The organism is Methylobacterium sp. Leaf89 (assembly GCF_001422215.1).
Taxonomy (GTDB): Bacteria; Pseudomonadota; Alphaproteobacteria; order Rhizobiales; family Beijerinckiaceae; genus Methylobacterium.
This window is the reverse complement of sequence record NZ_LMML01000031.1, coordinates 12,232-62,647: the sequence shown is the minus strand read 5'-3', so window position 1 is coordinate 62,647 and position 50,416 is coordinate 12,232. Positions and strand designations below refer to the sequence as shown.

The window sequence follows — 50,416 nt, the reverse complement described above, 5'->3', positions numbered from 1 at the left end:
CAGCCATGACGTGCGGCCAGGCACGTCGAGGACAGGATTAAACGGTGGGACCTGAGATGAGGGTTCGCCCCGTCTCGATGCATCATGAATACATCTTGGACAAAGGTGCCGTAAGTCTCGGGCCAAGAATGCCCTAAACGCCGGCTTTCGCCGAAGCGACGCGCGCATCCCGCCTCGGTCGCGCGGCACCCTGCCCACCGGCCAGACGGTGCCGCGTGGACGCTTCAACGGCCGATCCGGACGTCCGCACCGAACGCCAGCGGGACCTCGACCGCGTGCTGAACGGGATCCGCGGTGACGGCCGCTGAGAGCCGTACTCCGTAGCGCCGGGGCGGGGCGACGGACGCAGCCCCAGGGTGCCGAACCACTCCCGCATCACGCCGCCGCACCTTCGTCCCTGCGCCGTCGAATGGATTGACACGGCAACGCATGGGCGTCGTCCTGCGGGCCCGAATGTCCGAGTGCGGCCGTGATCGATGAAGACCATTCTGTATGCCCGGGTCTCGACCGGAGACCAGACCATCGCCCATCAGGAGGCGCAGGCCGCCGCCGCGGGCTTCGTCGTCGACGAGGTCGTGGCCGATGACGGCGTGTCGGGCCTGAGCACCTGCCTGCGCGAGCGGCCGCAGGGGCGCCGGCTGTTCGACCTGCTGCGGCGGGGCGACGTCCTGGTGGTGCGCTGGGTCGACCGCCTCGGCCGCAACTACGCCGACGTCTGCGACACCCTGCGGGAGATGATGCGCCGGGGCGTCGTGGTGCGCACGGTCATCCACCGGCTGACCTTCGACGGCGCCACGGCGGATCCGATGCAGCAGGCCGTGCGCGATGCCCTTATCGGTTTCATGGCGGCGACGGCCCAGGCCCAGGCGGAGGCCATGCGAGAGGCGCAGAAGGCCGGCATCGCCCAGGCGCGGGCGCGCAGCGACGTCTATCGCGGACGCAAGCCGAGCTTCAGCCGGGCGCAGTACGAGGCGGTGCGCTCCGCCCTCGTCGAGGGGCGGGGGATCTCGGCGATCGCCGTCGCGACCGGCCTCAGCCGGCAGACCGTCTACCGCATCCGCGACAACGCCGCGGAAGCGGAGGCGGCCCTGGCGCGCTGGGCCTGAGGCTCGGGCCGACGGGAGGTCTGGGCCGGCGGAAGCCCTGGGCTCGGCCGGGGGCGCTGCTTCGTATGGTCGCCTCCCCCGGGCGCCCGCCTCGGCTTAGTCTGGGGCGCCTGACCGATGCGGGATGACCATGGGCGCCGCCACTCTCCTCGGGCTCACCACGCTGGCGTTCCTCGCGCCGCTGCCGCCGGAGCGCTACCATCCGCCGGAGCCGCCGCCCCGCGGGGTCGGCTGGGCGGTCTGTGCCGTGGTCGCGCTGCTGCTGGTGGTCACGGTCGTCCCGCTCAGCCTCGCCCTCGCCGACAAGTGGGCCATGGACGCGCATGTCGCCGAATGCCGGGCGGCGGGCGGCCGGTTCGTGCCGGTCGCGTCGGTCAACGGGCGGGCCTATCGCTGCGACCAGCCGGAGCGGCCGCGCTCCTGACGCCGGACCGACGCCCCGGGGGTCAGAAATCCGCGTGGATGCGGGTGCCGAAGAAGTCCGCCGGCCCGCGGTCCCGGTTGTAGGCCGGGTTCTCCACGTGCTGGTAATTGACCGACAGGGTCAGGGTCCTGTTCAGGGCGAAGGCGTAGTAGGCCTCTACCGCGCGCTCGGGGGCATAGTTGAGCCGGCCGTCGCCGATGAGGAGGCCGACGCCCCCATTGGCGAAGAAGGCGCGATGGCTCGGCGAGATCGCGTTCATCGAGGTGCCGAGGCCCACCGTGTCGCCGGGCCGGCCCCAGGCGGTGCCCTTGAGGGACACGCCGCCGGACACCGACCGGTCGATGTCGGTGAAGGACAGGCTCTCGGTGCGGCCGTCATTGGCGCTGAACCGGGCGAAGACGCCGAGGTCCGCCGTCACCGCCTGCTCGAGATTCAGGTAGAAGCCGGTCTTGCGCCGCGCGGCCCGCGTGGCGGCGGCTGCATCGTTGATGTCGCCGAAGAGCCCGGCCTGGGTCAGCGACACCACCTCCCGGAAGTCGGCCGAGTTGCCCACATTGGTGAAGAACCCAAGGCGCAGCTTGCCGGGCTGATCGAGGACCGGCAGCACGTGGCGCTCCTCGAACTCGATAGTGGTGCCGGCCCGGCGGAAGACGCGCGGGTCGAGGACGTCGCTGGAGGGCTCCTTGGGCACCTGGGTGTAGGCGGCCCGGATCGCGAACGCCGCGCGGTTGTACTCGACCATCACGCCCTGGGTGAAGCCGGGTAGGTTGGCGGGGAAGTCGTAGGCGCCGGAGGCCCAGATGCCCCAGTTCATGAAGTCCACCCGCGGGTCGTGGGCGTAGACGTTGCCGTCGAAGTAGTCGCCGAGGGCGAACTTGCCCGCCACCACGGTGATCCGCTCGATGTCGCGCCGGGTGGCGACCTGGTTCGGGCCGTCCGGCACGTCCTCGGTTTCGCCGCCGAGGCCGAAGGTCTGGCGCACGAAGTAGCGGTTGGAGCGCAGCTTCGGGAACGGCGCGCCCGCCTTCTGCGCCTCGCCGTTGACGAAGCCGGCCACGCCCAGGGTCCGGCTCAGGCCGAAGCCCTGGGAGAATTCCGGATTGTAGTAGAGTTCCGTGCCTTCGAAGAGCTTGAGCCCCAGGAAGGCGGTGGCGGTGGTGGTCGACTGGACCTGATGGCCGATCAGGCTCGCCGGACCGGTATAGGGCGCGCGGAAGCCCGGCACGCCCTGGGCGATGAAGGTGGTCTGGCCGTGGAGCGAGAACCGGTCGCCGGAGCCGTCGCCGGGATCGTGCGGCGCGGCGTCGTCGACCTCCGGCGGCAGCACGAAGCCGTTCGGATGCCAGGACAGGCGCGCCATCATCTGGTGCGAGGTGAAGGAATCCTGCCGCGTCGCCACCGGGCCGAGGCCCGGGACGGCGCCGAGATCGAAGCGGCCGCTGCCGCCGAGGTCGAGATAGCGGTAGTCGATCCCGAGGGCGAGGCTCTCGGTCACGGCGAACTGCACGCCGGCTCCCAGGGTGAAGCCGAGCGAGGAGAGGTCACGCCGCGCGGTGGTGACGAGGCCGGTGCCGGGGTCGGGATAGCTCGCCAGGATGCGGGCATTGGCGCCGGCGAGCCCGAAGCTCGCATAGACCAGCGACCGCTCGAAGGCGTAGCCGAAGCGCCCGCGCAGGGTGCCGTAGACGTCGGTCTTGGCGCGGATCAGGCCGAGGCCCGGATCGCCGTCGCCGACGAAGCCGGGGGTGGGCAGGAGCACCGGCCGCTTCAGGTTCGCGCCCGCGACATCGGCTTCGATCCCGTACAGCCAGGGGCCGGTCTGCCAGTTGTAGCCGCCGAACAGGCCGCCGACGGCGGTGGTGGCGTCGCGGCCGAGGTCGGACCGACCGGTGGCGTCGCCCGTCTTGAACGGACGGACCGGGCGACCGCCGACCGTGGTGTCGCGAAAGGTGTAGGCACCGTAGGAATTGCCGGCGCTGCCCTCGATTCCGAGATAGGGGCCCGACCAGTCGACGAAGGCCGGTGCCGTGGCCAGGGGGCGTGGCGCGCCGAGATCGGCGGCGTGGACGCCGGAAGCGGCCGTCAGGGTGAGCAGGGCGAGGCTGGCGGCTCCCGCGCGGTCAGGGCCGCCGCGTCCATAGCGATCCGCTCTCGTCATACCGCCCCCGCGCCGTTTGTCCGAGGACGGGGTATAGACGGTGCTATAACTATGACAATATGGTTTAATCCAAGCAGGGACGGGATCAGGGCCACTGTTGCGCAAACAGCGCAGGGGTGATCCGCGCGGGATCTCGCGTCCCTGCGATCGACCGTCCGGAGCGCGGCCCGTCGGGAGGATCCCTTAGCCGTTTTCTGCGAAGATCGGATGACCCGCTCGGCACCCTCCATTTGGGGGATGTCAGGCACCGGGGCTGCGGTCTAGCCTCGGCGTCTCCAAGGTTTCGGACCGTCTCGGCCCGCAGGGCATCGCCCCTGCGGGCTTCTTTTTCGGTCGCGGCGGCCGATCCACTCTCCGTCAGGCGGTGCCGGTCTCGATCTTCTCGATGAGCGCCGTCAATTCACCGATGCGCAAGCGAAGGCCTTCCCGGGTGCTCTCGTCCATGTCGCGCAGGGCGTACCCGTCCTCGAACTGGCGCTCCTCCGTATGCGCCTCCTGCCCGCGTGCGGCGAGTTCCGCCATCAGACGATCGCGCTCGGCGCGGTACTGGGACTTTCGGTCGTCGGTGACGGGCATGGTCATTCCCTGGCGGATGGCGCGCAACGCGTCCGGCTCGCCTGACGGGCGGGCCTTGGGCGGGAAACGCGGACCTTCGCCCCCTGGTTCAGACGGCGCGGACCGGAACCATAGCGCCGGCCGGCCGTTGCACCGACGACCCAAGCTCGAAGACCTCATCCCCGCCCGGCTCACGCCGAGGCGGGTTTTTTCGGGCCTGTGTCCGTGCTCCGATCCGGCCTCCGCCCCCGGCGGCCCGCGTTCGTCGAGGTATTGCCACCGGTTCGACTCGGATAAGGCCCGGATCAAGTCCGTAATCGGAGACGTTCAGATACGATCCGGAAAGTAAATATAATTCAATACATTCGTAATCCAGCGCAAACGATGAGCAGTCGCGATGCTTTAGCGGTGCCTTAAGTTTCCCGCTGCTAGCTCTGGCACCGATACCGGTCCGGAGATCTCTCGTGGCTTTGCTCGCGCGCTTCAGCATCATCACCAAACTGATCGCGGTGGTCAGTCTGATCGGGGTCATCGTCAGTGGCTGCCTCTGGTACGCCACCACCCAGATGACGCAGATCGACGAGGCCTACAGCCGCTTCGTCTCCCATGACACGAAGGCGATCGCCGACCTGCGGACGGTCAACCGGCTGGTCTTCACGATGAGCTACTTCAACTTCCGCAACATCGCCGAGGGCAGCCCCGACGAGATGCAGAAGACCGACAAGGGATTCGACGAGGCGAGCGAGCGCCTGAACAAGGTGCTGGCGGAACTGCGGGATGCCGCTCCCAGCTTCGCGCCGCGCATCGACGGTCTGAAACAGAAGGTCAACCGCTTCATGGCCGACAGCTCCGAGGCACGCACCCTGGCGAGCAGCGGCCTGAAGACGGAGGCCCTCGTCCTGCTGCACCAGACCGTCGACCCGACCTTCGACGCGATGGTGTCGGAGGGAAGCGCCCTTGGCCGGGACATCCGGACCTTCGTCGACGCGGGCGCCCGCGATCTCGCGGCGATGACGGACCGGACCCGGACCAACACCCTGCTCCTCGGCGGCCTCGGCCTGCTCGCGGGCCTCTTCGCGGCCGGGCTCGTCGCCGTGTTCGGTATCACCCGTCCGATCGGCCAGCTGGTCGAGGCCCTGCGCCGGATGGCGCGGGGGGACAGCGACGCGGTGATCGTCGGGCGCGACCGGCGCGACGAGGTCGGCGCCGTGGGCCGCGCGGTGGAGGAGATCCGCGCCCTGGTCGCCCGCAAGGCCTCGGAGGAGGCCGAGCGCCGGCAGATCGCCGATGCGGCGGCGGCGGCCGAGCGCCAGCGCACCATGCATGAGCTCGCCGACGGCTTCGAGGTGGCGGTCGGCTCGATCATCGCCACGGTGTCGGCCTCCGCCGGCGCGCTGCAGGAGACCGCCGCGGCGATGAGCACCAACGCGGCCCGGACCACCGATCAATCGGTGACGGTGGCGGCCGCCGCCGAGGAGGCGGCCTCCAACGTCAACACCGTGGCGGCCGCAGCCGAGGAGCTCGGTTCGTCGGTGCAGGAGATCGGCCGCCAGGTCGACGGCTCGGCCAACCTCGCCCTGCGGGCGGTGGAGGAGGCGGCCCAGACCGCCGGGCTCGTCCAGGACCTCAGCAGCGCCGCCGCGCGGATCGGCGACGTCGTCGCGCTGATCACCACCATCGCGGGCCAGACCAACCTGCTGGCGCTGAACGCGACGATCGAGGCGGCGCGGGCTGGCGAGGCGGGCCGCGGCTTCGCGGTGGTCGCCGCCGAGGTCAAGGAACTCGCCAACCAGACCACGCGGGCGACCCACGAGATCGAGGAGCAGATCGGCCGCATCCAAGCCTCGACGGAGCAGGCGGTCGGGGCCATCCGCACTATCAGCGGCCGGATCGGCGAGATCAGCCAGGTGACGACCTCGATCGCGGCGGCGGTGGAGGAGCAGGGTTCGGCGACCCAGGAGATCGTGCGCAACGTCGGCCAGGCCGCCAGCGGCACCAGCGAGGTCACCGAGAACATCTCGGGCGTCGCCCACGCGGCCGAGGAGACCGGCGCCGCCGCCCGTCAGGTGCTCGTCTCGGCCTCCGACCTGACCGCCCAGTCGGAGCACCTGACCGTGCAGGTCACGCGCTTCCTGGAGACGGTCCGGGCGGCGTGAGGGGGCCGCCCGGCGTCGCGTGGCGCGAGGGCGGCCGGCTCACGGCCCGCGAGCCGGCGAGCAGGAAGCGCCAGGGCGTCTCCACCGCGCGGGAGATACCGATCCGGCGATCGGCGATCCAGGCCGGCGCCGTCTCGGGGGCGGCCAGCGCGAAGGGGGGCGCGTCGAGGGCCAGGCCGTCCATCGCGAGGGTGACGGCGAGCGCCTGGCAGAGGCGGCCGGGTCCGGCGCAGAACAGGCGCGGATCGGACAGCCTCCGCCGCGCCGCCATCGCGTCGAGCCCGTGGCGGGGCTCCAGCGCCCGGATCAGGACCGCGCTGCCCGGCTCGCAGACGAGGTTCAGGCACCAGTGCAGGCCGTAGGAGCGGTAGACGTAGGCGTGCCCCGGCGGCCCGAACATGCTGGCATTGCGCCGGGTCGGGCCGTTGACGCTGTGCGAGGCCGGGTCACTCCGGTCATAGGCCTCCGTCTCGACGACCATCCCGCCGATCCCGTCCACCCGCAGGTCACAGCCAATGAGGGACGCGGCCACGTCCGCCGCCGGGCGGGCGAAGAAGCCGGCCGGGAGGCGTGCGCCGAGGGGATCGCCCGCTGGACTCAAGGGGTGGAGACGCCCTTGCCCGCGTTGGCAGCCTTGGCGCCGCGCAGGTCGGCGCGGGCCCGCTCCAGCCCCTCGGGGCCGAGGTCTAGGGCGAGCCGCACCGCCCGTTCCACGTAGGCCTGCGGCGTCAGGCCGGAGGCTTTCGCGGCGCGCGACACCTCCAGGCCGAGGCCGAGATCGAGAGGGATCGCGCTCGTGCGCGCCGGGGCGGGCTCGGACGCGGCGGGCGCCGTGGCCAAGACCGCCTGCGAGACCGCCGGGGCAACCGCCGCGCGCAGGGCAGCCGTTCCGGTGAGCAGTGCCGGTCCGCTCTCCGGGCGCAGCGGCAGGCCGAGGGCCTCGCGCCGGCCCTGCGCCGCGAGCCGGTCTGCGCGTTCGTTGCCGGCCTCGCCCGCATGGCCCCGGACCCAGGTCCAGCGCACGTCGCGCCGGGCCGCCAGGGCATCGAGCTCCTGCATCAGCTCGACGTTCTTCACCGGGCCGGTAGCGGTGCGCCAGCCCTTGGCCTTCCAGCCGCGCATCCACTCGGTCACCGACTTGATGACGTACTGGCTGTCGCAGCGCATCTCGATCTGCGCGCCCTCGGGGAAGTGACGCAGGGCGTTGATCGCCGCGGTCAGCTCCATGCGGTTGTTGGTGGTGGCCCGATCGCCGCCGCAGAGCTCGATGCGGCCGTTCTCGGCCTCGATGACGACGCCCCAGCCACCGGGGCCGGGATTGGGATCGCATCCGCCGTCGGCATAGACGATGGTTCGCATGGGACTCGCTTCGACCTGTTCACGACGGGGCCCCCCGGGAGAGGGGGCGCCGGGCGCCGCCCATAGCACGGGCGCGGCCCCGTCGGGCACCCGCTTCAGAGGCGGGCCGGGTCGATGCGGTAGCGGATCGGCTTGAAGCTGTTGTTGTTCGATTGCAGGGCCGAACAGGCGGTGAGCCCGATCACGAGGTCGCATTCCGCCTCGAAGGTGACGTGGTCGCCCGCCCGACTCAGGGGCGGCTCGACCTTCAAGTCGCCCGTGCCGCCGTCGACGGTGACGTTCATGAACACGTTGAAGGCCACCGGGATCCGGTCCGGCACGACGCCGTAGGGCGCCAGCGCCGCCGCAAGATTGCCGAAGCAGCCCCGGTGCGGGTGGGTGTCGCCGTAGATGATCCGGAAGGTGTCGGCCGAGCACGGGGTCAGCAGGAAGTCGTGGCGGCCCACCGTGTCCGCGACGATGCGCAGCAGCACATTCGAGCGGTTGGAATAGATCGGGTCGCCGGTGGTGAGGTAGATCCGGCTGGCATAATCGAGGGTCCGGCCCGAGGAGATCACCTCGTCGAGGTCGCCGCGGACGAAGGCGAGGAGGTCAGCCACCTGCTCGCCCTGCGGGTCGATCACGGTGAGGCGCTCGCCCTTGTCGAGGGTGAAGGCGACGCCGGAGCGCGGCGCGATCTCGTGCAAGGTCGATGGGTGCGGGCGGGGCTCAGGCGGCATCGCGGGCCTCCGCGTCGCGGCCGCGGAACGGGCAGACCCAGTCGGCGTCGACGGCGCGGCCGCTGTACTGGCGCGCCTCCGAGGCGTCGCCATGCCGGGCGAGCATCGGGTTGATCGAGCCGGCCAGCGCCTCGTCGCGCGAGAGGATCGCGCTGCGCAGCTTCTCGTAGCGCCCCTCGGCGCGCAGCTGCTCGAACTGGGCGCGCAGGTTGAACACCAGGACCGGGTGCGGGAAGCGCCGGGCCGGCCGGCTGGCACCGGGATGCATGCCGACCACGAAGAACGCCTCGCTGCCGAAGGAGAGGGAGAAGTGCGGGTCGTTCGGGTCGGCCTCGACGCGGGTGTCGTAGCGCTGGCCGAGGAACTCGTCCTTGTCCGACAGGGACTGCACGCGGTCCCAGAGGTGGCGCTCGAAGGCCTCCTCGCCGAGGTCCGTCGGACCTTCGAAGATCACGGCGAAGCTCTGGAACAGTTCGGGCTTGGCCCGGTAGCGGCAGATGAAGGCGAGAAGCGCGGGATAGAGCCGGGGATCGTCCCAGCTCGAGGCGATGCTGCGCGCCACGACGATCTTCATCTGGCCCTTCGACAGGGCCGATTTCGCGCCGACGCAGGGGAAGGGCTGGCTTCGGATGAAATCCTGGAACTCCACGGCCAGGGGATGGCCGCTGTCGTCGGTGGGGAGATGCATGGAGACTCGACGCTGACAGCACCCGGAACGCAGGGTGCATGGGGTGAACCGGAGGGACATGGCCGAGTTCCGTTCGCGCGACGGCATGGCACGCATGCTCCACAGCCCTCCCGGCGACGGCGGCGATGCCCCGCGGCGAACCTTTGCCGGCGCCGGGCATTGAACCGACGATGTCGAGACGGGGCCCCACGACGATGACGACGCAACCATGACCGGCCGACAGGGGGCTGCCCGGTTCGCGAAAGGCACCCTGCGGGCGTTGCGCCTGCTGGCCAAGCCGGTTCGACGGTCTCAAGGCCGCGCGGGGACGGTGGTGGAAACTTATCGGGGCTACGGCTCCCGCGACGAGGTCTTCCTCATCGGCCGGGTCTTTCGGCAGTCGAGCCGGGCGGCCGACGCGCCGGACGAGGGCTGGGCCGCCGAGCTGCGCGACATCCGGCGCCGCATCACCCGCCGCACGGTGGCGGGTGCCGCGCTCACCGCGCGCTTTTTCGGCTGCGAGGAGCAGGTCGTCACCGACCGGGACGGCTACTTCCGCGTCCACCTGCGCCCGAACCTGCCCGCGCCGCCGCAGGCCTCCTGGCACAGCCTGGAGCTCGATTTGGCCGGCCCCGAGCCCGTGCGGGCGAAGGCGCAGGTGTTCATCCCCTCGGTCGATTGCCGGCGGGTGGTGATCAGCGACATCGACGACACGATCATGCACACGGGCGTGGCCAACAAGGTCAAGATGCTCTGGCGGCTGTTCGTGGAGGATGCCGAGAACCGGGTCGCCTTCCCGGGGGCCGCCGCCCTGTACCGGGCGCTCTATGCCGGGCCGTGCGGGGCGGAGGGCAATCCCATGCTCTACGTCTCCCGGGCGCCGTGGGGCATCTACGACATGCTCAGCGAATTCTTCGTCATGCACCGGATCCCGGTCGGGCCGGTGCTCTTCTTGCGCGAATGGGGTCTGTCCTGGACGAGCCCGCTGCCGCGCCGGGCCGAGGATCACAAGCGCCACCTCATCGACCACATGCTGACGCTCTACCACGACCTGCCCTTCGTGCTCATCGGCGACAGCGGCCAGCACGATCCCGAGGTCTACGCGGGCATCGTCGCGGCCTATCCCGGCCGGGTGGCCGCGGTCTATATCCGCAACGTCTCGCGGGATGCGGGCCGGCTGGAAGAGATCGCCAAGCTCGCCGAGGCGGTGGAGGCGGCCGGCAGCAGCCTGGTTCTGGCCGCCGACAGCCTCGCCATGGCCGAGCATGCCGCCGAGCACGGCCTGATCGCCCACGCGGACGTGGCCGATGTGGCGCGGGAACACGGGACCGTGCCGGAAACCCGCCGTCGCGCCGGCCGCACCCGCGCCCGCGGCCTGCGCAAGATCCTGGGCGGGGCCGGGCCGACGCCGCCCAACGTCATCGTCGAGCCCGGCCGGTCCGATCCGCCGGCCTGAACCCGCCATCGGAGTGCCGGCTCGCGCCGATCCGGACCGGTCTCCGGGAAACCTCTCGCCGCCCTGCGCAGGGCTCTGCCGTCGAGGTGGGCAATCTGCTCGAACCGTTTGCAATTCTGACCTCGCCCTGTAAGGTCGCACTGGTATACCAGAGACGTCGGCCTGCATTTTCAGCGTTCGCTCGTGCAGCGTGCGCATCGCGAGCGAGGGGGAGAGGATGTCAGACCCTATCGGTCCCGACCGCCCGGCCGGTGCGCTGCTCGGCGCCCGTCTGTTCCGGCCGATCCTGGCCGGCGCCACCCTGCGCGAGCGCCTGATCGGCTGCCTTGGCGCCCTCATCGGCATCGCCCTGACGGGACTCGTGACCGGCTGGATGGTCGGGCAAGGCCCATACATTCCCCTCATCGTGGCGCCCATGGGGGCCACGGCGGTGCTGCTCTTCGCCGTGCCGGCGAGCCCCTTGGCCCAGCCCTGGCCGATCATCGGCGGCAACACGATCTCGGCCCTGATCGGCGTGACCGCCGCCCACTTCATCCCCAATCCGGTGCTGGCCATCGGGGTCGGCGTCTCGCTGGCCATCGCGGCGATGTCGTTCACGCGCAGCCTGCATCCGCCGGGCGGGGCCGCGGCGCTCACCGCGCTCATCGGCGGCCCGGCCATCGCCTCCTCGGGCTTCCTGTTCCCCTTCGTGCCGGTCTGCCTGAACTCCATCATCCTGGTCAGCCTCGGCATCGCCTTCCACCGGATTTCCGGGCGCACCTATCCGCACGTCCCGTCGGCCCCCCCGGCCAACCTGCACGGCACGACCGACCTGCCGGCCCCCATCCGGGTCGGCTTCAACGCCCGCGACGTCGACGCCGCGCTCCTCAACCTCAACGAGACCCTCGACATCGACCGCAGCGACCTCGACCGACTGCTGCGGGAGGTCGAGAGCCAGGCCCTGGTGCGGGCGCACGGGGCCCTGGACTGCGGCGCGGTGATGTCCCGCGACGTGGTGACGATCGGCCTGCACGAGTCGCTCGCCCGGGCACGCGACCTCCTGCTCCGGCACAACATCCGGACCCTGCCGGTGGTGGACGAGGCGGGCCGCCTCGCCGGAACCCTGGGCCTGCGCGAACTGGCCCTGCGCGGGGAGGGCAGCCTCGCGCAGGTGATGTCCGAGGCGCACACGGCCCGGGCGGCCGAGCCCGTTCTGAGCCTGGTGGAGCCCCTGACCAACGGGCACGCGCATGCGGTGGTGGTGACGGGTGAGGACCGCCGGATCCACGGGATCATCACCCAGACCGACCTGCTCGCCGTGCTGACGCGCCTCGCCTCCGCCAAGGCCTTCGACGCGAGCCCGGCCGCGGCGGCCTGAGCGGAGCAGGGGCCGGCGGCACTTGGTCCGACACTTCGCCCCGGGCGCTTGGCCCCGTGCTTGGTCCCGGGCGCGTGGCGCGGTTGTTGCGAGGAGACGTGCTCCCTCGCACCGAAGCCCACGGGTTCGAGCCGATGCACGACGCGCCGCTTCTCCTCCACCTCCTGTACGCCACCCTGATGGTGGCCAGCATGATGCTGACCTGGCAGGTCCATCGGCTCCTCGGCCGGGCCTGACGGATGATGGCCGGCAGGCGTGCCGGCCGGCTGCGTGGTCCATTACGACGGCAGGGGGCCCCGCCGTCGCCGGTCGACGCACGCCCCGCACCGTGCACCTGTCTTAGGGAGCCAATCGGAAACTGGCGCTCTCGATCGTCTCCGGGTCGTTCATGGTGAGCCGCCATTCGCTGTGCGCGGCAGAGAACATGACGGTGAAGACATCGCTGTCGTCGACGCGGGAGACGCCCTCGAAGGCGATCGACACGAGGTCGCCCCAGGACCTCACCGTCCTCATGTTGTCCGGCAACTGCTCCTTGAACGCCCGTGCGAGCGGCTTGCTCATGCGCGCGAGTTCCGGGCTGCCCCGCTGAGTCGCCTCGATGATCCGACGCAGAGCCGCTTCACTTCCAGGGGCCGGCGTATTCGCAGCCTGCTGCGCCTCACGCCGTGCCTCGATGGCGTTCGCCCGGTCTTCCCTGATCCGCGGAGAGGTCTGTTCAAGCCCGTTCTGATGAAGGATGGCGGCAGTCGCGGTGCCATCCGGACCGACCCTGAAGCTGATCTGTGCCTGGATATTGCGATTTCGATAGAAAAATTTTCGACTGCTTTCCGGGATGATCGAGTAAAACGACTGTCCTGTGAGGCGAACGATGAGATCGTTCGCGTCCCGCTGTACAACGATGATGGTCTTGGGAGTCAGTTCGTAGAAGCCGACGTATCCGTCCACGACCTTTGGATCGATCCGGACTTCCGTTCGTGGACGCGCCTGCTCGATCCTGAGCCGCTCCATGCGGTCTTTGTCGGTCTCCGTCCGCCCCTCGGTCAACCGCCGGACCTCCGCCCGGAGCCGGCGCCAACTGGGGAAACCGTAGTCACGGGCGAGATCGCGTTGCGCCGTCGCGAGCTGCGCTGTCGGGTCGGCGGCGCGCATCTGCTTCAACCGAGACTTGGCTTCATTTCGCAGGTGTTCGAGGTTGGGGCGGTCGGGGAGTGCGCGGGAGCAAGCGCCGCTCGACGGAAGCGTAGCCGTCATCGAATCCTTCCTTCCTCAGCGCCCTTTGTCCGCGTTCTCGGGCAGGAAGTCGGGGAATGATCAGACGACGACGAATGGGCTGAGCCCTTCACGCGGACCGTTGGCCTATCCTGAGGCCGAGGCGATGTTAGGATCAGGTCCGCAAAACTACAAGAGGGGCCGACACCCGTCCATGGCGGACCCTCACGGGCCAGTCGGGCAAATCCGGTTCCGGCCGCTCATGTCGGAACCCTTCTTCAGTCGCCCAAACGATCAGGATCCGCCGCATGACCCGCCTCGCCCACGCGGGCAACCTGCTCGCGAACCTGCCCGACGCCGCGGCGGGCGAGGTCTTCACCGAACTCCTCGCGCGGCCGGGCTGCCGGATCGAGCGCATCGTCTCGCAGGGCCAGGTCACGCCGCCGGACGAGCCCTATCGCCAAGCCCACGACGAGTGGGTGCTGCTTCTCGCGGGTGCGGCCCGCGTCGCGCTGGCGGGCGCTGAGGTCGCGCTCGGGCCGGGCGATACTCTGTTCATCCCGGCCGGGTGCGTGCACCGCGTCACCTTTACGGATCCCGACCGGCCGACGGTCTGGCTCGCCGTCCATCTCGGCGAGACCGATTGCCCGGCCGGGGCCTAGGGCCTCAGATCGCCGCGGCCGGGTCGCCGCCGAGGGGATTGCCCGCATCCTCGTTGCGGTCGTCCGCCGCGTGCCGTTCCCGGCGCGCACGGCCGCCGCGGTCGAGCAGCGAGCGGCCGAGCGCCCGGAAGGGGGCCGTGAGGCGGCGGGCATCGTCGGCGCGCTCCATGAAGCGCTCGCCGTTGCGGATCTCCTTGTCGAGGCGCGCCATGGTGCGCGCCAGGGCCGGATCGTCGTCGTCCAGCCAGACCTCCACCGTGCGGGCGAAGGCGATGACCACGCCCTGGAGCTTGAGGCGGCCGAGCGGACCCTCGGTGTTGATGCCGGCGGCGGCCAGCATGAAGCGGTGCGAGTTCAGCGCGACGCCGTTCAACGCCAGCATCGAGAGCGGATCGCCGCGCAGGGCGTAGGAGATCCGGCGCAGGGCGTCCTTGTAGGGCGTCATCGCGTCGAGGCGGCGCATCAGCACGTCGAACAGGCGCTCGCGGGTCGGCTCGTCGGCGAGATCGGCGGTGTCGCCCTCCAGCACCGCGCGGTCGATGAGGCGCGACAGGCCGCCGAGTACGGCGCCCTTCGAGGGGAACAGGTCGCGGAACTCCGCCAGCGTCAGGCCGGCCTCCCGGGCGATGTCGCCGATCTCAATGTCGTTCCACGGCTGCTCGGCGGCGAGCCGCATCAGCGCCTCGACGGCCGCCTCGCGTGGGGGCAGCGCCTTCTCGGGCGCTGCGGCCGCCACCGGCAGGGTGTCGGCGGAGTCCGTCTCGGTCGTCTGGGTCTCGGGCTTGGGAGAGCCGGGGCGTTTGGCCATGGTCGTGCGATCCTCGTCCAATCAGGCCTTCATGTAGGGTCCCGCGGCCGGATCGTCAGGTCCGGCTCAGCCCGCGAGGGCCCCGGCGCGGCGCCGCGCCGCGTCCACGGCCTCGCGCATCAGGTCCGGCAGACCGCCGCTGCGCATCAGCACCGCGAGGGCTTCGGCGGTGGTGCCGCCCGGCGAGGTCACATCCTGGCGCAGACGCGCGGCGTCCCGGGGATCGGCCGCGAGGAGCGCGGCGGCCCCCGAGACGGTTTCGCGGGCGAGGCGCGTGGCCATGTCCGCGGGCAGGCCGGCGGCGATGCCCGCCTCGGCCATCGCCTCGGCCAGGAGGAAGACGTAGGCGGGGCCGGAGCCCGACACGGCCGTCAGGGCGTCGATCAGCCCCTCGTCGTCGAGCCACTCCACCAGGCCGACGCTGGCGAGGAGCGCGTGCGCCTGCGCCCGCTGCCCGTCATCGACCTCCGGGCTGGCCACCGCGCCGGTGGCCCCCCGTCCGATGCTGGCGGGCAGGTTCGGCATCGCCCGCACGATGGCGCGGGCGCCGGGCAGGCGGTCGCGCAGGTTGGCGATGGTCTTGCCCGCCAGCACCGACACCACCAGGGTTCCGGGACCGATCAGCGGCGCCAACGCGGGCGCCGCGGCCTCCAGCCCCTGGGGCTTCATGGCGAGCACGAGGGCCTCCGCGACCGGGGGCGCGGCGGGGTTCAGGGCGAGCCCGCGCGCGGCGCAGAGCGCCTGCAGTTCGGGGGAGACCTGCGGATCCAGGATCGTGGTCCGGGCGGGGTCGAGCCCCCCCGCCAGCCAGCCGGAGAGCATGGCGCCCCCCATCTTGCCGGCCCCCACCAGGGTGAGGGAGGCGGGGAGGGCGGCGTCGACGGGCGCGCTCACGCCTCGCCTTCGGTCTCGAACAGCACCGCGTCGAGGGCCTCGCGGGCGGACTTGCCGGCCCAGAGCACGAACTGGAAGGCCTGGTAGTAGCGCTCGCAGGCATCGACCGCCGACTTCAGCATCATGGTGCACTGGCCCTGGGTCGGGGCCGCGCCGCCGGTCAGCAGCAGCGAGTGGCGGAACATCACGACGTTGTCGGTGGACCACAGGTCGAAATGCCCGACCCACAGCTGCTCGTTGACCAGGGAGACCAGCGTCAGGATCTCGGTGCGCCGGCGCTCCGGCACCTTGAGGTCGAAGGCTGAGGCAACATGGAGCGCCTCCACGTCCTCGATCCAGGTGAAGGCCACGTGGTAGTCGGCCCAGCGCCCGGCGACGGAGACGGACATCTCGTCGGTCTCGGCCCGGTCGAAGATCCAGTCGCGCAGCGACGCGAGGCGCTCGACGATGTCGAGGGGATGCTCGTGCCGATCGTGATCTTCGATGTGGAGTTGGGTCATGGCGGTCCAGTGTGTCGATCTCGTCGAAGATCGGCGAAGTCGTTGTGAAACGCGCTCCGGTGACCGTCGGCCCTCTGTTCCGAACTTGCTCCACGCCCACCCGGACGGGTGTGGCAGGGAACGATTCTGTTCGGTTCAGGGCGTTTCGGGGCAGGAGCGAATCAGGTCATGACCCACTATAGACCGTGCCGGACTCGCGTTTCAAAGCGGCCCGGGAAGCCGGTGAACAGGAAAGCGACCGTCCACCGTTCCTTCCTGTGCACAAGCGTGGCGGGGCCGGAGCCCCCGCGAATCAACCTGGAATCAGATCGCCTCGCTGGCTCCGGCCACGGGCTCGGGGCCGAGTTTCGCCTCGAGCGCGGTGATCCGGGCGGCCAGGGCGTCGTTCTGGCTGCGCAGCGCCGAGACGAGGTCGCGCAGCACGTCGAGCTCCTCGCGGGAGGCGATGTCCATGTCGCGGATCAGGCGCTCGACCTGGGCCTTGAACACCGTCTCCGCCTCGCGGCGCACGCCCTGCGCGGCGCCGGCGGCATCGGTCATCAGGCGGGCGAAATCGTCGAACAGCCGGTTCGAGCCTTGCATCGTCGTCTCCCGGAGCAATGAGGCCGCCATCCGTCCGTGACGGCCACGAGACCGGCGCCTGTGCGGCACGACATAAGAATCCCCGCGCGTCCCGGCAATCCGCGCCGGTGCTTCGGGAGCCCCGACGGGAATGTTTCCGCCGTTGTCCGATGGGGCCGCGCGAAACAGGCGTTTACAAAATCCTGCCCCGCCGGCCCTTCGAACTCCGGGCGTGCCGGCGCATAGTCGCGCGTTGACAGATCCGCAGGAGAGCCGGGCACCGGCCCCGGATGCGGAGGGAGCCGCGATGCTCGGGACCATGACGCAGACGACCACGACCCATCCGCACATCCTCCTCGTGGAGGACGACCGCGAGATCAGCGCCCTCGTCGCCCGCTACCTGCGCGCCAACGAGTGCCGGGTCAGCCTCGCCGGGGACGGGGCAGCCATGGACAAGGTCCTGGCCGATGCCCGGGTCGACCTCGTCGTGCTCGACCTGATGCTCCCGGGCGAGGACGGCCTGAGCCTGTGCCGACGCCTGCGCGCCACCTCGCGCATCCCCATCCTGATGCTCACCGCCAAGGCCGAGGAGATCGACCGCATCATCGGCCTCGAGATCGGCGCCGACGACTATCTCGGCAAGCCCTTCAACCCGCGCGAGCTCCTGGCACGCATCCGCGCCATCCTGCGGCGGGGCTCGGGCACGGAGGCCGAGGCGGAGGAGGGCGTACGCCGCCTCCACTTCCTGGGCTGGACCCTCGACGTCTCCCTGCGCCAGCTCCTCAGCCCGGAGGACGCGCGCATCGCCATCACGGGGGCGGAGTTCGACCTGCTGCACGCCCTCTGCCTGCGTCCCGGCCGGGTGCTTTCTCGCGACCAGCTCCTCGACCTGACGCAGGGGCGCGCCGCCGGCCCGTTCGAGCGCAGCATCGACGTCCTGATCAGCCGCATCCGCCAGAAGATCGAGCCGGATCCGCGCAACCCAGAGATCATCCGCACCATCCGCTCCGGCGGCTATCTGTTCACGCCCGAGGTCACCCGCATATGAGGCCCCCCTGGAGCCGCCTGCGCGCCCTCGTGCCGTCGAGCGTCGCCGGGCAGATCGCCCTGCTCATCGTCGCCGCCGTGGTCCTGGCCCACGCCATGGCGACGCTGGCCTTCTTCACCCTGCGCGAGCCCTGGCGGCCCGACGACCATCCCGGCGTCGCCGCGAACCGCCTCGCCACCGTCGCCCGCCTCCTCGACGGTGCGAGCCCGGCCGAGCGCCCGGCGCTCCTGGCCAACGCCGCCCGGATGCTGCCGACCCTGCGGATCGAGCCCTGGGACGCGACCGATTCCGGGGCCGCCGCCACGGAGCCGGCCGGCGGCGATCGGATCGGCGATCATTTCGTGGTCCAGCGTCTGCGCGACGGCTTCGGACGCCCCCTCGCCATCACCGACCTGTCGGCGGCCAAGCGACCGGCGGAGGCGCCCGCGGGCGTGCGCGTGGGCCTCGCGACGCCGGGCGGCGCCCGGCTCTCCGCCCTGGTGCCGGACGACGACCGCCCGCCCATGCGGCAGGGCGCGATCATCTTCACCTTCGTGTTCCTGGGCGTGGCCGTCTCGCTGATCTGCCTCTGGGCCACGCGGGCGCTGACGGCGCCCCTGGCGCGCCTCGCCGAGGCCGCGGACGTGTTCGGCACCCGCATGAACCTGGTGGATCTGCCCGAGAACGGCCCGCGCGAGGTCGTCGCCCTGTCCCGCGCCCTCGACCGGATGCGGGCCCGCGTGCGGCGCCTGATCGACGACCGCACCCAGATGCTCGCGGCCATCAGCCACGACCTGCGCACCCCGATCACCCGCCTGCGCCTGCGCGCCGAGTTCATCGAGGACGATCACGCGCGGACCATGACCCTGCGGGACCTCGACCAGATGAACGGCCTCGTGGAGGCGGCCCTGTCCTTCGTGCGGGACGGCCACGGCCCGGAGGGGGGCGCGAAGATGCTGATCGACCTCGCCTCCATCGTCCAGACCGTCGCCGACGAGTTCGCCGATATCGGCGCCGACGTCCGGGTGGCCGAGACCCGCCACGTGCTGGTCCAGGGCCGACCGGAGGAGCTTCAGCGCGCGATCATGAACCTCGTGGACAACGCGGTGAAGTATGGCGGCGCGGCGCGGCTGACGGTGACCCAGACCGAGCGCGGCGTCGCCGTGGAGGTCAGCGACGACGGCCCCGGCATCCCGGAGGCGGAGCGGGACGCGATGCTCCAGCCCTTCGTGCGCGGCGACCGGGCGCGCAACCTCGACACCGCCAGCGGCTTCGGCCTCGGCCTGTCCATCGTGCTCGCCATCGCGGATTCGCACGAGGGTCGCTTCACCCTGCGCAACCGGACCCCGCGGGGCCTCACGGCGCGGATCGAACTGCCGCGCGCCGCCACCGCCCAGGCGACCCCAGCGGGCGTCACGGTCGATGTGGATCACCGCGCCGCCGCCGCCTGATCGCGCCGGAGGGGCGCAGAAGCAAAGAAGACCCGCCCCTCCCGGGGCGGGCCTTACCGCGAGGCCCGGCACTCCGCGCCGGCTTGCGTCACCCCGTCAGGGCGTCAGCAGCGCGGGCCGCCCGAGGTCTGGCCGTATTGCTGGACCGGGAAGTTCTGCTGGTTGGCGTTGCCCTGGCTCGCCGAATTGTCCGCACAACGGCCGGTCACCGGGACGTCGTAGGAGCGGATCGACCCCGTCGTGATGTCGTCGTAGCGCGAGGCCGGCACGTCGCCGTAGGTCGGCGCGACGCGATCGAGCGCGAAGCTGCCGGTCGCCGGGGCCGCAACGGCAAGAACAGTCGCGGCGGCGAGGGCGAAAAGACGATGTTTCATCGAAAGAATATCACTCTTGTGTGAGACGAGGACCGTATGTCCCTGCGTCTCGACTGCGGTGAGCGTGATATGGGACGCGCCCGACCGGGACGACGTGCCACCGCGCACGTAGGCACGGCGGGGCGCCGACGCGGCGCCCCGGACCCTTGTGGCCCCGACGTCGGGGCGCTTCGGAACGCGGAGCTTCGGGACCCGGAGTTTCTGAACCCGGAGTTTCGGACCTCGGGGCCTCAGAGCTCGGGACCTTAGAACTCCATGTCCAGTTCCTCGATCTCGTCGGGCTCCCGCGCCGCGTCCGCCGCCCATTCCGTCATCAGCGGCCAGGCCAGGATGGTGTCGCGATAGGCCTCGGTCCGGCGCGGCAGGCTCACGTCGTAGGTGCGGAACCGCGTGCAGACGGGGGCGTACATGGCATCGGCGAGGCTCGGCGTCTCGCCGAACAGGAACGGGCCGTCGTAGCGCCCCAGGCATTCGTCGACGATCGTGATGATGCGCTCGATATCGCCGCGCGCGCCGTTGAAGATCCTGAAGTTGGCGTGACGCGCCTTGAGGTTCATCGGCAGCGCGGAGCGCAGGTTGATGAAGCCGCCATGCATCTCGCCCGAGATCGAGCGGCAATGGGCGCGCGCCACCGCATCGGGCGGCAAGAACCCCGCCTCGGGACGGATCTCGTTGAGATACTGGGCGATGGCGAGAGTGTCCCAGACGATGATCTCGCCGTGCACCAGGCGGGGCACGAGGAACGACGGGGACAGGTGCAGCAGCTCCGCCCGGGTGGAGGCGTCGTTCCCCGACAGAAGCTCCGTCTCGAAGTCGAGGCCGGCCATGCGGCAGACCAGCCAACCCCGCAGCGACCACGACGAGTAGTTCCGGCTTGAAATCGTCAGCGTCGCCGCGGGCATCGATCCGTCCCCCCTGTTGGTCCCTCGCCGACACGTGATCCAAGACTTGTGCCGCCCGAGGCCCCGACACGCAGGATGTTTCCGGTTCACCCGCCGCATGCTCGGCGGACACGGGAGCTTTTTCCCACCGTGACGGTTGACCTTTCACAGTCACGATCTCCGGCGATCCGTTGTTCACCCGTTATTCCAATGCGACGTGCGACATGTCTCCGGTGATGCATACGCACAACAACCGCAGGATATCACACGTTAAGGCCGTTGCGTCCGGGCCCAGCCTGCCGCAGCCTAGCGCCCCATCGTCGGCGGCTCTGCCGTCGCGCCCGCTTGCCGCGGACGATCTGCGATTTGACCGTTCGCGTAGGAGTTCGGGCTGCATGCTCTATCGTGCCTTCGATGCCCAGTCGGATCTGGCGGAGCAGACGCGCGCCTGGGGACGGCTCGTCCACGACGCCGTCTCGCCCTGGACCGCGGCCGGCTTTAAGGAGCCGCTGAGCTGGTGGTCGGCCGGCGCCCGGATGATGATGCGGGCCGGCTTGACCTTCTCGCGGCCCGCCTACGGCATCGACAGCGTGACGGTGGGCAACCGCGAGGTGCCGGTGACCGAGGAAACGGCGTTCGCGACGCCGTTCGGGACCCTGCTGCGGTTCAAGAAGGACATCGACACCGATCAGCCCCGCGTCCTCGTGGTGGCGCCCCTGTCGGGCCATTTCGCCACGCTGCTGCGCGGCACGGTGCGCACCCTGCTGCCCGATCACGACGTCTACATCACCGACTGGCACAATGCCCGCGACGTGCCCCTCGAGGCCGGCCCCTTCGGCTTCGACGACTATGTCGACCACCTCGTGCAGTTCCTCGGGGTGATCGGGGAGGGGGCCCATCTCGTCGCCGTGTGCCAGCCGGCCGTGCAGGCTTTGGCCGCCGCGGCCGTGATGGCGCATTCGAAGGACGTGGCGCATCCCCGCAGCATGACGCTGATGGCCGGCCCGGTGGATTGCCGGATCTCGCCGACCTCGGTGAACCACCTCGCCACCTCGAAGCCGATCGCGTGGTTCGAGAAGAACCTGATCGCCACCGTGCCCGAGCGGCACAAGGGCGCAGGGCGGCGGGTCTATCCGGGCTTCATGCAGGTCTCGGCCTTCGTCTCGATGAACGCCAAGCGCCACGTCCAGGGCCATGCCGACCTGTTCTGGCATCTCGCCAACGGGGAGACCGAGAAGGCGCGCCAGATCGAGGGCTTCTACGACGAGTATTTCGCCGTCCTCGACCTCGCGGCGGAGTTCTACATCGAGACGGTCAAGACCGTGTTCCAGGATTACACCCTGGCCAAGAACGAACTGACCTATCGCGGCAATCCGATTGACATGGGCGCCATTCGCAAGACCGCGCTCATGACGGTCGAGGGGGAGCGCGACGACATCTGCGCCGTGGGCCAGACCATGGCGGCGCACGACCTCTGCTCCAGCCTGCCGCACCACATGAAGAGCCATCACCTCCAGGCCGGCGTCGGCCATTACGGCGTCTTCTCGGGCCGCAAGTGGGAGAGCCAGACCTACCCGCTGGTGCGCAACTTCATCCAGTCGCACAACTGAGCCGACGGCGTCCCGCCGGACCATCCCGACGGCTCGGGCGACCGCGCCGAACGGTTTCGCGCGCGGCCGAACCGCTCGGATCGCGGTGCGCGCCCAGGAGCCCGCCCAGCGGGGCCGGCTTCGCATCCCAACGGCGAAACACCCTCCCCGCGGGGGGGAGGGCGCCAGTCGGTGTCGACGGTCGGGTGCGTCGTCCCGCGCGCCTCAAGCGGCGGCGAGCGCCATCGACATGGATTCCTTCTTCATCAGCTCGCGGTAGAAGCCGTCGAGGTGCGTCAGCTTGTCGGGCGACCCATCCTGGATGATGCGGCCGCCTTCCAGCACCACGATCCGGTCGAAGTCCCTCAGGGTCGAGAGGCGGTGCGCGATCGCGATGACCGTGCGGCCCTTCATCAGATTGGCGAGGGCATGGCGGATCGCCTCCTCGGACTCGGCGTCGAGGGCCGAGGTCGCTTCGTCGAGGAGCAGGATCGGCGAGTCCTTGAGGATGGCCCGCGCGATGGCGATGCGCTGGCGCTGCCCGCCGGAGAGCTTCACGCCGCGGTCGCCCACGATGGTGTCGAAGCCCTCGGGCAGCGCGTCGATGAAGTCGGTGCAGTGGGCGGCGGCCGCGGCCTTCCAGACGTCCTCGTCCGACGCATCGGGCCGGCCGTAGCGGATGTTCTCGCGCAGGGTCCGGTGGAACATCGAGACGTCCTGCGGCACCACCGTGATGGCCTCGCGCAGGGATTCCTGGGTGATGCGCTGGATGTCCTGGCCGTTGATCAGGAGACGGCCGCCCTGCGCGTCGTAGAAGCGCTGCAGCAGGGAGAACAGGGTCGACTTTCCGCCGCCCGACTTGCCGACGAGGCCGACCCGCTGGCCCGGCTGGATCACGAGGTCGAAGTCGGTGAAGACGCCGCGCCCATCCGGGTAGGAGAAGGCGACGTGGTCGAAGGTGATCTCGGCGCCGGTGCCGGTGAGCGGCTCCGCCTCCGGGTGATCGATCAGGTCGTGGGGCTGCAGCAGCGTGTGGAGCGCCTCCGAGAGACGGGCGGTGTGCTGCGTCGCGTCCACCAGCGCCACGGCGAGGTCGCGGGTCGCGGCGAGAATGCGGATGCCCAGGGTGCAGACGAGCACGACCTGGCCGTTGGTCGCCTGGCCCGCTTCCCACATGGTGATCGCCCAGTAGAGCAGGCCGAGCACCGCCAGCACCGTCAGGATGGCGTGCACGATGCGCAGCTTCTCGAGGTAGAGCAGCGAGGAGCGGCGCGAGCGCATCTCCTGGCCGATGGTCCCGTCGAAGCGGGTATACTCGCGCTTGAAGGCCGAGAAAGCCCGGACCAGCGGCATATTGCCGACGAGGTCGACCATCTCGCCGTCCACCGAGGCGGCCTTGGCGGCGAAGTCGTGGTGCAGCGGCTTTCCGGCCGCCGCCATCTTGAACATCAGCAGCACGACGGCAGCGAAGATGCCGGCCAGCACCAGCGCCATCGTGAGGTTGACGGTGGCGATGTAGAGGATCGAGCCGAAGGCCGCGACGCAGGGCGGCATCACGTTGAACACGAACATGTTCTCGACCGTGAAGATCGCGTTCGAGGTGGCGGTGATGCGCGAGGCCAGGGTGCCGGGCTGCCGGTCGGCGAAGAAGGTCGGCGAGTGCCCGGTCATGTGCCGGAACAGGTCGCGCCGGATGTCGCCGGTGACGCCCACGAAGGTGAACGAGCCGACGAGGCTCGCCACGCGCCAGAGCATGTTGTCGGCTGCGATGAAGGCGATGAGAAGGGCGAGGGCGCCCCAGATCAGGCCGGCCTGCGGGCCCTTGCTCAGCGCATCCACGACGCCCTTCAGGGCATAGTCCGTGCTGACGGAGAAGCCCACGGCGCCGAGCACGGCGCACAGGATGACGAGGTGCGGCAGGGCGCGCCGGCGCAGATAGCGTCCCACGAAGGCGAACGGCCTATCGGCATAAACGCAGAGGTCTTCCATCGCGGTGACCGTCCCGGTTTCGAGGCCCGCCCGGACGTTGGGTGGACCGGCTACTGTTAAGGCGTCCTCGCGGACCCTGGTTTCCCGCGCGTGCCCCACACAGGTTTCGGAGCCCCCCGGACTCGCAACGCGAAGCGGACGCAAGCGTTGCAGTGTCTGGCGGAGGTTTGCGCGTTTTAGCGTGCAAACCTGAACGTCGCTTGAGCGGCAAGCGAATTCGATGCCGCCCGGATCCGTCCGCGGACCCGCCCGAGGTTACACCGCGGGGTCGCGGCGCGTCTCGGGCATGATGAGCGCCACGAGGGCGAAGGCCGCGAAGCCCACGATCGCGAGGCCCAGGAACGCGGTGTGGCTGCCGAGCCGATCCGCCATCACGCCGGCGAGCGAAGTGGACAGGGCGGCGCCGATGCCCATGGCGGTGCCGACCGCGCCGAGGGCGAGGTTGAAGTGGCCGGTCTTGCGGGTGGCGTCCGAGACCACGAGGGGCACCATCACGCCGAACACCGCCGCCGAGATGCCGTCGAAGACCTGCACCGCCACGAGGAGTTCCGGGCTGTCGACGTAGGCGAAGAGCAGCCCGCGGATCGGCAGGGCGGCGAAGCCGAGGAGCAGCAGCGGGCGGCGGCCCCAGCGCTCGGCCAGCCGCCCGATGGTGGGCGCCGACACCGCAAGGACGACCTGGGGCACCACGATGCAGGCGGCGATCAGCGCCGTGGCGGTCTCGCTGGCCCGCAGGGTCAGCATGCTGCCCACGAGCGGCAGCATCGCCGCGTTGGCGAGGAAGAACAGGGTCATGCAGGCGCCGAAGCACAGGAGCGCGCGATTGGTGAGGAGGGCGCGCAGGCCGGCCTCGCCCTGGCCCGCGCCGGCGGTCCCGCTCGCCTTGACGTGGGCCGGCCCGTCGATCTCCTCCGGCCGGATCCGCGACAGCGCGATCAGGGTCGGCACCATCAGGGCGGCGGTCAGGTAGAACACCGCGTCGTTCGAGAGGTAGTAGCCGCAGGCGCCCATGCCGGCGGCGGCCACGGCATTGCCGAGGGCCGAGAAGCTGGCATTGCGGCCCAGCCGCTCGCCCGCCCGGGCATGCCCGACGAGGCCGATGCTGATCGCCGCGATGGCGGGGGTGAGGATGCAGCTCGCCGCCGAGTGGGCAGCCATGGCCAGGAGCACGACGAGGAAGTTCGGCCACATCGCCAGCGCGAAGGCGCTCAGCGCGATGGCCACGACCGAGAAGCCGGCGGCGAACCGGCGCGCGTGCACCGCGTCCACGAAGGCGCCGCCGGGCACCTGGCCGAGCAGGCTCACGAGGCTCCCGACGGTCAGCGCGAAGCCGATATCGGACTGCGTCCACTTCGCCTGGGTGAAGTAGACGGCCAGGAACGGGCCGAAGCCGGTCTGGAGGTTCGCCACGAAGAACGCGAACCCGTCGAGGCCGCGCGTGCTCCGGCGCGAGATCACCTTCATGTCGGCCGGGTTCTCCGCTGCCGTCGCCGACGGGGCGTCGTCCGTGAGGGCGTCGCGGCGCGGGAGCGGCCGCGGCCGGAACTCCGGACGCGCCACCTCCCGCGGCTTGAGGGCCCGGCGATCCTTCGGAAGCGGGACCGTCATCGATCCGGCGACTTCTCGGCCGGTTTGTCCGGCGCTTTCTCAGGCGCCGGCGCGGCGACCGGGGCGGGCGGCATCGTGGCGGCGGGCGCGGTCGTCGGGGCGGGACCGGCGGCCGGAGGCGACGCGACGGGCGCCGGCGGCGCGAGCGGACCCTGGACCGGGGCCGCCGCCTGCTCGCCCTCGGCCGGGGCGGCCGGGCTCGCCGGGCCGAGCACCACGATCGGCTCGCCCGGCTTGTATTCCGGCGAGACGCGGACCTGGTTGCGGCTGAGCTGGAGCACCGGCCGGCTCGCCTTGCCGTCGGTGGTGAAGCGCATGGCGCGCCAGTCCACCGCGATCTTGCGGGAGCCGACGCCGAGGAAGCCGCCGAAATCGATGATGGCCGCGCGCGGACGCCCGTCCTTGTCGAGGATGATGTCGATGATCCGCCCCATATCCTCGCCGGTGGAGCTGCGCACGGCCTTGCCGAGGACGCCCTCGTAATCCTGGGTGTCGAGAACGGTGGCGGGCGTGCCCGTCGCGGGCGCCCCGGCGGCGGGCGCGCTCGGCGCGGGCGGGCCGGCCACGGGCGGCGTCCCGGGCGCCGCCGGCTGGGCGGGCGCCGGGGCAGGAACCGGAGCGGGTTGCGCGGGCCCTTGAACCGGCTGCACTTGAGCCGGCTGCGCTTGGGTTGACGGCGCCGGAGTCGGGACCGGGGCGGACGCCGGCGGCGTGGACGAGCCCGTCGTCACCTCGCCGGAGCTCGGCGCGGCGTCCTTGCCCGGCGCGGCCGGGGTCTCGGCGGCCGCGGAGGCGGCCAACAGGGTGATCGTCGCAGTGGCGATCATCCGGACAGTTCTGAACACGCGCGTTCCCCGAATGGTGCGTCTCCCCGGCCTGACACAATGGAAGCTTGGGCGGCGGGTTCCGCCTGACGGGCGGTTCCGGCCTCATTGCGCGTGGACCAAGGCGAAGTTGTGGATGGGCGGCAGGAAGGGACGCGCGAGCGGCGGCCCTTCCTGCCGATCCCCGGGGAGGGATGAAACGGACCCCGGGGACAGCAGGACGACGCGATCGCGCGCAAGAAACGGACCGGGCTGCAACCGATCTGGGTTCCGAGACCAGCACTCTGGCACCGGGCCAAGCGTGGCCGCAATCCTCTTGCGCACCGGAGCGTGTCTGGTTTTCGACAAATCTGCGTCGTACAGAGGCGAATAGCTTGCGTGGGCGTCCGAATGCGGTCGCCGGTGTTACCGAGGACCAGACCCGATGTCTCTTCCGTCCAGAGCCTGCGCCGTCGCGCTCGTTGCCGCCGCGCTCGCCGGGTGCCAAGCGCTCGGCGGCGGCGGCGGCGTGATGCCCGAGACGGAGGTCGGGCCGCCGCCCTCCATGCGCGGCGCGGTGCCGGGTCCCCAGCGCAGCCGCTCCGCCGAGGTCGACCCCGACGGGGGCCCGCTGCAGACCGCGCCGACGCGCCGCCTCAACCTGCCGAGCTCCGCCGGCGGCCAGAGCCGCGCTGCCGCGAACGAGGAGCGTCGGATCCGCCGCGAGGACATCGAGGGCGAGACCACGAGCCGGTCGAGCTCCGGCGGTCTCGCCCCCCAGATGGGGCAGGGCGGCAGCGTCGGTCTCGGCGGCAAGTTCTGACGACCGGGTTCGTTCTGACGACCGGGACCTGAGGGCCGAGGTCGGAACGGAACGTCCACGTCCGAAGGTCCGGCCCCGCGACGCCGCCCAGCCTCGCGGGGGCCGGATTCGCGCGGGTGTCGCGCCGCGTCGGGGCGCGCCTCCAGACCCCGAACCGAAACCCGCGGAGGCTCCGGCCCTTACCCGACGGGAGTGCGAGGAGATCCGCGCGGCGTCCGAACAATGCGGACCCGACGCCGTGCCTGATGGACGTCACCCCGTGGGGGATGACCCGCGCGCCGGCCTTCCCCCGATCCTGTTCAGTCTTCGGTCCGGTTCGTGGTCGCCGACAACTGCAGCACGAAAGTTTTCGGCCCTGGTCGGATGCGTGACAATTTGATTGTCCGGCGTCGTTGCTGTCGTCCTGCGACTGTGTAATCCTGAGATGGTGCGCCGCTCGCGCGGCGGCGGAGGAGATTCGGTCTCGCGTCGTGCCGGCGATGGCGGCGAACCCGCCATGGGACGAGTGCCTCGCGACCCTGCGAGCGGGAGGCATCGTCATGGATCACGATACGATGCGGCGGGCGACCGCCGAGTTCTTCGGAACGTTCTGGCTGACCTTCGGCGGCTGCGGCGCCGCGATCCTGTCGGCCGCCTTCCCCGAACTCGGGATCGGCTTCCTCGGGGTCGCCCTGGCCTTCGGACTGACGGTGCTGACGATGGCCTACGCGGTGGGGCACATCTCCGGCGGGCACTTCAATCCGGCCGTGACCCTCGGGCTGTGGTCGGCCCATCGCTGCGCCAACCGGCACGTCCTGCCCTACATCGTCGCCCAGGTGACGGGCGCGCTCCTGGCGGCGGGCGTTCTCTATTCCATCGCCTCGGGCAAGGCCGGCTGGGTCCCGAACGAGTTCGCGGCGAACGGCTACGGAGATCTCAGCCCGGGCAGATACAACCTCGCGGCCTGCCTCGTCACCGAGGTCCTGACGACGTTCTTCTTCCTCGTCATCATCGTCGGCACCACCTCGAAGGGGGCTGCGACGGGCTTTGCCGGCATCCCGATCGGGTTCGCCCTGGTGCTGATCCACCTGATCTCGATCCCGGTGACCAACACGTCGGTCAATCCGGCGCGCAGCACCGGTCCGGCCCTGATCGCGGGCGGCGAATACGTGGCGCAGCTCTGGCTGTTCTGGCTCGCGCCGATCGTCGGTGCGATGGCGGCGGGCGCCATGACGCGCTGGCTCTATGAGCCCGCGGACGTCGTGGACACGACGGTGGTCGAGAAGGGCAGCGCGATCTGACCCCGGCCACCGGCGCCGGGCGCTGCGGGCGACGGAAGGCTCCCGCGTCACGCAGGGCTCCCGTGCCGAGCCCGGCGGTTCCACGCGGGGCGCAGACGCCCTAGATCGCGGAGGTATGGCGGGCCTGCGCCCGCCGGGAGTCCCCCTCGTCCGCGATGCCCTCCTCTTCCGCCCGGTCCGCTCCCGGCCCGTCCGATCCCGCCCCGACCGGCCCCGCGGCCGGCCGACGCCGGCGGATGCGCGCGGCCGCCTTCCTGCGGGGGCGCGGGACGCTGACCAATCCGGGGCTCGACCTCACGCGCCTGCCGATCGGCCTCGACCCCCGCGGCCTCAGCCTCGTCGACGGGGTGCGGGCGGCCCTGGCCTTCGGCCTCGTCATCCTGCTGCACGAATGGTTTCCCTGGCCGCCGCTCCTCACCGTGGCGCTCGCCGCGAATCTCGCGTGCTTCGCCGATGCGGGCGGGCCGATGCGCTCGCGCCTCCTCGTGCTCACGGTCTTCTCCCTCCTCGGCGGAATGATCTGGGGGCTGTTCGGCCTGATGCAGCCGCTGGGGCCGGTGCCGGTGGTGCCGCTCGCCGGCATCGTCATCTTCGGCTGCACCTATGCCCGGGTCTGGGGGGTGCAGGCCCAGGCCGCCGGCAACGTCCTGGTCCTCGTCCTGTGCTTCGCCCTGGACCGGCCGCTCACGCCCGACCAGGCCCTGGTGGCCGGGCTGGTCTTCACCGCCGGAGGCCTCTGGGCGACGCTGCTGGCGCTCCTCCTGTGGCGGCTTCACCCTTATCGCCCGACGCATCGCGCGGTGGCCGAGGTCTGGCGCCGCCTGACCCGCCTCTGCGACGATCTCGAGGACCTCGCCTCCCTGGCCTGGCCGGAGACGCTCGAGACCAGGATCGCCCCCCGGGGCGGCGCCCGCCAGATCTTCGACCGCCAGACCTTCGACCTGCAGGCCTTCGACCGCCACGCCCGGGCCCATCGCCGGGGCGTGCGCGAGGCGATCGAGCAGGCCCGCACGGTGATCGTCGACCTCGCCCGCAGCCGCGAGCGCATCTCCGACCGCACGGCCCAGGCCCTGATCCGCCTGGAGGCGGCCGAGCAGATCTTCGCCGCCCTGATCGCGGTCTCGGACCTGATCGAGGGCGAGCCGGACCCGCGCCGGCGCCGCATGGTCCGCCGCTTCCTGCGCCGCCTGCGTCCGCTCCTCGGGGTGATCGCGCGGGCCATCCGCGACGACAGCGTGATCGACCTCGCCCGCCTGGACCGGGCGATCGACCGCAGCACCCGGCGCCTCGCCCATGACCGCGGGCTGCACGATCTCGCCACCCGCATCCTCGACCGCGTCCGCATCGGCGCCAAGCTCTCGACGCCGGACGGCTACCGGCCCGGCGGCGCCTTGCTGGGCCGGGCGAGCCTCCCCCTCGGGACCCGGCTCCTCGGGCCGCTCAGCACCAACTTCACCGTCGCCTCCGCCAACCTGCGCCACGCCGTGCGCGCCACCGTGGTGGCGGCCCCCGCCCTCTGGGCGACCCTGGTCTGGGCCGGACCGTTCGCCCACTGGCTCACCATGACGGTGGTGCTGACGATGCAGCCGTTCTACGCCGCCACCTGGCAGCGGGCCCTGGAGCGGATCGGCGGCACGGTGCTCGGCGGCCTGATCGGGGCCATTCTCGCGAGCTTCGCCACCTCGCCCCTGGCCCTGGCCGCCCTGGTCTTTCCCTTGAGCATCATCGGCTTTGCCGCCCGGCAGGTCAGCTACGGCGTCTTCATCGCCTGCCTGACCCCGCTCGTGGTCCTCCTCGTCGAGGTGGTGGAACCCGGGCACGGCTCCTGGGAGGTGGCGGGCATGCGCGCCCTCCTCACCCTCCTCGGCGGCCTGATCGCGGTGGCGAGCGCCCTCGTGCTCTGGCCGATCTGGGAGCCCGACCAGGTGCGCCTCGAGCTGCGCAGGGCGGTGCGGGCCCATGCGGCCTTCGCCCGGGCGGTTCTCTGCGCCGGACCCGAGGCGGAGGCCAGCGGCCTGCGGGCCCAGGCCGCCCGGGGCGCCGGCCTCGCCCTCAACGACCTCGAAGCCGCGCTCGCCCGCGCCCTGCAGCAGCCCCGGGCCGGGCGACACCCGCAGGTGGAATCCGCCATGGTGGCGGACGCCACCCTGCGGCGGATCTCGGCCCGCCTCACGGCCCTGCGCTACGCCGTCGAGGTGGCCGAACCCGAGGCCCTCGCGGCCTGGAGCGGCTGGATCACCGCGACCCTGGCGAGCCTCGGGGGCGAAGGCGAGCAGACGCCACCGCCCATGCCCGACGTGCCTCGCAGCGAAGGCCTGACCCGCCTTGTCGCCCAGATCGAACTGCTGGGCGAGACCCTGGCACCCGCCGCGGCGCGGAGCGCCCGCGGGTAGGCGCCGGCCCATCGTCCGGCGCCCCCGACCAGGCCCGCCGTCCGGCCGCACGATTCGTGCGGTGCGGCGCGCGTGTCGGGCCGCTCGCGAAACCGTGATCGATTTGCCACATCCGGCCCGTCCGAGGCCGTCCCTGGTATCCCAGAGGCCCGAAAATCGGACCGGGATCACAGGACGCCGAACCACTTAATCCAAAATTAACCATTTCCTTAAAGAAACATTTCCAACGCAAGGCGACGGACGGCAGCGAATAGATCCTCTTCAAGAGAGGCCGCTGCGAAGTCATAATCAAGTAAAACCTGGATGCCAAGGGCGAACAACGAAGTCGCTCCGCTTCCAAGGTGATCGTCCGGTGGGCTTGCAGAACAGTTCGTTTTCGGCGGGGCGCTGAAATGTATATCGTTGTCGATGAGAGGCACTCGGTGGCCGCCGAGTACGTGGCGGGCTTCAACGCGCAGGCGGTTCCGGCACGCAGCACGAATGCGGACGACTTCCTGGCCTGGCTCGCCGGAAACCCGGCCGATGCTCTCCAGGGGATCGTGCTCGGCGAATGCGCTGATCGCGCCAGCCGGACCGCCAGGATCCGCAGCTTTTCCCAGGCGCCCATCATCGCCCTCAACGAGACCCGCTCCCTGGAGCAGACCCTCGACCTCTTCACCGCCGGCATCGACGACGTCGTGCGCCGCCCGGTCCATGTCCGCGAGATCCTGGCGCGGGCCGAGGCGATCCGCCGGCGCGGCATCCGCGGCGAGATCCAGGCGCCCGCCGCCCAGGATCGCAGCGGCCGCCTCAAGGTGTTCTCCGACGGCCGCGACCCCGAGATCGACGGGATCAGCCTGATCCTGCCGCGCCGCGAGCGGCACATCCTCGAGTATTTCGCCGGCCATCGCGGCCGGCAGCTCAGCCGGGCGCAGATCTTCACCGCGGTCTATGCCGACCACGGCACCGACGTCGAGGAGAGCGTGGTCGAGGGCCACATCAGCAAGCTGCGCAAGAAGCTGCGGATGCGCCTCGGCTACGACCCGATCGAGGCCAAGCGGCTGGCCGGCTACACCTTCGTGGGCTGATCCGCGCCTGGGTCCCGCCGCGGTCGCGCACCCTCCGGAATGCAAAAGGCCACGCCTCCTCGCGGAGGCGTGGCCTGTCTTGCGTGGAGCGCCCCGGAGTTCCGGGGCGCCGTTCGGCTCAGCGGAAGAGCGAGAGGACGTTCTGGCTCGCGGCGTTGGCGATGCTGAGGGCCTGCACGCCGAGCTGCTGCTGGGTCTGCAGGGCCTTGAGCTTCGTGGACTCCTCCTCGATGTCGGCATCGACGAGGGTGCCGATCGTCCGGTCGTTGGCCTTCATCAGGGTGTCGATGAACGACTTCTGGCCGTCGATCTGGGTCTTGTTGGCACCGAGCTTGGTGCCGGCATCGGTGACCTTGGCGATCGCCTTGTCGACCATGTTGATGATGCTGCTGAGGTCGGCGTCGCCGGCGGTCCCGACCAGTTTCGAGATGTCGAAATCGGCGACGGTGTAGTTACCCGTGACCCCTGGGGTGGTGTAGGTGCCGCCGGCCGTGTCCAGGATACCCTTGCTCACCACCGTGGTCGCATCCGTGCCGGTTGCCAACTTTCCGGTGGCCGTCGCGCCACCGTAGCCGAGGTCGACGGTGTTGGCTGCGGTGGTGTTCACCTGGAGGGACTCCGGCGAACCGACCGTGCTCCGGGTAAACGTGAGGCGGCCCTGCGTGTCGAGACCGGCGGTGACCTTGCCGGCCAGATCGACTGAGCCGGCGATCTGGTTGTTGATCGCCGAGAGCAGCTCATCGGTGGTCACGCGGGCCAGGTTCGAGACCGCCGAGGTGAGGCTGGCCTTGTTGAGCGTGATCACGGCCGCGGTGGCGGAGCCGTCCACGCGGATGTCCAGCGCGACCGTGGCGGCGCCCGAGAAATCGGCCGTGCCCCGGTTCGCGGGCGTTGCGTCCGCCGGACGGAAGGCCGCCAGACCGGTCATCGTCTGGGAGCCGAACACCTGGGCGGCCGTGCCCGGCACGTCCACGCTGGTGCCCGCGTTGGCGTCGTAGAGCTTGATCTCGTTGACGTTGATCTTGACCGTCGAGAACGCGATGTCGCCGTCAGCCTCACGCGAGAACCCGGCGATGACCAGGCGATCCTTCTGATAGGTCGATGCGGAGGAATCGACCGAGAGCCAGTTCTGGCCGCTCGACACCGACGACTTGGCGGTGCTGTCCATCTTGTTCTGGATGGCGTCGATTTCGACCTGCACCTTGGCGCGGTCGACGCCGGGCTGCAGGGCCGTCTGCAGCTTGGCGCGCATGTTCTGCAGATCGGAGATCGCGGAGTTCAGGCCGTTGTAGGCGGTGTCCACCGCCGAGGAGCCGAGGCCGAGGGAGTCCTTCACGGCCCCGAGCGAGGCGTTGTCGGTGCGGACCGTGGTGGCGATCGACCAGTAGGCGGCGTTGTCCGCGGCGCTCGAGACGCGCTGGCCGGTCGAGACCCGGTTGCTGGTCATGTCGAGCTGGGTGTTGATGCTTTTCAGGGTCGTCAACGCCGTCATGGCGGCGTTGTTGGTCAGCAGGCTGGTCATTGCGAGGATGTCCGGTTGGCAGGAATTGCAAGGAATTCGTGTGCGTAGCCGAGCAATACGCCCCGAGGGCTAAAGATCTCTCTCAGGAGAGGTCGAGTATTGCTTCATACATCCCGGAGTTTCACCGGACCGGTGGGGCGACATCATGTCTATAGGTCCACGAAACCTATCCACCGCGCTCGTATCGAGGGGCTTCCGTCCCGATCCGGGACAGTCGCTTGCCGATGAGGCGACTATGCCCGGTCCGGCTTAGCAGGAGCTTAAGGCCGATCGCCCGGGCCTGTGCCCGGATGTGCCGCAGGCCCGCGGGACGCACCCCCGCGGGGGACGGTTTCAGTCCTGGGCCAGGAAGGTCACGCCGGCGAAGTCGGCGCGCTGCCAGCGCAGCCGGACCGCGACGGTCCGGAGTTCGTGGCCGGCGATGACGAGATCGAAGCGCTCGGGCAGGGGGGTCGGGCGCGGCAGGCGCAGGCTCGCGCCCTTCGGCGAGAGGTCCCGGACGATGCAGGGCACCAGGCTCTCCGGGCCGAGGACGATGCGGCCCTGCTGCATCACGCGGAAGCGCTTCGGCGAGGGCGTGCGCGCGGGCCGGTCTCCCCGGGCAACCGCCTCCTGCCAATCCGCCATCGTCCCGCCGTCCCGTCCGCGACCTGCGGGCAGGCTTAACAGCGGGTTTCCGGACTGTCGATCCGGGCCGGATCTTAACGGCTTGGTAACTATAACATGTGAGTGTTTTGGCTCGTCCGCCGGCTCCCCTTGCGATGGCCATGACCCCGACCTTCTCCCGTCGCGCCGCCACCCCGCTCTCGCCGCGTCCCGGCTACACCCGTCCCTCCGCCGGGGCCGAGATCCTGCGCCGGTCCCGGGCGGCCGCCGTGGAGCGCGCCGCCGTCGGACTCTGCCTCGGCCTCGCCGTGGTTTCGGGCACCTTCGCGGCCTTCGCGATCACGGGCGCCTCGAACACCTATTCGGTCCAGCCGTTCCTGCCGGCGGTGGGCGGCGGCTTCGCCTGGAAGCGGACGGCGACCCCCGTCCGCGAGGCGGCCCTCGACCTCGATCCGACCACCACCGGCGCGCTGCCCGATCCCGTCCCGCCGCGCGCCGACGAGCCGCGGGGCGACTCCGCCGCGAAGGCACGGGGCTACGTCCTGCGCCGGGTGACGGAGGGCGCGGCCCTGGTGGAAGGCCCCGAGGGCCTGCGCCAGGTGGTGCCGGGCGCCGTCCTGCCGGGCGCGGGCCGCATCCTCTCCATCCGCGCCACCGGGTCCGGCTGGGTCGTGATCACCTCGGAGACGATCATCGGGCCGACCCCGCTGTGACGGCCGCCCGCGGCCCGGTCTCGGCGCCAGCCTCCGGCAAGCCCCGCGGCCTAGGCCGGACGGGGGCCGCCCCGGCTCCGTTCCGCGACGCCTCGGGCGCCCGGCCGTCCCGCCCCTCTCTTTGCAATCCGGCGATGCCACCGCGCCGCACGAGCGATCGCGCCCTGCCATGACGAGCACCTTCACGAGCTACCGCCTGATCGCCCGCGACCTCGACGGCACCCTGGCGCGCAAGGCCGCGCAGCCCGACGTCGCCCGCGAGACCGCCTACTACAAGGCGAAGATCGGCGACGTGAAATCCATCGACGATTTTCTCGGCGACCGGCGCCTCTACGCCTACGCGATGAAGGCCTACGGCCTGGAGGACATGACCTACGCCAAGGCCTTCATGCGCAAGGTGCTGACCGAAGGGGTCTCGGATTCGAAAGCCTTCGCCAACCGCCTCGCCGACGACCGCTACGTCGCCTTCGCCAAGGCCTTCGACTTCAACACCTACGGCGCCTTCACGACGACGCTGCCCGCCGCCACCACGGACACCACCGCCGCCTACCTGCGCCAGAGCCTGGAGACCGATGCGGGCAGCGAGGATGCCGGCGTGCGTCTCGCCCTGTACTTCGCCCGCATGGCGCCCACCGTCTCCTCGGGCTACGGCGTTCTGGGCGATCCGGCGCTGTCGCAGGTGGTCAAGACCGTCCTGGGCCTGCCCGACAGTTCCAGCGCGGACGGCATCGCCGGCCAGGCGGCGATCATCGAGAAGCGGGTGGATCTCGCGAGCTTCAAGGACCCGGACAAGCTGCAGCGCTTCGTGCAGCGCTTCACCGCGATCTGGGATGCCCAGAACAACGCGGCGTCGGCCCCCGTCCTCAACCTGTTCGCCGATTCCACCGCGCAGGGCCTCGACGCGAGTCTGCTCCTCAGCCTCCAGCGCATTCGTTTCGGGAGCTGAGGCGCCATGCAGAACGCCCTCTACGTCTCGCTCTCGGCGCAGATCGCCCTCGACAAGCGGCTGAACGCGGTCGCCAACAACGTCGCCAACCTGTCCACCAGCGGCTACCGCGCCGAGGACACCAAGTTCACCGCGCTCCTCGCCCAGGCCACCAAGGGCGCCGTCGCCTTCGCCTCCTCCGGCGACACCTACATCTCCCAGCGGGCCGGGCCGACGATCAAGACGGACAGCCCCCTCGACGTGGCGGTCCAGGGCGAGGCTTGGTTCGCGGTGCGGGGCGCCAAGGGCCCCGTCTATACCCGCGACGGCCGCATGACGATGGACGCGCTGGGCCAGCTGCGCAGCCTCACCGGCCAGCCGATGCTGGATCCCGGCGGCGCGCCGATCCTGCTCGATCCGCAGGCCGGCCCGCCCACCATCGGGCGCGACGGCAGCGTCTCGCAGGGCATCAACCAGGTCGGGGCCATCGGCCTCTTCACCCTCGACCCGAAGACCACGCTCACCCGCGCCGAGCCGAACGGCGTCAGCACCAGCCTGCCGGCGGTCCCGGTGCAGGACTTCACCCGCATGGGCATGGTCCAGGGCTATGTCGAGGGCGCCAACGTCAACCCGGTGCTGGAGATGACGAAGCTCATCACCATCCAGCGCGCCTTCGAGAGCGCGGCGACGCTCAGCGCCGAGACCGAGACCACCTTCTCCGGGGCGATCCGCTCCCTGAGCCCCCAGGGCTGAGCCGATGCCCGATCTCCTCGACCGCCTCGGCGCGGCCCTGGCGAGGGGCCGCGAGGCCCTGCCCCTGGTGCGCGTCGGCGGGCCGATCCAGGAGGTCACCGCCAGCGCGGCCCGCGTCGCCGGCGTGGCGCCGTTCATGACCCTCGGCGACCGCATGGGCTTCCTGGCCAACGGCCGCGAGCAGATCGGCGAGGTCGTGCGCGTGGATGCGGGCGGCGTGACCGTGAAGCCGTTCGATTCCCGGATCGAGGCCGGGATCGGAACCCTGGCCTATCGCCTCGGCGACCCGACCCTGCGCCCGGACCCGAGCTGGAAGGGCCGGGTGATCGATGCCCTCGGGCGCCCCATCGACGGCCTCGGCGACCTCGTCCCGGGCGCCCGCGCCGTGCCGCTGGAAGCCGCCCCGCCCCCCGCCATGGAGCGGGCGCGGGTGACGCAGCCCCTGCGCACCGGGGTTCGCGCCCTCGACCTGTTCACCCCCCTCTGCCTCGGCCAGCGCATCGGCATCTTCGCCGGCTCCGGCGTCGGCAAGTCGACCCTGCTGGCGATGCTGGCCGGGGCCACCGGCTTCGACAGCGTCGTCGTCGCCCTGGTGGGCGAGCGCGGCCGCGAGGTGCGCGAATTCCTGGACGGCGCGATGGCGCCCAACCGGGCCCGGTCCGTCATCGTCGTCTCCACCGGGGACGAGAGCCCGATGATGCGCCGTCAGGCGCCCAAGATGGCGCTCGCCATCGCGGAATCGTTTCGCGACGCCGGCGAATCCGTGCTGCTCATCGTGGATTCCGTCACGCGCTACGCCCACGCGGCCCGCGACGTCGCCCTGGCGGCCGGCGAGCCCGCGGTGGCGCGGGGCTATCCGCCGAGCGTGTTCTCCGACCTGCCCCGCCTCCTCGAGCGGGCCGGCCCCGGCCTCGACGGCGCCGGCACCATCACGGGCGTGTTCTCGGTGCTCGTCGACGGCGACGACCACAACGACCCGGTGGCGGATTCGATCCGCGGCACCCTCGACGGGCACGTGGTCCTCGACCGGGCCATCGCCGAGCAGGGCCGCTATCCGGCCGTGCACCTCCTCGGGTCGATCTCGCGCCTGGCCTCCGAAGTCTGGACGCCCGAGCAGCGCGAGCTCGTCCGGCGCCTCAAGGCCATGATGGCCCGGTTCGAGGAGACCCGCGACCTGCGCCTGATGGGCGGCTACCGCACCGGCGAGGATGCCGAGCTCGACCAGGCCATCCTCCTTGTGCCGCGGATCTACGAGGCCCTGCGTCAGGAACCCGGCATGGCGGCGAGCCAGGACGCGTTCCTGGAGCTCGCGCAGTTCCTGCGGACGTGAGGCCGATCATGCCGCCCGCTGCCCCATCCGCCCCGTTCCGTCCCCCGCACGCGCGGCCACCCAGCCCCGCGCAAGCCTGCCTTCCTTTAGTGCCCGCCACACCGTCGCGCCGCGCCGCGATCCCCCTCTTCGAGGTGACGTCATGAGTCTCATCAGCGTTTTGCGCACCGGCGTCTCCGGCATGAATGCGCAGTCGAACCGCATCTCCACCGTCGCCGAGAACGTCCAGAACTCGAGCACCACGGGCTACAAGCGCTCGGCGGCCGAGTTCTCGTCCCTGCTGATCGATGGCGGCTCCACGGCGAACTACACCTCCGGCGCGGTCGAGACCACGATCCGCCGGTCGATCGGCACCCAGGGCCCGGTCACCTTCACGTCCTCGAAGACCGACCTCGCCATCCAGGGCAACGGCTTCTTCGTGGTGCAGGACGACAACAAGGCGTCCTACCTGACCCGCGCCGGCAACTTCGTGGTGGACGGGCCGACGGGCAACCTCGTCAACGCCGGCGGCTTCACGCTGATGGGCTACAGCCTCGTCGACGGCCAGGCGCCGACCCCCGCCCTCAACAGCACCGACGGGCTGGTGCCCGTGAACATGGCGAGCCTCGGCCTCCGGGCGTCGCCCTCCACCAAGGCGACGATGGGCGGCAACCTCGCGGCCGACACGCCGACGCTCGGCGGAACCGTGTCGCCGACGAACTACTCGAAGAAGACCTCGCTCGTCACCTACGACAAGCTCGGCAACAGCGTCACCCTCGACATCTACCTGAAGCACACGCCCGCGGACGCGACCGCCACTCCGCCGGTCCTCCCCAACACCTGGACCGCCTCGGTCTATGGACCGGACCAGACGGCCCTGACCGCGCCGATCCAGTTCGTCTTCAACGCCGACGGCAAGCTGTCCGGCCCGACCACCGCGAGCTTCACGATTCCCGGGGGCGAGCCCTTCACCCTCGACATGAGCGGCATGACGCAGCTCGCCGGCGCCGACGCCCTCAAGGGCACCGCCAACGGCAAGGCGCCCTCGGCCGTGACCGGCACCGAATTCGGCCCGGACGGCCTCGTCTACGCGACCTACGCCGACGGCACCCGCCTCGAGGCCTTCAAGATCCCGATCGCCGAAGTGAAGAGCCCCGACAATCTCGATCCGCGCGCCGGCAACGTCTACCTGCCGTCGCTGAACTCCGGCGACCTCCAGATCGGCTTCGCCGGTCTCGGCGGCCTCGGCACCCTCAAGGCGAGCGCCCTGGAGCAGTCCAACGTCGACGTCAGCACCGAGCTGACCTCGATGATCGAGTCGCAGACCGTCTACACCGCCAACTCGAAGGTGTTCATGACCGGCAACGAGCTGCTCGAGACCCTGATGAACCTCAAGCGCTGAGGCCACGCCGGAGCCCGGCGCCGGACTCCGGCACCGGGCTCAGGGCCTCGAAGCCCCGTCCGCCGCGCCCCCCGGTGCGGCGGCGCCCGCCGCCCACCACCCGCCCGCTTTCCAGGACACACCCGATGGGCCTCGCCCTCGCCCTCAACTCCGCCCGGACCTCGCTGCTCGCGACCTCGACGCAGATCGCCGTCGCCGCGCGCAACACGGCCGGGGCGAGCGATCCGTTCTACACCCGCAAGATCGCCAACCTGGTGGCGGCCGGCGGGGGCAGCGCGGTCTCGATCCAGCGGGCCACCGACGTCGCCCTGTTCGACCGCAAGCTCGCCGGAACCTCCTCCGTGGCCGCGAGCGAGGCCGTGCTCGACGGTCTCGCCACCCTTCAGGGCACCATCGGCGACACCGGCGACGGCACCTCTCCGGCTGCGCGCCTCGGGGCCCTCAACGCGGCCCTGAAGGCCGCGGCCAACCAGCCCGACGACGTGGCGCTGGCGCGCGACGCGGTCGACCGGGCGCGCGACCTCGCGACGAGCCTGAACAGCAGCGCGGCGGCCGTCGAGACCGTACGCGAGCAGGCCGATGCCGGCCTCGCCGAGTCGGTCGTGCGCATCAACGACCTCCTGTCCCAGTTCGAGGCCGCCAACCGGGTCGTGACCCGCGGCACCGCGAACGGCAGCGACGTGACCGACGCCCTCGACGACCGCGACCGCATCCTCGCCGGCCTGTCCCAGGAGATCGGCATCTCCACGGTCGTGCGCGCCGGCAACGACGTCGCGATCTACACCGACAGCGGCGTCCCCCTGTTCGAGCGCAGCGCCCGGCGCGTCGCCTTCACGCCCACCGCCGCCTTCCCGGCCGGCACCACCGGGGCCGCCGTCATCGTCGACGGCGTGCCGGTGACGGGGGCCGATTCCCCGATGCCGGTGCAGTCCGGCCGCATCGCCGGCCTGGCGGAACTGCGCGACGGCGTGGCGACCCGCTACGAATCCCAGCTCGACGGGATCGCCGCCAGCCTCATCGACGCCTTCGCCGAGACCGGGACCCGCGTCCTGAACCAAGCGACGCGCCAGGTGAGCGCCCTCGGCGCCCTCGCCACGACGGAGGCGTTCCGCCCGGGGGGCGCCGCGGGCACGGCCGGGACGGCGGATCTCGGCGGCGCCAACGAAGTGGCGTTCGCCCTTAGCCTCGCCGACGGCTCCGCCGTCAAGATCGTGCTGAACGCGAGCACGATGGCGGGTGCGGCCGCCGACCCGTCCCGGGTGACCCCGGCCGAGCTCGTCGCTGCGATCAACGGCCGGATCGCCGCCGACACCGCGACGCCGTCGCTCTCCGGCAAGGTCACCGCCGCCCTCGACGGCGCCGGGCGCCTCACCTTCACCACCGCGGCGGCCTCGGGGGCCGCCGCGCAGCTCACCGTCCAGAACCTGGACGCCACGGCCGGCCGGACGCTGGTCGATGTCGGCTTCGGCGTCACGGGCGGGGTCCCCCCGCGGGCGGCCGGCCTGTTCGCGGCGGATGCCGGCGGGTCGGTGCCGAGCGGTCCCTTCGCCGCCACCGGGCTGGCCGCCCGGCTCCGGGTCAACGCCTCGGTCGATCCGCAGCGCGGCGGCGACGTCGCGCTGCTGCGGGACGGCGGCATCGCGGGGGCCGATTACCGGTCGAACCCGGCGGCCAGCGGCGGCACCGCCTTCGCGGGCCGCCTGCGGACGCTGGCCTCGGTCCTGACGGCCGACCGCGCCTTCAACGCCTCGGCGGACCTTCCCAGCCGCGGCAGCCTCCAGGATTTCGCCACGGCGTCCGTGGGCTGGCTCGCGGGCAAGCGGCAGGCCGCCACCGCGGAGTCGAACTACCAGTCGACGCTGCTCGCCCGCGCCTCCGACGCCTATTCGAACGCCACCGGCGTCAACACCGACGACGAGACGGCGACGACCCTCGCGCTCGAACGGTCCTACACCGCCTCGGCCAAGCTGCTGACCCTGGTGAACGATCTCCTGAAAACCCTGATGGACGCGGTGCGATAGACCCCATGCGGACCAACGCCCTCTCCACCCTGAGCTTCTGGAACACGCCGCGCATCGGCGTGGCCCGCATGCAGTCCGACATGGCGCAGGCCAACCAGGAGATCGTCACCGGCCGTTATGCCGATGTCGGCCTGGCGCTCGGCAGCCGCACCGGCCTCGCCGTCGGGCTGCGCCAGAAGAGCGCCGAGCTCGCCGCCCTGCGCGACAGCAACAACGCCGCGAGCCTCCGGCTCGGCACCTCGCAGGCCGTCCTGAAGCAGATCCAGGACGGGGCCGACGCCACCCTGACGGCGCTGACGGGCGTCCCCGAGGACAAGCGGGCCGGCGTCCTCAAGGACATGGCGGCGAACCGGCTCGGCACCCTGACCGCGCTCCTCAACACCTCCGCGGGCGGCCAGTACGTCTTCGGCGGCACCCGGACCGCCGCGGCGCCGATGTCCACCTACGCGACGAGTCCGGCCTCCCCGGCGAAGACCGCCGTCGACGCGGCCTTCCGCGCGGCCTTCGGGCTGTCGCAGGACAGCGCCGGCGTGAGCGCGATCACGGAGGGCGACATGGCGGCCTTCCTCGACGGGCCGGCCTTCCAGGGCCTGTTCGCCGAAGCGTCGTGGGGGACGACCTGGTCCGCGGCCGGCACCGCGCCCCTGACCAACCAGATCTCGCTCAGCGAGACGGTGGAGACGTCGGCGAGCGCCAACGCACCGGCCCTGCGCAAGCTCGCCATGGCCTACGTGATGGCCTCCGAACTCGGGTCCGCGAACCTCTCGGCGGCCGCCCAGGGCGTCCTGACCACGCGGGTCGCCGGGCTGCTGGGCGAGGCGAGCAAGGGCCTGATCACGCTCCAGGCCGATCTCGGCCGCTCGCAGGCCGCGATCGCGGCGGCCAACACCCGGCTCGAGTCGCAGACCTCGCTGCTCGACGCCCAGATCATGGACATGGAGGGCGTGGACCGGGCCGAGGCCAAGACCCGGGTCGACCGCCTGTCGACGCAGGTGCAGATCTCCTACGCCCTGACCGCGCAGCTGCGGCAGCTCTCCCTCGTCAACTACCTCTAGCGCGGCGCGGGGCCCGGACGACCGAGCCCCGTCACGACCCGGCGGCGGGCGCCTTCCCGGAAGGCCCCGTCGGCCCCAACGGCTCATCGGTCCGATCCGCGCCCCGGCGCGGCGGGCCGCGGATACACGGGACAGGACCGATATGTACCAGTTTTCCTACGCCGAGATCCTGGAGGAGGCCCCGGCCATCGCGCGCGAGCGCGAGCGCGCCGCCTTCGACCGGGCGCTCGACCTGCTGCGCATCGCCGACCGGCCCGATGCCCAGCAGCCGGATCGCGCCATGGCGGCCGGCTTCCTGCAGAGCCTCTGGGGCGTGCTCATCGAGGACCTCCAGAGCGAGGAGAACGGCCTGCCGCCGGACCTGCGCGCCGACCTCGTCTCCATCGGCCTGTGGAGCATGCACGAGGCCAACGCCGTCATCGCCGAGCCCGACCGCGCCCTGTCGGCGCTCATCGCGGTCAACACCTCGATCCGGGACGGCCTGCGGTGAGCCGGACCATGCGCCTGTCCTTGCGCGCCGGCGAGCGCGTCTACGTGAACGGCGCGGTCCTGCGCGTCGATCGGAAGGTCTCCCTGGAGCTTCTGAACGACGCGACCTTCCTGCTCGAGACCCACGTGCTGCAGGCGGAGGCGGCGACCACGCCCCTGCGCCAGCTCTACTTCGCGGTCCAGGCGCTGGTGATCGATCCGGCCAACGCGGACGGCGCCCGCGAGCTCTGCCGCACCCTGCAGGCAGGTCTCCTCGCCGTCGTCGCCGATCCGGAGATCCGCGAGGGCGTCCTCGGCGCCGGCCGGCTCGTCGAGGCGGGCCGGCTGATCGAGGCGCTCAAGCTGATCCGCGGGCTCTACGCGGCGGAAGCCGCCCTCATGGCCGCCCCCTCGGCCGCCCCCGCTCCGGTAGGGGCCGCCGCACCGGTGCTGCGGGCCGCGCCCGTCGTATCCCCCGTCCACCCGGCCTGACCGGGCCATCGAACCAGGAGGCCCGCCGATGAGCGTCGCCAGCGTCCCCAGCACGGCCACATCCCAGACGGCCGCCACCGCCGCCGCCACCAAGTCCGCGACCGGCATCGCCGCCTCGATGAACGCCGACACCTTCCTCACCCTGCTGATGACGCAGCTGAAGAACCAGGATCCGACGAAGCCGATGGATTCCACGGCCTATGTCAGCGAGCTGGCGACCTTCTCGCAGGTGGAGCAGGCGACCAAGACCAACACCAAGCTCGACTCGCTGCTCTCCTCGAGCTTCCTGTCGCAGGCCGACCAGATCATCGGCCGCACCATCACGTCCTCGGACGGCACGGTCACGGGCGAGGTCCAGTCCGTGAAGATCACCAGCGAGGGCGCCCTGGCCCGCCTCACCAACGGCCAGGACGTGCTCCTGGCGCAGGGCATTTCCCTGTCGCAGTGACGGCGTTCCGGCGTAGAGTGGACGCGAAACCCCACAGGACAAGGCCGCTCCCCGGATGAACGAGGTCGACGCCCTCGAACTCGTGCGCGCCGCGATCTGGACCGTGATCGTCGCGGCGGGACCCGCGATCGGCGCCGCGATGCTGATCGGCATCCTGGTGGCGCTGCTCCAGGCGCTGACCCAGATCCAGGAGGTGACGCTCACCTTCGTGCCCAAGATCGTGGTGATCCTGCTGGTGCTCCTCGTGACCAGCTCCTTCATCGGGGCGCAGATCTACACCTTCGCCGAGGCCACCTACGGGCGCATCGTCACCGGGTTCTGACCGAGGCCCCGCAGGACGATCCCGGCCGTCTCCAGCCGCGCCCGCACCGCCCGCGCCAGGCCCACCGCATGCGCGCTGTCGCCGTGCACGCAGACCGAGTCGATCCGCGTCGGCAGCAGGGAGCCCTCCGCCGTGAGGAGGCCGCCGGCCTGCACCATCGCCAGGACCCGGTCCGCCGCCGCCTCGGCCTGCGTGATGAGCGCGCCGGGCTGGCCGCGCGGGATCAGCTGGCCCGCCTCTGTGTAGCCGCGGTCGGCGAAGATCTCCGCATGGACGGCCAGGCCCGCCGCCTCGCCGGCCGCGACCTGCTCGGTCCGGGCGATGGCCAGGAGGCCGAGGGCGGGATCGACCGCGCGCACCGCCCGCGCGATCGCATCCGCCACGTCTCGCTCCGCCGCCGCGCGGTTGGCCAGCGCCCCGTGCGCCTTGACGTAGGTCAGGCGATGGCCCGCCAGGGCGGCCAGCGCCTGCGCGGCGCCGACCTGGTAGGCGACCTGCCGCTCGATCTCGGCCGGGCCGAACGGCATCGGCCGGCGCCCGAAGCCCGCAAGGTCGGGAAAGCCCGGATGCGCCCCCACGGCGACGCCCCGCGCCCGCGCCAGGGCGAAGGTCTCGGCCATGATCTCGGGGTCGCCGGCATGGAAGCCGCAGGCGACGTTGGCCGAGGTCACCAGGGCGAGCATCGCTGCATCGTCGCCGCAGCGATAGGCGCCGAAGCCTTCCCCCAGATCGGCATTCAGGTCGATGGTCGGCATCTGGCGCATCCCCGGCTCGGCGCGACCCCCGGCCGCTGGCGGCGCGATCCTAACCGACGACGCCGTCGATGAGGTTGGTCCCGAGCAGGAATTCGGACGGGAAGTCGGTGCGCAGGACGGGCTGGCGCGGGATGTCGGGGATCAGGGCGTCGCGCTCCGCCCGCCGCGCCGCCACCGCCTGCGCGCGGTCGACGGCGGCGAAGCGCAACGCCGTGCCCGCCTGGGCCTGGGCCAGGCGGCCGAGATCGGCGCCGATCACCGTGGCGATCTTCGGGTAGCCGCCGGTGGGCTGGCGGTCGGCCATGAGCACCAGGGGCTGGCCCGAGCCCGGGACCTGGATCGCCCCCATGGCGATGCCGTCGGAGACGATGTCGTGGGTCCGAGCCCGGAGGGACGGGCCCTCGAGGAAGCTGGCCATGCGGTCCCCGCGCGGGCCGATCCGCCAGGGACCCGCCAGGAAGGTCTCGATGGCGGACGCCTCGAACAGATCGTCCTGCGGTCCGAGGACGACGCGGATCACGTCCGGCGGCCGATGCAGCCAGGGCGCCGCGAGGCGGCACGGGTCGCCGACCGAGGCGCGCGCAGCCCGGACCGCGAGGGCGTCGCCCGCCCGCAGGCCGCGACCGTGCAGGCCGCCGAGCCCGGAGCGGGTGTGGGTCGCCGTCGAGCCCAGCACCGGCGCCACGGCGATCTCGCCCGCCACCGCCAGGCTGCACCAGGCCCCGGCCCGGCCCGCCCGCAGGGTGAGCCGCGCGCCCGGCCGCAGGGTGAGGGCGACGGCGCCGGGCAGGGGGCGCCCGTCGAGGTCGATGCGCAGGTCGCCCCCCGCCAGGGCGACGTCGAGGGCGGTCGCCTCCGCCGTGAGCGACAATCCACCGAGGGAGACCTCGATGGCGGTGGCGCCCGGGGGATTGTCGAGGGCGCGGTTGGCGGTGGCGTGGGCGAGGGGATCCATCGGCCCGGCCGGCGTGATGCCGTAGCGGAGATAGCCGTGCCGGCCGGCATCCTGCAGGGTGACGCCCGCCCCGGCCGAGAGGATCCGGAGCGTGGCCCGCGCCGTCACGGGCTCCTCCTTCACGGGCTCTTCCGTCACGGGTCCGTCCATCACGGGTCCCTCTGCGCGAGGATCTCCCCGCGCGCCGCGCGGGCCTCGAGGGCCGCGAAGGTGGCCGCGTCGATCGGCTCGAAGCGCAAGCCGTCGCCGGGCTCGACGAGGAAGCTCTGCGGGCGGGCCTCGGAATAGAGCCGCTCCGGGGTCCGGCCGACGACGTACCAGCCCGTGGGCATCGGGACGGTCGCCACCGCCGCGAGGCCGCCGCCCACCAGGAGGGCGTTGGCGGGATGGGGCGGGCGCGGCGTCCGGCGGCGGGGAATCGCGAGGGCCTCCGGCAGGCCGCCCAGATAGGCGAAGCCCGGCGCGAAGCCGTACATGTAGACCCGGTAGGTGCCGCTTGCGTGACGCGCGGCCACATCCGCGGGCGCCAGGCCGGCCCAGTCGGCGACCGCCCCGAGATCCTCCGCCAAATCCTCCGCCAAGGCCGGATCGTAGCAGCAGGGCAGCGTCCAGGTGCGGCCGGGGCGCGATCCTGCCGGGGGCCGGTCGAGGAGGCCGCCCACCCGGGCCGCGAGGGCGTCGCGGTCGAGCACCAGCGGGTCGTAGTGGATCATCAGCGAGCGATAGGTCGGCACCGTCTCCAGCATGCCGGCGACCGGGTCCTGCGCCAGGGCCGCGTCCAGGGCGAGCACCCGCGCGTTCAGGGCCGGATCGACCCGCGCGCCGAACTCGACGACGAGCGCCGCCTCGCCGGCATCGCGGAACCGGACGGCGTCCGGATCGGTCGGCGTGCTGGCCTCGGCCTGCGACACGGGGTGATCCTGAGACGGTTGCGGCGGGGGGCCCAGCGCGGCCGGCCCTCAGCGGGTGGACTTCTTCTCGCGCTGGTAGGACCGGATCGCCCGGGCGCAGTCCGGCGAGAGCTTGCGCAGGTTTTGCCGGAAGCAGGCCTCGACCTCCGGTCCGCCGGGGGGATGCATGCTGCAGTGCTCGAGGTAGTCCCCGGTGCAGGAGAGCTTGAGCAGCTCGCGGATCGGCGTGGGTTCGGCCGACGCGGTGCCCGAAACCAGGACGGCACCGAGGAGGGGGAGGACGAGGCGTAGATCAGGCATGGGGCGATCGGGACTTTCCAGGGACACGGGACGGGCGACGCCCGCTGGGTTCGAAATCCCAACGCGCGGCGCCGATGCAGACAATGATCTTAGCACGCGCGCACCCGCGCGGCGGAATCGACGTCCCCTCAACGCGCGTCGCGCCCGTTCGGTCGCGTCTCCGAGGCCGTGCCCGATGCCAGGCGACCCTCGCGCAAGCTTGCGGCGCGACAAGCCCGTGTTGATTCACGGGGGTTGAGGATCCGCCATGGCGGCAAGCGCCACGATCGCAGGAGAGCGCCGGTCCCAGAGGGACATCGGGTTCGCGGCGGGCATCGTCGCCATCCTGGCGATCCTGTTCCTGCCGGTGCCGGCGATCCTGCTCGACATCGGGCTCGCCTTCTCGATCGCCCTGTCGGTGCTGATCCTGATGGTGGCCCTCTGGATCAAGAAGCCGCTGGAATTCTCGGCCTTCCCCACCGTCCTGCTGATCGCGACCCTGCTGCGCCTGGCCCTCGGCATCGCCACCACCCGGTTGATCCTGGCCAACGGCCAGCACGGCGTGTCGGCGGCCGGCCACGTCATCCAGGGCTTCTCGCAGTTCGTGATGAGCGGCGACTTCGTCATCGGAATCGTGGTCTTCCTGATCCTGATCACGGTGAACTTCCTCGTCATCACCAAGGGCGCCACCCGCATCGCCGAGGTGGGCGCGCGCTTCACCCTCGACGCGATCCCCGGCAAGCAGATGGCGATCGACGCCGACCTGAACGCGGGCCTGATCGACGACAAGGAGGCCCAGCACCGCCGGCGCGAGCTGGAGGAGGAGAGCGCCTTCTTCGGCTCCATGGACGGCGCCTCGAAGTTCGTGCGCGGCGAGGCCATCGCCTCCCTCATCACCATCGCCGTCAACGTGTTCGGCGGCATCATCATCGGCACCACCCGCCACGGCATGCCGCTGGGCCAGGCGGCCGACGTGTTCACCAAGCTCTCGGTGGGCGACGGCCTCGTCTCGCAGATCCCCGCCCTGATCGTCTCGCTGGCCGCCGGCCTCCTGGTCTCGAAGGGCGGCACGCGGGGCACCGCCGAGCAGGCGGTGATGGGCCAGCTCGGGGCCTACCCGCGCGCCCTCTCGGTGGCCGCGGCCCTCATGTTCCTGTTCGCCCTGGTGCCGGGCCTGCCCTTCGTGCCCTTCATGGCGCTCTCCGGGCTGATGGCCTTCACCGCCTACGCGATCCCGAAGAAGCTCGCCGCCCAGAAGGCGATCGTCGATGCCAAGGCGGAGGCCGAGGAGGAGAAGAAGCAGGTCGCGCTACGCGAATCCGTCAAGGAGTCGCTGAAGACCCCGGAGATCGAGCTCTGCCTCGGGCGCCAGATCGCGGCCCAGGTCCAGGGGACGCAGTCCGAGCTGTCGCACCGGGTCGCCAAGATGCGCCGCAAGTTCGCGCGCCAGTACGGCTTCGTCGTGCCCGACATCAAGCTCACCGACAGCCTGGCCGTGCCGCCGAAATGCTACCAGATCCTCATCCACGGCACCGTGGTGGCGACCCAGGAACTGCGCCCGGGCGAGCTCCTCGTGGTCACCGGCGACGGGCCCGTGCCGGACGTGCCGAGCGACGAGGTCCGCGAGCCCGCCTTCGGCATGAAGGCGCGCTGGGTCCTCGACGCCTATGCGGGCGAAGTGCGGCGCGGCGGCTTCGAGCCCATCGACGGCTCCTCCGTGCTGCTGACCCACCTCTCCGAGGTCATCCGCAACAACCTGCCCACGCTCCTGTCCTACAAGGACATGCGCAACCTGCTCGACCGGCTCGACCCCGAGTACAAGCGCCTGCTCGACGAGATCTGCCCCTCGCAGATCTCCTATTCGGGCCTGCAGGCAGTACTCAAGCTCCTGCTCTCCGAGCGGGTCTCGATCCGAAACCTGCACCTCATCCTGGAGGCCGTGGCCGAGATCACGCCCCATGCCCGCCGGGCCGAGCAGATCGCCGAGCACGTCCGCATGCGCATCGCCCAGCAGATCTGCGGCGACCTCGCCGAGAACGGCGTGCTCGCGGTGCTGCGCCTCGGCAGCGCCTGGGACCTCTCCTTCCACCAGAGCCTGAAGCGCGACGGCAAGGGCGAGGTCATCGAGTTCGACATCGACCCGCGCCTCGTGGAGCAGTTCGGCACCGAGGCGTCGGAGGCGATCCGCAAGCAGATGCGCGAGACCCGCAACTTCGCCCTCGTGACCGCGCCGGACGCCCGCCCCTACGTGCGCATGATCATCGAGCGGCTCTATCCGACGCTCGCCGTCCTCTCGCACCTGGAGATCGCGCGCGGGGTCGAGATCCGCTCCCTCGGGACGATTTCGTGACGGCGCCGCTCCTGGCGGTGCTGGGCCCCGAGAGCTTTCTCGGGGTGTTCCTGATCTTCTGCCGGGTCGGCGCCTGCCTCCTCATCGTGCCGGGCTTCTCCAGTCCCCGCGTGCCCGCGCAGGTCCGCCTCCTGATCGCGCTGGCGGTCTCGCTCGCCCTGACCCCGATGCTGCTGCCCCTGTTCCAGGGCAAGCTCGCCGCGCAGGACCCCGGCGCCACCCTGGGCTGGATCGTCACCGAGAGCCTGACCGGCCTCGTCCTCGGCTTCCTCGGCCGGATCTACTACGTGGTCCTCGAGACCGTGGTGAACGCCGCCGCCACCATGGTGGGCTTCGGCGGCATGCCGGGGTCGGTGGCCGAGGGCATGGACCCGGTGCCGGCGGTGGAGGCGATGATCATGATGGCCGCCGCCGCCCTGCTGTTCGCCGCCGACCTGCACTGGGAGCTGTTCCGCGGCCTCGTCGATTCCTACGGCCGGATCCCGCCCGGCGAGGGCATCGGCTCGCAGGTCGCCCTGGTGCGCATCGTCGACCAGGTGACCACCGCCTTCGTGCTGGGCCTGCGCATCACCGCGCCGTTCCTCGTCTACGCGGTGGCGGTGAACCTGGCCGCCGGCTTCATCAACAAGCTCGTGCCGCAGATCCCGGTCTACTTCATCGCCACGCCGTTCATCATGGCCGGCGGCCTGATGCTGCTGTACCTCATCAGCAACGAGTTCATGATGCAGTTCGTCATGGGCTACTTCGACTACCTGCGCCGGGGCTGAGACCATGACCACCCGCCTCCGGCTCCTGCGCGCCCAGCGCCTGCTCAAGGTCCAGGAGCAGATGCGGGGCCTCGCCGAGCGCGACCTCGCCGCCAACCGCGCTCAGACCGCCCGCGTCGAGGCCGACCGGGCGGCCATGCTGGCCACCCTGGCCGGCGAGACCATGCACGGCCTGTTCCTCGACGCCGCCGCGCGGCGCCTGCGCGCCCTCGCCACGGAGGCGAGCGAACTCGGCGCGACCTCGACACGACTGTCTGAAATACTGAAGGCCCGCGGCCTCGCCGAAAAGCGCGCCGAGCGCCAGGCCGACAGCCTCCTGAAGCTGCGCGACCACGAGCGCGAGCAGCACGCCCTGCTCGAGCAGCTCGACCTCATGACCGCAGGCGGGGCAAGGCCGCTCGACTGATCCCCAGGCCACGATGCAAGCCTGCCGAAAGCCAGGGCGCCTATGCCTCCCAGGGACCGGCTCCCCGAACCCGCTGAAGCG

50 protein-coding genes are annotated in these 50,416 nt (G+C 71.3%); 28 read left to right on the top strand and 22 right to left on the bottom strand.

Going from position 1 to position 50,416, the window contains the following annotated elements; genetic code table 11:
* The first annotated feature begins 476 nt into the window (after window positions 1–476).
* Entirely contained in the window at window positions 477–1,106 is a 630-nt protein-coding gene (locus ASF18_RS22035; RefSeq protein WP_056213119.1) for a recombinase family protein, read from the top strand.
* A 130-nt stretch (window positions 1,107–1,236) separates the two neighbouring features.
* Window positions 1,237–1,530, top strand: coding sequence for a hypothetical protein (locus ASF18_RS22030; RefSeq protein ID WP_156389599.1), 294 nt, complete (start codon window positions 1,237–1,239; stop codon window positions 1,528–1,530).
* 22 nt (window positions 1,531–1,552) lie between these two features.
* Here the strand turns inward: ASF18_RS22030 and ASF18_RS22025 are convergent, their stop codons facing one another.
* Both ASF18_RS22025 and ASF18_RS22020 read right to left on the bottom strand, forming a co-directional pair.
* Window positions 1,553–3,688 carry a carbohydrate porin gene (locus tag ASF18_RS22025; protein WP_056355391.1) on the bottom strand — a complete coding sequence of 712 codons (2,136 nt, stop codon included), beginning with the start codon at window positions 3,686–3,688 and terminating at the stop codon, window positions 1,553–1,555.
* A gap of 357 nt (window positions 3,689–4,045) precedes the next feature.
* Window positions 4,046–4,264, bottom strand: a complete 219-nt coding sequence (locus ASF18_RS22020) for a hypothetical protein (RefSeq protein ID WP_156389600.1) — start codon at window positions 4,262–4,264, stop codon at window positions 4,046–4,048.
* A 443-nt stretch (window positions 4,265–4,707) separates the two neighbouring features.
* On the opposite strand from ASF18_RS22020, the gene ASF18_RS22015 reads away from it, so the two are divergent.
* Window positions 4,708–6,399 (top strand): methyl-accepting chemotaxis protein, encoded by a 1,692-nt coding sequence (locus tag ASF18_RS22015; protein WP_056355387.1) that lies wholly within the window; start codon window positions 4,708–4,710, stop codon window positions 6,397–6,399.
* Here the strand turns inward: ASF18_RS22015 and ASF18_RS22010 are convergent.
* The 4 genes from ASF18_RS22010 to gntA all read right to left on the bottom strand — a co-directional run bounded on the left by ASF18_RS22010 (window position 6,365) and on the right by gntA (window position 9,165).
* Window positions 6,365–7,000 (bottom strand): DNA-3-methyladenine glycosylase, encoded by a 636-nt coding sequence (locus ASF18_RS22010; RefSeq protein ID WP_056274271.1) that lies wholly within the window; start codon window positions 6,998–7,000, stop codon window positions 6,365–6,367. The genes ASF18_RS22015 and ASF18_RS22010 overlap by 35 nt on opposite strands.
* Window positions 6,997–7,758: a ribonuclease HI gene (gene rnhA / locus ASF18_RS22005; protein ID WP_056355383.1), complete on the bottom strand. Its 762-nt coding sequence runs from the start codon at window positions 7,756–7,758 to the stop codon at window positions 6,997–6,999. Before rnhA ends, ASF18_RS22010 begins: the two co-directional genes overlap by 4 nt.
* Window positions 7,759–7,853: 95 nt before the next feature.
* The gene (locus ASF18_RS22000) at window positions 7,854–8,477 is read right to left on the bottom strand and encodes an urea carboxylase-associated family protein (RefSeq protein ID WP_056355381.1); all 624 of its coding nucleotides are present in this window, start codon (window positions 8,475–8,477) and stop codon (window positions 7,854–7,856) included.
* On the bottom strand, window positions 8,467–9,165 hold the full coding sequence (gene gntA / locus ASF18_RS21995; protein ID WP_056355378.1) for a guanitoxin biosynthesis heme-dependent pre-guanitoxin N-hydroxylase GntA: 699 nt from the start codon (window positions 9,163–9,165) through the stop codon (window positions 8,467–8,469). Before gntA ends, ASF18_RS22000 begins: the two co-directional genes overlap by 11 nt.
* A gap of 208 nt (window positions 9,166–9,373) precedes the next feature.
* Between gntA and ASF18_RS21990 the strand changes: the two genes are divergently transcribed.
* From ASF18_RS21990 to ASF18_RS24040, 3 genes are all read left to right on the top strand, one after another.
* Window positions 9,374–10,600, top strand: coding sequence for a phosphatase domain-containing protein (locus ASF18_RS21990; protein WP_056355373.1), 1,227 nt, complete (start codon window positions 9,374–9,376; stop codon window positions 10,598–10,600).
* 217 nt (window positions 10,601–10,817) lie between these two features.
* Complete coding sequence (locus ASF18_RS21985; protein ID WP_056355371.1) at window positions 10,818–11,957, top strand: HPP family protein; 1,140 nt, start codon at window positions 10,818–10,820, stop codon at window positions 11,955–11,957.
* Window positions 11,958–12,055: 98 nt separating this feature from the next.
* Window positions 12,056–12,193, top strand: a complete 138-nt coding sequence (locus ASF18_RS24040) for a hypothetical protein (RefSeq protein ID WP_156389601.1) — start codon at window positions 12,056–12,058, stop codon at window positions 12,191–12,193.
* Window positions 12,194–12,296: 103 nt separating this feature from the next.
* On the opposite strand, the gene ASF18_RS21980 is transcribed toward ASF18_RS24040, so the two are convergent.
* The gene (locus tag ASF18_RS21980) at window positions 12,297–13,208 is read right to left on the bottom strand and encodes a DUF3471 domain-containing protein (protein ID WP_156650086.1); all 912 of its coding nucleotides are present in this window, start codon (window positions 13,206–13,208) and stop codon (window positions 12,297–12,299) included.
* Window positions 13,209–13,474: 266 nt separating this feature from the next.
* On the opposite strand from ASF18_RS21980, the gene ASF18_RS21975 reads away from it, so the two are divergent.
* Complete coding sequence (locus ASF18_RS21975; protein ID WP_056355364.1) at window positions 13,475–13,828, top strand: cupin domain-containing protein; 354 nt, start codon at window positions 13,475–13,477, stop codon at window positions 13,826–13,828.
* A 4-nt stretch (window positions 13,829–13,832) separates the two neighbouring features.
* Here the strand turns inward: ASF18_RS21975 and ASF18_RS21970 are convergent, their stop codons facing one another.
* The 4 genes from ASF18_RS21970 to ASF18_RS21955 form a co-directional block, all read right to left on the bottom strand.
* On the bottom strand, window positions 13,833–14,636 hold the full coding sequence (locus tag ASF18_RS21970) for a hypothetical protein (RefSeq protein WP_056274285.1): 804 nt from the start codon (window positions 14,634–14,636) through the stop codon (window positions 13,833–13,835).
* 66 nt (window positions 14,637–14,702) lie between these two features.
* Window positions 14,703–15,530: a pyrroline-5-carboxylate reductase gene (gene proC / locus ASF18_RS21965; protein ID WP_056355361.1), complete on the bottom strand. Its 828-nt coding sequence runs from the start codon at window positions 15,528–15,530 to the stop codon at window positions 14,703–14,705.
* Entirely contained in the window at window positions 15,527–16,030 is a 504-nt protein-coding gene (locus ASF18_RS21960; protein WP_055957499.1) for a YbjN domain-containing protein, read from the bottom strand. The genes proC and ASF18_RS21960 overlap by 4 nt, the downstream gene beginning before the upstream one ends.
* A 303-nt stretch (window positions 16,031–16,333) precedes the next feature.
* On the bottom strand, window positions 16,334–16,612 hold the full coding sequence (locus tag ASF18_RS21955; protein ID WP_056213148.1) for an accessory factor UbiK family protein: 279 nt from the start codon (window positions 16,610–16,612) through the stop codon (window positions 16,334–16,336).
* Between the two features lie 298 nt (window positions 16,613–16,910).
* On the opposite strand from ASF18_RS21955, the gene ASF18_RS21950 reads away from it, so the two are divergent.
* Both ASF18_RS21950 and ASF18_RS21945 read left to right on the top strand, forming a co-directional pair.
* The gene (locus tag ASF18_RS21950; protein WP_056355471.1) at window positions 16,911–17,639 is read left to right on the top strand and encodes a response regulator; all 729 of its coding nucleotides are present in this window, start codon (window positions 16,911–16,913) and stop codon (window positions 17,637–17,639) included.
* Window positions 17,636–19,069, top strand: a complete 1,434-nt coding sequence (locus ASF18_RS21945) for an ATP-binding protein (RefSeq protein WP_056355359.1) — start codon at window positions 17,636–17,638, stop codon at window positions 19,067–19,069. Before ASF18_RS21950 ends, ASF18_RS21945 begins: the two co-directional genes overlap by 4 nt.
* A gap of 104 nt (window positions 19,070–19,173) precedes the next feature.
* Here ASF18_RS21945 and ASF18_RS21940 read toward each other — a convergent pair whose 3' ends face one another.
* Together ASF18_RS21940 and ASF18_RS21935 are read right to left on the bottom strand one after the other, a co-directional pair.
* A complete protein-coding gene (locus ASF18_RS21940) occupies window positions 19,174–19,443 on the bottom strand; it encodes a hypothetical protein (RefSeq protein ID WP_056213152.1) in 270 nt (89 codons plus the stop codon).
* Window positions 19,444–19,688: 245 nt separating this feature from the next.
* Window positions 19,689–20,345 carry a glutathione S-transferase family protein gene (locus ASF18_RS21935; RefSeq protein ID WP_056274243.1) on the bottom strand — a complete coding sequence of 219 codons (657 nt, stop codon included), beginning with the start codon at window positions 20,343–20,345 and terminating at the stop codon, window positions 19,689–19,691.
* A 374-nt stretch (window positions 20,346–20,719) separates the two neighbouring features.
* Between ASF18_RS21935 and phaZ the strand changes: the two genes are divergently transcribed.
* Window positions 20,720–21,934: a polyhydroxyalkanoate depolymerase gene (gene phaZ, locus ASF18_RS21930; protein ID WP_056274239.1), complete on the top strand. Its 1,215-nt coding sequence runs from the start codon at window positions 20,720–20,722 to the stop codon at window positions 21,932–21,934.
* A gap of 204 nt (window positions 21,935–22,138) precedes the next feature.
* Here the strand turns inward: phaZ and ASF18_RS21925 are convergent, their stop codons facing one another.
* From ASF18_RS21925 to ASF18_RS21915, 3 genes are all read right to left on the bottom strand, one after another.
* On the bottom strand, window positions 22,139–23,902 hold the full coding sequence (locus ASF18_RS21925; RefSeq protein WP_056213159.1) for an ABC transporter ATP-binding protein: 1,764 nt from the start codon (window positions 23,900–23,902) through the stop codon (window positions 22,139–22,141).
* 255 nt (window positions 23,903–24,157) lie between these two features.
* Window positions 24,158–25,510 carry an MFS transporter gene (locus tag ASF18_RS21920; RefSeq protein ID WP_056213162.1) on the bottom strand — a complete coding sequence of 451 codons (1,353 nt, stop codon included), beginning with the start codon at window positions 25,508–25,510 and terminating at the stop codon, window positions 24,158–24,160.
* On the bottom strand, window positions 25,507–26,337 hold the full coding sequence (locus tag ASF18_RS21915; protein ID WP_056355356.1) for a PRC-barrel domain-containing protein: 831 nt from the start codon (window positions 26,335–26,337) through the stop codon (window positions 25,507–25,509). The genes ASF18_RS21920 and ASF18_RS21915 overlap by 4 nt, the downstream gene beginning before the upstream one ends.
* Before the next feature lie 421 nt (window positions 26,338–26,758).
* On the opposite strand from ASF18_RS21915, the gene ASF18_RS21910 reads away from it, so the two are divergent.
* The 4 genes from ASF18_RS21910 (at window position 26,759) to ASF18_RS21895 (ending at window position 31,876) form a co-directional block, all read left to right on the top strand.
* Window positions 26,759–27,136, top strand: coding sequence for a hypothetical protein (locus ASF18_RS21910; RefSeq protein ID WP_056213166.1), 378 nt, complete (start codon window positions 26,759–26,761; stop codon window positions 27,134–27,136).
* Window positions 27,137–27,675: 539 nt separating this feature from the next.
* Complete coding sequence (aqpZ, locus tag ASF18_RS21905; RefSeq protein WP_056355468.1) at window positions 27,676–28,416, top strand: aquaporin Z; 741 nt, start codon at window positions 27,676–27,678, stop codon at window positions 28,414–28,416.
* Between the two features lie 236 nt (window positions 28,417–28,652).
* A complete protein-coding gene (locus tag ASF18_RS21900; protein WP_244472808.1) occupies window positions 28,653–30,809 on the top strand; it encodes an FUSC family protein in 2,157 nt (718 codons plus the stop codon).
* A gap of 392 nt (window positions 30,810–31,201) precedes the next feature.
* Window positions 31,202–31,876: a response regulator transcription factor gene (locus ASF18_RS21895; RefSeq protein WP_056213171.1), complete on the top strand. Its 675-nt coding sequence runs from the start codon at window positions 31,202–31,204 to the stop codon at window positions 31,874–31,876.
* Window positions 31,877–31,994: 118 nt separating this feature from the next.
* On the opposite strand, the gene ASF18_RS21890 is transcribed toward ASF18_RS21895, so the two are convergent.
* Window positions 31,995–33,398 carry a flagellin gene (locus ASF18_RS21890; RefSeq protein WP_056274226.1) on the bottom strand — a complete coding sequence of 468 codons (1,404 nt, stop codon included), beginning with the start codon at window positions 33,396–33,398 and terminating at the stop codon, window positions 31,995–31,997.
* Window positions 33,399–33,731: 333 nt separating this feature from the next.
* Window positions 33,732–34,025: a PilZ domain-containing protein gene (locus ASF18_RS21885; RefSeq protein WP_056213176.1), complete on the bottom strand. Its 294-nt coding sequence runs from the start codon at window positions 34,023–34,025 to the stop codon at window positions 33,732–33,734.
* 140 nt (window positions 34,026–34,165) lie between these two features.
* Between ASF18_RS21885 and ASF18_RS21880 the strand changes: the two genes are divergently transcribed.
* The 11 genes from ASF18_RS21880 to ASF18_RS21830 all read left to right on the top strand — a co-directional run bounded on the left by ASF18_RS21880 (window position 34,166) and on the right by ASF18_RS21830 (window position 43,912).
* Window positions 34,166–34,717, top strand: coding sequence for a hypothetical protein (locus ASF18_RS21880; RefSeq protein ID WP_056213179.1), 552 nt, complete (start codon window positions 34,166–34,168; stop codon window positions 34,715–34,717).
* A gap of 169 nt (window positions 34,718–34,886) precedes the next feature.
* On the top strand, window positions 34,887–35,663 hold the full coding sequence (locus ASF18_RS21875; RefSeq protein ID WP_056213182.1) for a DUF1217 domain-containing protein: 777 nt from the start codon (window positions 34,887–34,889) through the stop codon (window positions 35,661–35,663).
* A gap of 6 nt (window positions 35,664–35,669) precedes the next feature.
* Entirely contained in the window at window positions 35,670–36,395 is a 726-nt protein-coding gene (flgF, locus tag ASF18_RS21870) for a flagellar basal-body rod protein FlgF (RefSeq protein ID WP_056274212.1), read from the top strand.
* Between the two features lie 4 nt (window positions 36,396–36,399).
* Window positions 36,400–37,725 (top strand): flagellar protein export ATPase FliI, encoded by a 1,326-nt coding sequence (fliI, locus tag ASF18_RS21865; protein WP_056213188.1) that lies wholly within the window; start codon window positions 36,400–36,402, stop codon window positions 37,723–37,725.
* Window positions 37,726–37,867: 142 nt separating this feature from the next.
* On the top strand, window positions 37,868–39,106 hold the full coding sequence (locus tag ASF18_RS21860; protein WP_056274209.1) for a flagellar hook protein FlgE: 1,239 nt from the start codon (window positions 37,868–37,870) through the stop codon (window positions 39,104–39,106).
* Between the two features lie 125 nt (window positions 39,107–39,231).
* Complete coding sequence (flgK, locus tag ASF18_RS24980; protein WP_056355351.1) at window positions 39,232–41,127, top strand: flagellar hook-associated protein FlgK; 1,896 nt, start codon at window positions 39,232–39,234, stop codon at window positions 41,125–41,127.
* A gap of 5 nt (window positions 41,128–41,132) precedes the next feature.
* Window positions 41,133–42,182: a flagellar hook-associated family protein gene (locus ASF18_RS21850; protein WP_056274202.1), complete on the top strand. Its 1,050-nt coding sequence runs from the start codon at window positions 41,133–41,135 to the stop codon at window positions 42,180–42,182.
* Window positions 42,183–42,324: 142 nt separating this feature from the next.
* The gene (flaF, locus tag ASF18_RS21845; protein ID WP_056213195.1) at window positions 42,325–42,672 is read left to right on the top strand and encodes a flagellar biosynthesis regulator FlaF; all 348 of its coding nucleotides are present in this window, start codon (window positions 42,325–42,327) and stop codon (window positions 42,670–42,672) included.
* A gap of 8 nt (window positions 42,673–42,680) precedes the next feature.
* Entirely contained in the window at window positions 42,681–43,142 is a 462-nt protein-coding gene (gene flbT, locus ASF18_RS21840) for a flagellar biosynthesis repressor FlbT (RefSeq protein WP_082487877.1), read from the top strand.
* A 28-nt stretch (window positions 43,143–43,170) separates the two neighbouring features.
* On the top strand, window positions 43,171–43,590 hold the full coding sequence (flgD, locus tag ASF18_RS21835; RefSeq protein WP_056213421.1) for a flagellar hook assembly protein FlgD: 420 nt from the start codon (window positions 43,171–43,173) through the stop codon (window positions 43,588–43,590).
* 55 nt (window positions 43,591–43,645) lie between these two features.
* A complete protein-coding gene (locus ASF18_RS21830; protein WP_056181443.1) occupies window positions 43,646–43,912 on the top strand; it encodes a flagellar biosynthetic protein FliQ in 267 nt (88 codons plus the stop codon).
* Here the strand turns inward: ASF18_RS21830 and ASF18_RS21825 are convergent.
* The 4 genes from ASF18_RS21825 to ASF18_RS21810 are packed head-to-tail and all read right to left on the bottom strand — an operon-like array spanning window position 43,885 to window position 46,833.
* Complete coding sequence (locus ASF18_RS21825; protein ID WP_082487887.1) at window positions 43,885–44,667, bottom strand: 5-oxoprolinase subunit PxpA; 783 nt, start codon at window positions 44,665–44,667, stop codon at window positions 43,885–43,887. The two genes, ASF18_RS21830 and ASF18_RS21825, sit on opposite strands and share 28 nt — an antisense overlap.
* 49 nt (window positions 44,668–44,716) lie before the next feature.
* Window positions 44,717–45,772 (bottom strand): biotin-dependent carboxyltransferase family protein, encoded by a 1,056-nt coding sequence (locus ASF18_RS21820; RefSeq protein ID WP_056355347.1) that lies wholly within the window; start codon window positions 45,770–45,772, stop codon window positions 44,717–44,719.
* Window positions 45,772–46,533 (bottom strand): allophanate hydrolase subunit 1, encoded by a 762-nt coding sequence (locus tag ASF18_RS21815; protein ID WP_056355344.1) that lies wholly within the window; start codon window positions 46,531–46,533, stop codon window positions 45,772–45,774. The genes ASF18_RS21820 and ASF18_RS21815 overlap by 1 nt, the downstream gene beginning before the upstream one ends.
* A gap of 48 nt (window positions 46,534–46,581) precedes the next feature.
* Complete coding sequence (locus tag ASF18_RS21810; protein ID WP_056213202.1) at window positions 46,582–46,833, bottom strand: hypothetical protein; 252 nt, start codon at window positions 46,831–46,833, stop codon at window positions 46,582–46,584.
* A gap of 247 nt (window positions 46,834–47,080) precedes the next feature.
* Between ASF18_RS21810 and flhA the strand changes: the two genes are divergently transcribed.
* From flhA to ASF18_RS21795, 3 genes are read left to right on the top strand one after another with little or no spacing between them, the layout of a single operon-like run.
* Window positions 47,081–49,162, top strand: coding sequence for a flagellar biosynthesis protein FlhA (gene flhA, locus ASF18_RS21805; protein WP_056213205.1), 2,082 nt, complete (start codon window positions 47,081–47,083; stop codon window positions 49,160–49,162).
* The gene (gene fliR, locus ASF18_RS21800; RefSeq protein ID WP_056213207.1) at window positions 49,159–49,929 is read left to right on the top strand and encodes a flagellar biosynthesis protein FliR; all 771 of its coding nucleotides are present in this window, start codon (window positions 49,159–49,161) and stop codon (window positions 49,927–49,929) included. Before flhA ends, fliR begins: the two co-directional genes overlap by 4 nt.
* A 4-nt stretch (window positions 49,930–49,933) precedes the next feature.
* The gene (locus ASF18_RS21795) at window positions 49,934–50,335 is read left to right on the top strand and encodes a hypothetical protein (protein WP_056355340.1); all 402 of its coding nucleotides are present in this window, start codon (window positions 49,934–49,936) and stop codon (window positions 50,333–50,335) included.
* Window positions 50,336–50,416 lie beyond the last annotated feature (81 nt).

Excerpts from the sequence above, each read along its gene's own strand:
- ASF18_RS21990 (WP_056355373.1), top strand. The coding sequence starts at position 9,374 with ATGACCGGCCGACAGGGGGCTGCCCGGTTCGCGAAAGGCACCCTGCGG.
- rnhA (WP_056355383.1), bottom strand. The coding sequence starts at position 7,758 with ATGCGAACCATCGTCTATGCCGACGGCGGATGCGATCCCAATCCCGGC.
- gntA (WP_056355378.1), bottom strand. The coding sequence starts at position 9,165 with ATGCATCTCCCCACCGACGACAGCGGCCATCCCCTGGCCGTGGAGTTC.
- flgK (WP_056355351.1), top strand. The coding sequence starts at position 39,232 with ATGGGCCTCGCCCTCGCCCTCAACTCCGCCCGGACCTCGCTGCTCGCG.
- ASF18_RS22025 (WP_056355391.1), bottom strand. The coding sequence starts at position 3,688 with ATGACGAGAGCGGATCGCTATGGACGCGGCGGCCCTGACCGCGCGGGA.
- flgD (WP_056213421.1), top strand. The coding sequence starts at position 43,171 with ATGAGCGTCGCCAGCGTCCCCAGCACGGCCACATCCCAGACGGCCGCC.
- ASF18_RS21985 (WP_056355371.1), top strand. The coding sequence starts at position 10,818 with ATGTCAGACCCTATCGGTCCCGACCGCCCGGCCGGTGCGCTGCTCGGC.
- ASF18_RS21950 (WP_056355471.1), top strand. The coding sequence starts at position 16,911 with ATGACGCAGACGACCACGACCCATCCGCACATCCTCCTCGTGGAGGAC.
- phaZ (WP_056274239.1), top strand. The coding sequence starts at position 20,720 with ATGCTCTATCGTGCCTTCGATGCCCAGTCGGATCTGGCGGAGCAGACG.
- flhA (WP_056213205.1), top strand. The coding sequence starts at position 47,081 with ATGGCGGCAAGCGCCACGATCGCAGGAGAGCGCCGGTCCCAGAGGGAC.
- ASF18_RS21940 (WP_056213152.1), bottom strand. The coding sequence starts at position 19,443 with ATGAAACATCGTCTTTTCGCCCTCGCCGCCGCGACTGTTCTTGCCGTT.
- ASF18_RS22035 (WP_056213119.1), top strand. The coding sequence starts at position 477 with ATGAAGACCATTCTGTATGCCCGGGTCTCGACCGGAGACCAGACCATC.
- ASF18_RS21975 (WP_056355364.1), top strand. The coding sequence starts at position 13,475 with ATGACCCGCCTCGCCCACGCGGGCAACCTGCTCGCGAACCTGCCCGAC.
- ASF18_RS21810 (WP_056213202.1), bottom strand. The coding sequence starts at position 46,833 with ATGCCTGATCTACGCCTCGTCCTCCCCCTCCTCGGTGCCGTCCTGGTT.
- ASF18_RS21915 (WP_056355356.1), bottom strand. The coding sequence starts at position 26,337 with ATGATCGCCACTGCGACGATCACCCTGTTGGCCGCCTCCGCGGCCGCC.
- fliI (WP_056213188.1), top strand. The coding sequence starts at position 36,400 with ATGCCCGATCTCCTCGACCGCCTCGGCGCGGCCCTGGCGAGGGGCCGC.
- ASF18_RS21925 (WP_056213159.1), bottom strand. The coding sequence starts at position 23,902 with ATGGAAGACCTCTGCGTTTATGCCGATAGGCCGTTCGCCTTCGTGGGA.
- flaF (WP_056213195.1), top strand. The coding sequence starts at position 42,325 with ATGTACCAGTTTTCCTACGCCGAGATCCTGGAGGAGGCCCCGGCCATC.
- ASF18_RS22020 (WP_156389600.1), bottom strand. The coding sequence starts at position 4,264 with ATGCCCGTCACCGACGACCGAAAGTCCCAGTACCGCGCCGAGCGCGAT.
- ASF18_RS22000 (WP_056355381.1), bottom strand. The coding sequence starts at position 8,477 with ATGCCGCCTGAGCCCCGCCCGCACCCATCGACCTTGCACGAGATCGCG.
- ASF18_RS21795 (WP_056355340.1), top strand. The coding sequence starts at position 49,934 with ATGACCACCCGCCTCCGGCTCCTGCGCGCCCAGCGCCTGCTCAAGGTC.
- ASF18_RS21820 (WP_056355347.1), bottom strand. The coding sequence starts at position 45,772 with ATGGACGGACCCGTGACGGAAGAGCCCGTGAAGGAGGAGCCCGTGACG.
- ASF18_RS21900 (WP_244472808.1), top strand. The coding sequence starts at position 28,653 with ATGCGCGCGGCCGCCTTCCTGCGGGGGCGCGGGACGCTGACCAATCCG.
- flgF (WP_056274212.1), top strand. The coding sequence starts at position 35,670 with ATGCAGAACGCCCTCTACGTCTCGCTCTCGGCGCAGATCGCCCTCGAC.
- ASF18_RS21830 (WP_056181443.1), top strand. The coding sequence starts at position 43,646 with ATGAACGAGGTCGACGCCCTCGAACTCGTGCGCGCCGCGATCTGGACC.
- ASF18_RS21885 (WP_056213176.1), bottom strand. The coding sequence starts at position 34,025 with ATGGCGGATTGGCAGGAGGCGGTTGCCCGGGGAGACCGGCCCGCGCGC.
- ASF18_RS21850 (WP_056274202.1), top strand. The coding sequence starts at position 41,133 with ATGCGGACCAACGCCCTCTCCACCCTGAGCTTCTGGAACACGCCGCGC.
- ASF18_RS21895 (WP_056213171.1), top strand. The coding sequence starts at position 31,202 with ATGTATATCGTTGTCGATGAGAGGCACTCGGTGGCCGCCGAGTACGTG.
- flbT (WP_082487877.1), top strand. The coding sequence starts at position 42,681 with ATGCGCCTGTCCTTGCGCGCCGGCGAGCGCGTCTACGTGAACGGCGCG.
- ASF18_RS21825 (WP_082487887.1), bottom strand. The coding sequence starts at position 44,667 with ATGCCGACCATCGACCTGAATGCCGATCTGGGGGAAGGCTTCGGCGCC.
- ASF18_RS21970 (WP_056274285.1), bottom strand. The coding sequence starts at position 14,636 with ATGGCCAAACGCCCCGGCTCTCCCAAGCCCGAGACCCAGACGACCGAG.
- ASF18_RS21960 (WP_055957499.1), bottom strand. The coding sequence starts at position 16,030 with ATGACCCAACTCCACATCGAAGATCACGATCGGCACGAGCATCCCCTC.
- ASF18_RS21980 (WP_156650086.1), bottom strand. The coding sequence starts at position 13,208 with ATGACGGCTACGCTTCCGTCGAGCGGCGCTTGCTCCCGCGCACTCCCC.
- ASF18_RS21875 (WP_056213182.1), top strand. The coding sequence starts at position 34,887 with ATGACGAGCACCTTCACGAGCTACCGCCTGATCGCCCGCGACCTCGAC.
- ASF18_RS21890 (WP_056274226.1), bottom strand. The coding sequence starts at position 33,398 with ATGACCAGCCTGCTGACCAACAACGCCGCCATGACGGCGTTGACGACC.
- ASF18_RS21945 (WP_056355359.1), top strand. The coding sequence starts at position 17,636 with ATGAGGCCCCCCTGGAGCCGCCTGCGCGCCCTCGTGCCGTCGAGCGTC.
- ASF18_RS21955 (WP_056213148.1), bottom strand. The coding sequence starts at position 16,612 with ATGCAAGGCTCGAACCGGCTGTTCGACGATTTCGCCCGCCTGATGACC.
- ASF18_RS21880 (WP_056213179.1), top strand. The coding sequence starts at position 34,166 with ATGACCCCGACCTTCTCCCGTCGCGCCGCCACCCCGCTCTCGCCGCGT.
- ASF18_RS21920 (WP_056213162.1), bottom strand. The coding sequence starts at position 25,510 with ATGACGGTCCCGCTTCCGAAGGATCGCCGGGCCCTCAAGCCGCGGGAG.
- ASF18_RS21910 (WP_056213166.1), top strand. The coding sequence starts at position 26,759 with ATGTCTCTTCCGTCCAGAGCCTGCGCCGTCGCGCTCGTTGCCGCCGCG.
- ASF18_RS21860 (WP_056274209.1), top strand. The coding sequence starts at position 37,868 with ATGAGTCTCATCAGCGTTTTGCGCACCGGCGTCTCCGGCATGAATGCG.
- ASF18_RS22030 (WP_156389599.1), top strand. The coding sequence starts at position 1,237 with ATGGGCGCCGCCACTCTCCTCGGGCTCACCACGCTGGCGTTCCTCGCG.
- aqpZ (WP_056355468.1), top strand. The coding sequence starts at position 27,676 with ATGGATCACGATACGATGCGGCGGGCGACCGCCGAGTTCTTCGGAACG.
- ASF18_RS21935 (WP_056274243.1), bottom strand. The coding sequence starts at position 20,345 with ATGCCCGCGGCGACGCTGACGATTTCAAGCCGGAACTACTCGTCGTGG.